The 57671-nt window shown below is 69.7% G+C and carries 47 protein-coding genes and 1 other RNA gene (1 of these 48 running past the window's edge); 23 read left to right on the top strand and 25 right to left on the bottom strand.

What is annotated here, in order from left to right; genetic code table 11:
- From JOY88_RS08425 to argA, 18 genes are all read right to left on the bottom strand, one after another.
- A partial coding sequence (locus JOY88_RS08425) for a response regulator (protein ID WP_293501816.1) occupies positions 1 to 262 on the bottom strand: 262 nt, incomplete at its 3' end.
- 8 nt (positions 263 to 270) lie between these two features.
- Positions 271 to 1404, bottom strand: coding sequence for a methyl-accepting chemotaxis protein (locus tag JOY88_RS08430; protein WP_293501817.1), 1134 nt, complete (start codon positions 1402 to 1404; stop codon positions 271 to 273).
- Positions 1405 to 1807: 403 nt separating this feature from the next.
- Entirely contained in the window at positions 1808 to 2506 is a 699-nt protein-coding gene (locus JOY88_RS08435) for a response regulator (RefSeq protein ID WP_293501818.1), read from the bottom strand.
- A 309-nt stretch (positions 2507 to 2815) separates the two neighbouring features.
- Entirely contained in the window at positions 2816 to 3514 is a 699-nt protein-coding gene (locus JOY88_RS08440) for a response regulator (protein ID WP_293501819.1), read from the bottom strand.
- Complete coding sequence (locus JOY88_RS08445) at positions 3511 to 5424, bottom strand: ATP-binding protein (protein WP_293501820.1); 1914 nt, start codon at positions 5422 to 5424, stop codon at positions 3511 to 3513. The genes JOY88_RS08440 and JOY88_RS08445 overlap by 4 nt, the downstream gene beginning before the upstream one ends.
- A 149-nt stretch (positions 5425 to 5573) precedes the next feature.
- Positions 5574 to 7238, bottom strand: coding sequence for a phosphoethanolamine transferase (locus JOY88_RS08450; protein ID WP_293501821.1), 1665 nt, complete (start codon positions 7236 to 7238; stop codon positions 5574 to 5576).
- Positions 7239 to 7368: 130 nt separating this feature from the next.
- Positions 7369 to 8520, bottom strand: coding sequence for a molecular chaperone DnaJ (dnaJ, locus tag JOY88_RS08455; RefSeq protein ID WP_293501822.1), 1152 nt, complete (start codon positions 8518 to 8520; stop codon positions 7369 to 7371).
- Positions 8521 to 8597: 77 nt separating this feature from the next.
- Positions 8598 to 10595 (bottom strand): molecular chaperone DnaK, encoded by a 1998-nt coding sequence (gene dnaK / locus JOY88_RS08460; protein ID WP_293501935.1) that lies wholly within the window; start codon positions 10593 to 10595, stop codon positions 8598 to 8600.
- Positions 10596 to 10631: 36 nt separating this feature from the next.
- Positions 10632 to 11153, bottom strand: coding sequence for a nucleotide exchange factor GrpE (gene grpE, locus JOY88_RS08465; RefSeq protein WP_293501823.1), 522 nt, complete (start codon positions 11151 to 11153; stop codon positions 10632 to 10634).
- An 80-nt stretch (positions 11154 to 11233) separates the two neighbouring features.
- Entirely contained in the window at positions 11234 to 11656 is a 423-nt protein-coding gene (gene hslR, locus JOY88_RS08470) for an Hsp15 family ribosome-associated heat shock protein (RefSeq protein ID WP_293501824.1), read from the bottom strand.
- Positions 11653 to 12759, bottom strand: coding sequence for a ferrochelatase (gene hemH / locus JOY88_RS08475; protein WP_293501825.1), 1107 nt, complete (start codon positions 12757 to 12759; stop codon positions 11653 to 11655). The genes hslR and hemH overlap by 4 nt, the downstream gene beginning before the upstream one ends.
- Before the next feature lie 8 nt (positions 12760 to 12767).
- Positions 12768 to 13733, bottom strand: coding sequence for an adenylate/guanylate cyclase domain-containing protein (locus JOY88_RS08480; RefSeq protein ID WP_293501826.1), 966 nt, complete (start codon positions 13731 to 13733; stop codon positions 12768 to 12770).
- A 99-nt stretch (positions 13734 to 13832) separates the two neighbouring features.
- Positions 13833 to 16070, bottom strand: coding sequence for an RNA polymerase sigma factor RpoD (gene rpoD, locus JOY88_RS08485; protein ID WP_293501827.1), 2238 nt, complete (start codon positions 16068 to 16070; stop codon positions 13833 to 13835).
- Between the two features lie 315 nt (positions 16071 to 16385).
- Positions 16386 to 18308, bottom strand: coding sequence for a DNA primase (gene dnaG, locus JOY88_RS08490; RefSeq protein ID WP_293501828.1), 1923 nt, complete (start codon positions 18306 to 18308; stop codon positions 16386 to 16388).
- A gap of 10 nt (positions 18309 to 18318) precedes the next feature.
- A complete protein-coding gene (locus JOY88_RS08495; RefSeq protein ID WP_293501829.1) occupies positions 18319 to 21477 on the bottom strand; it encodes a putative bifunctional diguanylate cyclase/phosphodiesterase in 3159 nt (1052 codons plus the stop codon).
- A gap of 252 nt (positions 21478 to 21729) precedes the next feature.
- Positions 21730 to 22026: an H-NS histone family protein gene (locus JOY88_RS08500; RefSeq protein ID WP_293501830.1), complete on the bottom strand. Its 297-nt coding sequence runs from the start codon at positions 22024 to 22026 to the stop codon at positions 21730 to 21732.
- A 320-nt stretch (positions 22027 to 22346) separates the two neighbouring features.
- Positions 22347 to 22625 carry an oxidative damage protection protein gene (locus JOY88_RS08505; RefSeq protein WP_293501831.1) on the bottom strand — a complete coding sequence of 93 codons (279 nt, stop codon included), beginning with the start codon at positions 22623 to 22625 and terminating at the stop codon, positions 22347 to 22349.
- A 78-nt stretch (positions 22626 to 22703) separates the two neighbouring features.
- Positions 22704 to 24047 carry an amino-acid N-acetyltransferase gene (gene argA, locus JOY88_RS08510; protein ID WP_293501832.1) on the bottom strand — a complete coding sequence of 448 codons (1344 nt, stop codon included), beginning with the start codon at positions 24045 to 24047 and terminating at the stop codon, positions 22704 to 22706.
- Between the two features lie 85 nt (positions 24048 to 24132).
- Here argA and JOY88_RS08515 point away from each other — a divergent pair, with 85 nt between their 5' ends.
- The 7 genes from JOY88_RS08515 to JOY88_RS08545 all read left to right on the top strand — a co-directional run bounded on the left by JOY88_RS08515 (position 24133) and on the right by JOY88_RS08545 (position 34639).
- Positions 24133 to 24525, top strand: a complete 393-nt coding sequence (locus JOY88_RS08515; protein WP_293501833.1) for a VOC family protein — start codon at positions 24133 to 24135, stop codon at positions 24523 to 24525.
- A gap of 25 nt (positions 24526 to 24550) precedes the next feature.
- Complete coding sequence (gene hrpA / locus JOY88_RS08520) at positions 24551 to 28396, top strand: ATP-dependent RNA helicase HrpA (protein ID WP_293501834.1); 3846 nt, start codon at positions 24551 to 24553, stop codon at positions 28394 to 28396.
- Positions 28397 to 28513: 117 nt separating this feature from the next.
- On the top strand, positions 28514 to 30316 hold the full coding sequence (locus tag JOY88_RS08525) for a serine/threonine protein kinase (protein WP_293501835.1): 1803 nt from the start codon (positions 28514 to 28516) through the stop codon (positions 30314 to 30316).
- Positions 30317 to 30326: 10 nt separating this feature from the next.
- Complete coding sequence (locus JOY88_RS08530; protein WP_293501836.1) at positions 30327 to 32702, top strand: serine/threonine protein kinase; 2376 nt, start codon at positions 30327 to 30329, stop codon at positions 32700 to 32702.
- A gap of 170 nt (positions 32703 to 32872) precedes the next feature.
- A complete protein-coding gene (locus JOY88_RS08535) occupies positions 32873 to 33241 on the top strand; it encodes a DUF4398 domain-containing protein (RefSeq protein ID WP_293501837.1) in 369 nt (122 codons plus the stop codon).
- Between the two features lie 22 nt (positions 33242 to 33263).
- Positions 33264 to 34163: an OmpA family protein gene (locus JOY88_RS08540; RefSeq protein ID WP_293501838.1), complete on the top strand. Its 900-nt coding sequence runs from the start codon at positions 33264 to 33266 to the stop codon at positions 34161 to 34163.
- A gap of 38 nt (positions 34164 to 34201) precedes the next feature.
- Positions 34202 to 34639, top strand: coding sequence for a hypothetical protein (locus JOY88_RS08545; RefSeq protein ID WP_293501839.1), 438 nt, complete (start codon positions 34202 to 34204; stop codon positions 34637 to 34639).
- A gap of 20 nt (positions 34640 to 34659) precedes the next feature.
- Here JOY88_RS08545 and ffs read toward each other — a convergent pair.
- The 3 genes from ffs to JOY88_RS08560 all read right to left on the bottom strand — a co-directional run bounded on the left by ffs (position 34660) and on the right by JOY88_RS08560 (position 36441).
- Positions 34660 to 34757, bottom strand: an RNA gene (ffs, locus tag JOY88_RS08550) — signal recognition particle sRNA small type.
- Positions 34758 to 34767: 10 nt separating this feature from the next.
- Positions 34768 to 35154, bottom strand: coding sequence for a SirB2 family protein (locus tag JOY88_RS08555; RefSeq protein ID WP_293501840.1), 387 nt, complete (start codon positions 35152 to 35154; stop codon positions 34768 to 34770).
- A 174-nt stretch (positions 35155 to 35328) separates the two neighbouring features.
- The gene (locus tag JOY88_RS08560; protein ID WP_293501841.1) at positions 35329 to 36441 is read right to left on the bottom strand and encodes an AIR synthase related protein; all 1113 of its coding nucleotides are present in this window, start codon (positions 36439 to 36441) and stop codon (positions 35329 to 35331) included.
- 64 nt (positions 36442 to 36505) lie between these two features.
- Here JOY88_RS08560 and JOY88_RS08565 point away from each other — a divergent pair, with 64 nt between their 5' ends.
- From JOY88_RS08565 to JOY88_RS08585, 5 genes are read left to right on the top strand one after another with little or no spacing between them, the layout of a single operon-like run.
- A complete protein-coding gene (locus tag JOY88_RS08565; protein ID WP_293501842.1) occupies positions 36506 to 37675 on the top strand; it encodes a hypothetical protein in 1170 nt (389 codons plus the stop codon).
- Between the two features lie 41 nt (positions 37676 to 37716).
- Entirely contained in the window at positions 37717 to 39630 is a 1914-nt protein-coding gene (gene dnaX, locus JOY88_RS08570; protein WP_293501843.1) for a DNA polymerase III subunit gamma/tau, read from the top strand.
- Positions 39631 to 39640: 10 nt separating this feature from the next.
- Complete coding sequence (locus JOY88_RS08575; RefSeq protein ID WP_293501844.1) at positions 39641 to 39967, top strand: YbaB/EbfC family nucleoid-associated protein; 327 nt, start codon at positions 39641 to 39643, stop codon at positions 39965 to 39967.
- Positions 39968 to 39974: 7 nt separating this feature from the next.
- Positions 39975 to 40556 carry a recombination mediator RecR gene (recR, locus tag JOY88_RS08580; RefSeq protein ID WP_293501845.1) on the top strand — a complete coding sequence of 194 codons (582 nt, stop codon included), beginning with the start codon at positions 39975 to 39977 and terminating at the stop codon, positions 40554 to 40556.
- A gap of 11 nt (positions 40557 to 40567) precedes the next feature.
- On the top strand, positions 40568 to 40960 hold the full coding sequence (locus JOY88_RS08585) for an MAPEG family protein (protein ID WP_293501846.1): 393 nt from the start codon (positions 40568 to 40570) through the stop codon (positions 40958 to 40960).
- Between the two features lie 10 nt (positions 40961 to 40970).
- Here JOY88_RS08585 and JOY88_RS08590 read toward each other — a convergent pair whose 3' ends face one another.
- Positions 40971 to 42536: a transglycosylase SLT domain-containing protein gene (locus JOY88_RS08590; protein ID WP_293501847.1), complete on the bottom strand. Its 1566-nt coding sequence runs from the start codon at positions 42534 to 42536 to the stop codon at positions 40971 to 40973.
- A complete protein-coding gene (gene gloB / locus JOY88_RS08595) occupies positions 42515 to 43300 on the bottom strand; it encodes a hydroxyacylglutathione hydrolase (RefSeq protein WP_293501848.1) in 786 nt (261 codons plus the stop codon). Before gloB ends, JOY88_RS08590 begins: the two co-directional genes overlap by 22 nt.
- 53 nt (positions 43301 to 43353) lie before the next feature.
- Here gloB and JOY88_RS08600 point away from each other — a divergent pair, with 53 nt between their 5' ends.
- From JOY88_RS08600 to JOY88_RS08625, 6 genes are all read left to right on the top strand, one after another.
- Entirely contained in the window at positions 43354 to 44058 is a 705-nt protein-coding gene (locus JOY88_RS08600) for a methyltransferase domain-containing protein (RefSeq protein ID WP_524539201.1), read from the top strand.
- Positions 44055 to 44540 carry a ribonuclease HI gene (gene rnhA, locus JOY88_RS08605; protein ID WP_293501850.1) on the top strand — a complete coding sequence of 162 codons (486 nt, stop codon included), beginning with the start codon at positions 44055 to 44057 and terminating at the stop codon, positions 44538 to 44540. The genes JOY88_RS08600 and rnhA overlap by 4 nt, the downstream gene beginning before the upstream one ends.
- Before the next feature lie 20 nt (positions 44541 to 44560).
- Positions 44561 to 46567 carry an amidohydrolase family protein gene (locus JOY88_RS08610; RefSeq protein ID WP_293501851.1) on the top strand — a complete coding sequence of 669 codons (2007 nt, stop codon included), beginning with the start codon at positions 44561 to 44563 and terminating at the stop codon, positions 46565 to 46567.
- The gene (locus JOY88_RS08615; protein WP_293501852.1) at positions 46564 to 48126 is read left to right on the top strand and encodes an ABC transporter substrate-binding protein; all 1563 of its coding nucleotides are present in this window, start codon (positions 46564 to 46566) and stop codon (positions 48124 to 48126) included. The genes JOY88_RS08610 and JOY88_RS08615 overlap by 4 nt, the downstream gene beginning before the upstream one ends.
- Positions 48127 to 48140: 14 nt before the next feature.
- The gene (dcd, locus tag JOY88_RS08620) at positions 48141 to 48707 is read left to right on the top strand and encodes a dCTP deaminase (protein ID WP_293501853.1); all 567 of its coding nucleotides are present in this window, start codon (positions 48141 to 48143) and stop codon (positions 48705 to 48707) included.
- 99 nt (positions 48708 to 48806) lie between these two features.
- Complete coding sequence (locus JOY88_RS08625; protein ID WP_293501854.1) at positions 48807 to 50984, top strand: S46 family peptidase; 2178 nt, start codon at positions 48807 to 48809, stop codon at positions 50982 to 50984.
- Positions 50985 to 51044: 60 nt separating this feature from the next.
- Here JOY88_RS08625 and JOY88_RS08630 read toward each other — a convergent pair whose 3' ends face one another.
- On the bottom strand, positions 51045 to 51617 hold the full coding sequence (locus JOY88_RS08630) for a YceI family protein (RefSeq protein ID WP_293501855.1): 573 nt from the start codon (positions 51615 to 51617) through the stop codon (positions 51045 to 51047).
- A 106-nt stretch (positions 51618 to 51723) separates the two neighbouring features.
- Here JOY88_RS08630 and JOY88_RS08635 point away from each other — a divergent pair, with 106 nt between their 5' ends.
- From JOY88_RS08635 to JOY88_RS08655, 5 genes are all read left to right on the top strand, one after another.
- Positions 51724 to 53037, top strand: coding sequence for a hypothetical protein (locus tag JOY88_RS08635; protein ID WP_293501856.1), 1314 nt, complete (start codon positions 51724 to 51726; stop codon positions 53035 to 53037).
- Positions 53038 to 53050: 13 nt separating this feature from the next.
- On the top strand, positions 53051 to 53596 hold the full coding sequence (locus JOY88_RS08640; RefSeq protein ID WP_293501857.1) for an Lcl domain-containing protein: 546 nt from the start codon (positions 53051 to 53053) through the stop codon (positions 53594 to 53596).
- Between the two features lie 133 nt (positions 53597 to 53729).
- The gene (locus JOY88_RS08645) at positions 53730 to 54596 is read left to right on the top strand and encodes an ABC transporter ATP-binding protein (RefSeq protein ID WP_293501858.1); all 867 of its coding nucleotides are present in this window, start codon (positions 53730 to 53732) and stop codon (positions 54594 to 54596) included.
- Positions 54593 to 56197 (top strand): ABC transporter permease, encoded by a 1605-nt coding sequence (locus JOY88_RS08650; protein WP_293501859.1) that lies wholly within the window; start codon positions 54593 to 54595, stop codon positions 56195 to 56197. The genes JOY88_RS08645 and JOY88_RS08650 overlap by 4 nt, the downstream gene beginning before the upstream one ends.
- Positions 56194 to 56718 carry a hypothetical protein gene (locus JOY88_RS08655; protein ID WP_293501860.1) on the top strand — a complete coding sequence of 175 codons (525 nt, stop codon included), beginning with the start codon at positions 56194 to 56196 and terminating at the stop codon, positions 56716 to 56718. The genes JOY88_RS08650 and JOY88_RS08655 overlap by 4 nt, the downstream gene beginning before the upstream one ends.
- Positions 56719 to 56722: 4 nt before the next feature.
- Here JOY88_RS08655 and JOY88_RS08660 read toward each other — a convergent pair whose 3' ends face one another.
- Positions 56723 to 57671, bottom strand: the final stretch of a protein-coding gene (locus JOY88_RS08660) for a TonB-dependent receptor (protein WP_293501861.1). 1658 nt of this gene lie beyond the right edge of the window; only the last 949 of its 2607 coding nucleotides appear in the window; its start codon lies beyond the right edge, outside the window; the stop codon is at positions 56723 to 56725.

Genomic DNA, 57671 nt, shown 5'->3' on the forward strand with positions numbered 1-57671 from the left:
CCTGCGACTCCGTCGTCAGCATGACGATGGGCGTGAAGCGGTAGGCGGGGCGCTGCTTGACGGCCTTGACGAAGCTGATGCCGTCCATGTTGGGCATGTTGACGTCGCTGATCATCAGGTGGACCTTCTGGCCCGTGAGCTTGTTCAGCGCGTCCTGCCCGTCGCAGGCCTCGATGACGTCGTAGCCCGCACCCCGCAGGGCGATGCCGACGACCTGGCGCAGCGAGGCGGAGTCATCGACGACTAGGATGGTCTTGGCCATGTCGTTCCTCAGAAGAAAGTGATTTCGCTGTCGGCCGGCTGTGCGGCCTGGGCCTTGCCACCGCCCGACGGCTTGCCGACGCGGCCGCGCTCCTCGGCCATCGCATAGCTGCGCTCCAGCTCCTCCAGCATCTCGGCGGCGCTGACCGGCTCCAGTCGCCCGCGGCTTTCGTAGTCGTCGCTCGCGCAGGACATCTGCCCGGGCAGGCGTTCGATGCTCTGCTGCACATGGGCAAGGATCTGGTTGACGCGGTCCTGGAACTGCAGCTGCACCAGCGCCTCGGACACCTCGCCCTGGATGCCGGCGCTCTCCTGCTGGAGCTGGCGGGTGGCGTCCGCCATGGCCTCGGTCAGGCCGCGCAGCTCGCCGATCACGGCGGCAATGGTCGTGCGTGACTGCTGGGCTGCGGCCTGGTCGTCGCGCCGAGATGCCTCGGAGGCCTGCTGCGTCGCGGTGATGCTGTCGGTGACCCGCGACACGGTGGCCGCGATGCGCGCGCCGGTCTCGCCGGACAGCGCCGAGAGCTTGCGGACCTCCTGAGCGAGCACCGCGAAGCCGCGGCCCGTCTCGCCGGCATGCGCCGCCTCGATGGCCGCGTTGATGGCCAGCAGGTTGGTCTGCGCTGCGATCTGCGCGACCTGGTTGGCCATGCCGCGCAGCTCCGTGATCAGCGTCGTGAGTTCGCCGATCTGTGCGGCCAGCGCGGCCTTGCCCTGCATGGCCTCCTCTATGGAATCGACCAGGCGCACCAGGCGCTGCTCGCAGAGCGCGAACACGGCGGGGCGGCCAGCGTCGGCGCCGGCCGTGGGCTGCAGGCTGGATTCGGTGATGGCAAGCGTCTGGTCCAGCTTGCCGACGATGCCGCCGAAACGCGTGCTGAGCTCGGTGACGGCGGTCTCCATCTGGCCGCGCGACATGTCGATCTGGCGTGACCAGACCGGTGCGAGCGCGGCGCTGAAGTCGCGGTGGCTGTCGACGTAACGCTGCAACTGGCGCTGGGATTGGCGCAGCGCCGCCAGCCAGCTCCACAGCAGCCACAGGCCGCCGACCAGCAGCGCGCCGGCCAGCACCGGCCTGGCCATGGCCGGCAGGGCCGGCCCGATGGCCGTTGCTGCGGCGGCCAGCGCGGTCCCGGCCAGCATGCCAGCAATAACGCGACGTTCGGTTGGCGCCGCGCGCCGCAGGACGGTGGAAATGGGTATCGATGTCATCATTTGGACATGTGGGAGGGCGGCGGTTCGTCCCGCCCCTCCGCAGAGGGCTCAGGGGCATGTGCAATCGCGACGGCGAGACCGAAACGGCCCCGCGCCCGACTCCGCCGGGCTTGCCCCGGACGGGTGCATCCGCCGCAGGCTATCCAGGGCGGCGTTAATGCCGTATAAAAATTCCGCGTCGATGCCGACGGTTGTGGATTAGTTGCGACGGCGTTCACGCTTTGCAGGCCCGTCCGGCCGTGCGTGAATGCAAACCCGGCAGTTCCACTGACGGCCGACCACCTTGCGCGGCGCGCCGGCATGGCCGCTGCCGCGACCAGTTACAGCGCTGTCAGGCGTCGATGACCAGCCGGTAGCCCAGGCCGGGCTCGGTGAGCAGATAGCGCGGCTGGGTCGCGTCTGCCTCCAGCCGCTGGCGCAGCTGACGCATGTAGATGCGCAAGTAGTGGCCCTGCTCGACCTGGTGCGGTCCCCAGACCTCGCGCAGCAGGGCCTGCGAGGTCACGACGCGGTTGGCGGATTTGGCGAGCACGGCCAGCAGCCGCCACTGCGTCGCCGTGAGCCGCACCGGCACATCGGCGCGCATCACCGTCATCGCGTCCAGGTCCACCAGCACGTCTCCGATGCGCAACTGCTGCAGGCCCGCATCGTTGCGCGTCGTGCGACGCAGCGCCGCCCTCAGGCGGGCGTGCAGCTCGGGGATGCTGAAGGGCTTCACGAGGTAGTCGTCGGCGCCGGCGTCCAGTGCGGCGACCTTGTCGGTCTCGTTGGAGCGGGCCGACAGCACGAGGATGGGTCGCTGCGACGAGGCGCGCAGGCGGCGTATGAGCACCTGGCCATCGAGGTCGGGGAGCCCGAGGTCGACCAGGAAAAGGTCGATGCGCCGGGTGGCGGCGATGGCGATGCCCTCGGTGGCGCTGCCCGCCTCCTGGACGAGAAAGCCTTCAGCCGCGAGCGTCGCGACCAGGAGCTGACGGATCGGCCCTTCGTCCTCGACGACCAGCACCGTATGGCGATAGCCAGGTGTCATCAGCGCACCTTGGCCGCCGGACGGGCGCGGAGAGGCCGGCGGTGCGCACATGCGGGCCAGCGGAGGGCTGGAGGGGGGTGGGGCAGGTCTCCCGCCATGACGTCCGTGGTCTAAGAAGCTGTGAAATTTGCGCAACAGGCGCTGGATCCGCCGCGGCGCCCCGGGCCTGGCCGAAATGCGGGAGCGCCGGGCGCGGCCGGCGGGGCGCGCCAGAGCGTCGGATCCAACGCCAGGTCGCCCACGCCCGATCTGGCGCGGACAACCATGCCCACACCATAGCGCCTGTTGCGTAAAGTCCGCGTAAAAACTCTAGTCGTCTACAACTAGACGGTATCCAACGCCAGTTTCTGTCAACAGCCGAGTCGGCGGATTGGCGTCCGGCTCCAGGCGGCGGCGCAACTGGTGGATGTAGACGCGCAGATAGTGGGCGTGCTCCGACTGCCCTGGCCCCCAGACCTCCTGCAGCAGCTGGCGCGTCGTCACGACGCGGTTGGCATGCTTGGCCAGCAAGGCGAGAAGGCGCCACTGCGTGCCGGTCAGGCGAATGGCCTCGCCGTCGCGGGTTACCGTCTTGGCACTGAGATCGATGACGACCGCGCCCAGGCGCAGCGATGTCCGGCCGGCCTGGCTGGTCTGGGCGGCATGCCGCAGCGCCACGCGCAGCCGGGCATGCAGCTCGGCTACACCGAACGGCTTGATGAGGTAGTCGTCGGCGCCGCTGTCGAGGGCCTCGACCTTCTCACTCTCCTGCGTGCGGCCGGAGAGCACGATGACGGGGCGCTGTGTCCAGCGCCGCAGTCCCCGTATCAGCTCCAATCCGTCGCGGTCCGGCAGGCCCAGGTCGATCAGGAAGACGTCGATGCGGCGGTTGCCCGCCAGCGTCTCGCCCTTGGCGGCGCAGTCGGCCTCGTGGACCTGGTAGCCCCCCGCGGTCAGCGCGCCGACCAGCATGGAGCGGATGGCCGGGTCGTCCTCGACGACCAGCACGGTGCAGGCATCGCGGCTCACGGTGCCTCGTCGTCGTCGGTGATGGGCGCGCAGTCCGGCTGCGGCAGCCACAGCATCACCTGGGCACCCGACTGGTTGCTCAGCTCCAGCCGGCCGCCATGCAGCTTGGCCACGGCGGCGCAGATGGCCAGGCCCAGCCCGGTGCCACCGCTGGACTGCTGCGAGCCGCGCGTGAACTTCTTCATCATGTCCTGCTCCCGGCCGGGCGGGAAGCCCGGGCCGTCGTCCTGCACCACCAGCCGCGCCGCGGCCGTCTCGGCCGTGAAGCCGAGGCGGATCCGGGAGCCCGCCGGCGCGTGGCGGCCGGCATTCTCGAGCACGTTGCCCAGCAACTGCTCGATCAGCCGCGGGTCGCACCAGAGCAGCGCGTCCGGGTCGCAGGCCATGCTGACGCGATGCTCCGCGAGCGTCGCGCCCTGGGCAGTCAGCGCCGCGGAGAAGAGCTCGTCCACAGGGCACCACTCGAGGCTCAGCGGCACGGCGCCGCCCTCGATCCGCGTCAGGTCGAGCAGATTGTTCATCAGCGTGTGGACGCGGCGCGCCTCGCCGAGCACGCCGCGCAGCAGGCGCTCGCGCAGGGCCGGCGAGATCACGTCGCGCTGCTCCAGCAGGCTGCTGACCGAGCCGACGATGGTCGTCATGGGGCTGCGGAAGTCGTGCGAGATCGCGGCCAGCAGCGTGTTGCGCACACGCTCGGTCTCGGCCTCCAGCGCGGAGCTGGTGTTCATGGCCTCCAGCTGCAGGCGCTGCAGCACGACGGCCGCCTTGTCGGCGAAGGCGCGCAGCAGATTGGCGTCGCCCGAGTCATCCCGCAGAGGCGCCTTGAGCCGGATGGCCAGCACGCCCAGCCGTTCGTGGGTGCCCTGCATAGGCAGGTGCAGCACGATCGGGCTGTCACCGGTGGCGACGTGATCTCCCGTCGCGAACACCCGGGCGGCGGTGCCGGGATCGGCGAACTGCAGGCCGGCCACATCGACCGGCCGCAGCCGGCCCTCGGCATCGGGCAGCAGCAACTCGCCCCAGCCGTCCAGGCTGCTGTCGATGGCGCTCCGCAGCGCCAGCTGCACGTCCTGCGGCGTGGACGCACGCACCAGGTCGTAGGACAGGTCGTTGCGCGCCTGGGCGCGCTGGGCGCGCGCCGCCAGTTCGTCGCTCTTGGCGCTGACGTTGGACACCAGCCAGCTGATCAGGCAGCCCACGCCCAGCATCACGCCGAAGGTGAAGTAATACTGGGGCCGGAGCTTGACGATGGTCCAGTAGGGCGGCAGCAGGACCAGGTCGTACAGCAGCACGCTGCCCAGCACGAAGGCGATGGCGCGGCCCATGCCGGCGCGCAGGCCCACCAACGTCGTGCCGGCCATGTAGATCATGACGGTGTTGGCCGGTTCGAAGTGCTCCCGCATCAACTCGCCGGCCAGCGTGCAGGCCAGCAGCGTCAGCAGTGTCAGCCACCAGGCTTTCAGGGAGGCGCCGCCCATGTAGGTACCCAGCCCGCGCGGGTGACGGCGCTCGGCGGTCGCGCGCACGACGTGGAGGCGGACATGGGACAGTTCGTCCGCGCAGAGCGTGGCCAGGCGGGATGACAGCGAGGCGGCGCCGAGAAAGCCGTCGTGCTGTCGCTGCAGCATCAGCACGGCCCGCTGGCCGCGGCCCAGCCAGGGCCTCAGCGTGTCGAGGACCGCCGCGGCCGTCATCCGCTCCAGCGTGACCTGCTGCGCCTCGATGCCAGCCGCGCGCGCCTGCGCCAGGGCCTGCGCCGTCGCGGCATCGTCGTCGCTGCCCGCGCGGGTGAGCACCAGCAGCGTGCAGGAGGCGTCCAGGGCCCTGGCCTTGTCCAGGGCCCGTTCGGCCAGGACTCGGGGGTCCTGGCCGGGCAGCGCGCAGGCGATGATTTGACGAGATGCGGGCATCGGGAGGGAAGATCGTTGACGCAGCCCCCGACGTTCCGGTTCGTCCCGAGCGCATTGGCGAATTGCGAGGGCGGACTCTAGCGGCAGAAGCTGCAGGATGACGCCTGCCGACCCTGCGCCGGATGTGGAAAACCGCCGCTGCCGGCGTGCTAGCGGCAGCCGGCCAGCAGATCCCACTCGGGCTTGTAGACGTCGGCGCGCGCGCCGACCCAGCCCATGACGGTGTGGAAGAGGTTGTCGTGCGATGCCGGTTTGTCGCGCAGCGTGGCCAGGCAGCCGGGCTGGAGCGACGTCGCCAGCGCGCCATCCTCGGGCAGCCACAGGATCATGGGCACATGGGTCTGCTCGGCCGGCGCGATGGCATAGGGCATGCCATGCAGGTAGAGGCCGTTCTCGCCGAGGGACTCGCCGTGGTCCGATACGTAGAGCATGCCGGCGTCGAAGCGGGCCTGCTTCGTCTGCAGCCAGGCGATGGCGCGGGACAGGAGCCGGTCGGTCGTCACCAGGGTGTTGTCGTAGCCGTTGACGACCTGCTCTCGCGGGCACTGCTGCAGCTCGTTGCTGCGGCATTCGGGCTGGAAGGGCTTGAGGTCGGGCGGCGAACGCTTGAAGTAGGCCGGGCCGTGGCTGCCCATCTGGTGCATGACCAGCACCAGGCCGCGCCGCAGGCGCTCCGGGTCCAGCGCCGCGATGCGCCGGTCCAGCGCGTGCAGCAGGGCTTCGTCGAAGCATTCCTCGCCGTTGCACATGCCTGCCGGCAGCGGCGTGGCGCCCGCGGGCAGCTGGGTCGTGAAGTCGTTGGGCACGCGGTCGCACAAGGCCTTGCAGCCGCTCTGGTTGTCCAGCCACAGCACGGCGAGGCCGGCGCGTTGCAGCACGTCCAGCAGGTTCTCCTGCGGCTTGTCGGCGTCGAAGGCGGAGTGGCCCTGAGGCGCGAACATGCAGGGCAGCGACGCGGCCGTCGCCGTGCCGCAGGAGGTGACGTCACCCAGGCTGAAGAGCTGGGTCGCGGGCAGCCTGGACAGCTCGGGGTTGGTGGGCCGTGCGTAGCCGTTGAGGCTGAAGTTCATGGCCCGCGCCGTCTCGCCGACAACGAGCAGCAGCAGCGGCGGCTTGGCACCTTCGGCGCGCGGCAGCAGGCGGGCGTCCGCACCGATGACGGCCGGCGGGCCCTTGGGGCCGGCGAGGTTGCGCGCGGCGACGGCGCCGACCGAATAGACGGCGTTCAGCGGCGTCACCATGTAGCGGATGCTCTTGTGGTTGCGCATCGTCGACGACAACGTCGCGAACACGCTCAGCGCCAGCAGCACCATCGCGGCCAGGCCAAGGCCGAAGGCTGCGAGGTTGCCGCCCAGGCGATGCCTGAACGCCTGGTGCGGCGCGCGCGGCCGGCGCAGCAGCCACCAGGCGGGCAGGGCGCCCAGCACCAGCAGGTTCGCCAGAAGCCGCCAGCTGAGCAGGTCGCGGGTCTCGCGCGCGTCGGTCTGCACCATGTTCACGACCATGCTCGGGTCGAACACGATGCCGTAGGTGCCGATGAAATAGGCGAGCGCGGCGCCGGCCAGCAGCAGCAAGACCAGAACGCCCTTGATGAGCCGCGGCCAGGCCAGCAGGCTCAGCACCGCGCCGGTGGCGGCCGTGACCATGCCGGCGAAGGCGAGCAGGAAGCCGGTGCCCAGGGACAGGGACCGCAACTGCTCCCACAGCGGCCAGTTGGCCAGCAGGCTCATCCACAGGGCGGCCAGCCAGGCCTGGGTCAGGGGACGCGAGATGTCGGGCTGGAACCAGGCCAGCAGGCGCTTGAGCAGGAGCATTCGGGCGGTCAGGGGAGGCCGGGGGCGCATTCTCGCGCGCCCGGGGTACAGGGCTGTGACTTCCGCGGCGAGCATGAAAAAGGCCGCGCGCCCCTGACGGGTTGCCGCGGCCTGATGGCGAGAGGTGGGCTTACTTGAACAAGTCCTTCACCCGGTCCGTCCAGCTCTTGGCATTGGGCGAGTGGCGCTCACCGCCCTTCTTCAGCGACTCGTCCAGCTCCTTGAGCAGCTTCTTCTGGTGCTCGGTCAGCTTGACCGGCGTCTCCACGGCGATGTGACAGTAGAGGTCGCCGGGGTAGCTGGAGCGCACGCCCTTGATGCCCTTGCCGCGCAGGCGGAAGGTCTTGCCGTGCTGAGTGCCCTCGGGCAGCTCGATCTCGGCCTTGCCACCCAGCGTCGGCACCTCGATGTTGCCGCCCAGTGCCGCGGTGACCATGGACACCGGCATCGTGCAATGCAGGTCGTCGCCGTCGCGCTCGAAGATGTCGTGCTGCTTGATGCGGATCTCGATGTAGAGGTCTCCGCTCGGGCCGCCGTTCACGCCGGGCTCGCCATTGCCCGCCGAGCGGATGCGCATGCCCTCGTTGATGCCGGCCGGGATCTTGACCTCCAGCGTCTTTTGCTTCTTGACCTTGCCCTGGCCGTTGCAGGTCGTGCAGGGCTCGGGAATGATCTTGCCGGTGCCGTGGCAATGCGGGCAGGTCTGCTGGATGCTGAAGAAGCCCTGGCGCATGTGCACCGTGCCGGAGCCGCCACAGGAGCCGCAGGTCTTGGCGCTGGTGCCCGGCTTGGCGCCGGAGCCACCGCAGGTCTCGCAGCCTTCCCAGCTGGGGATGCGGATCTGCGTTTCCTTGCCGCGCGCGGCCTCCTCCAGCGTGATCTCCATCGCGTAGCTGAGGTCGCTGCCGCGGTAGACCTGCTGGCCGCCGCCGCGGCGGCCACCGCCCTGGCCACCACCGAAGATGTCGCCGAAGATGTCGCCGAAGGCCTCGGCAAAGCCGCCGAAGCCCTCTGCGCCCGGGCCGCCTCGGCCCGCACCCATGTTGGGGTCAACGCCGGCATGGCCGTACTGGTCGTAGGCCGCGCGCTTTTGCGCGTCGGACAGCATCTCGTAGGCCTCCTTGGCCTCCTTGAACTGCTCCTCGGCCTTCTTCGCCCCGTCGCCCTGGTTGCGGTCGGGGTGGAACTTCATGGCCAGCTTGCGGTAGGCCTTCTTGATGTCGTCCTCGGACGCGTTCTTGGCGACGCCGAGGACTTCGTAGTAATCGCGCTTGGAAGCCATGCTTGCCGCTTCTCTTTTCAAGGGGAAAAGCCCGAGGGCGCTAGCGAGCGCTCCCGGGCCGTGAAGTCATAGGAGGGTTACTTGCCGTCCTTGACTTCCTTGAACTCGGCGTCCACGACGTTGTCGTCGGCAGGGCGCTTGGCTTCGCCCTGCGGCTCTGCCTGGTGCGGCTCGGCGCCGGCCGCCGCCGCGGCAGCGGCCTGCGCGCCCTGCTGGTCGGCGTAGATCTTCTCGCCCAGCTTCTGGCTGGCGGTCATCAGCGCTTCGGTCTTGGCCTCGATGTCGGCCTTGTCGTCGCCCTTGATGGCCTCTTCCAGTTCCTTGGCGGCGGCCTCGATCTTGTCCTTCTCGGCGGCTTCGAGCTTGTCGCCATGCTCGGCGAGCGACTTGCGCACGCTGTGCACCATGCCGTCGGCCTGGTTGCGGGCGCCGACGAGCTCGACCTTCTTCTTGTCCTCGGCCGCGTTGGCCTCGGCGTCCTTCACCATCTTCTCGATCTCGGCTTCGGACAGGCCCGAGTTCGCCTTGATGGTGATCTTGTTTTCCTTGCCGGTGCCCTTGTCCTTGGCGCCGACGTGCAGGATGCCGTTGGCGTCGATGTCGAAGCTGACCTCGATCTGCGGCACGCCGCGCGGTGCCGGCGGGATGCCTTCGAGGTTGAACTCGCCCAGCGACTTGTTGGCCTGGGCCAGCTCGCGCTCGCCCTGGTACACCTTGATGGTTACGGCAGGCTGGTTGTCGTCGGCTGTCGAGAAGGTCTGGCTGAACTTGGTCGGGATGGTCGTGTTCTTCTTGATCATCTTCGTCATCACGCCGCCCAGGGTCTCGATGCCCAGGCTCAGCGGGGTGACGTCCAGCAGCAGCACGTCCTTGCGTTCGCCGCCCAGGACCTGGCCCTGGATGGCGGCACCGACGGCCACGGCCTCGTCGGGGTTGACGTCACGACGCGGCTCCTTGCCGAAGAACTCCTTGACCTTGTCCTGCACCTTGGGCATGCGGGTCATGCCGCCGACCAGGATGACGTCGTCGATGTCGCCCAGCGACACGCCGGCGTCCTTCACCGCAGTGCGGCAGGGGGCGATGGTGCGCTCGATCAACTCGTCAACGAGACTCTCCAGCTTGGCGCGGGTGAGCTTGACGTTGAGGTGCTTGGGACCGGTCGCGTCGGCCGTGATGTAGGGCAGGTTGACGTCGGTCTGCGACGAGTTGGACAGCTCGATCTTGGCCTTCTCGGCAGCTTCCTTCAGGCGCTGCAGGGCCAGCACGTCCTTGGTCAGGTCGACGCCCTGGTCCTTCTTGAACTCGGCAATGATGTAGTCGATGACGCGCTGGTCGAAGTCCTCGCCGCCCAGGAAGGTGTCGCCGTTGGTCGACAGCACCTCGAACTGCATCTCGCCATCAACGTCGGCGATCTCGATGATGGAGATGTCGAAGGTGCCGCCGCCGAGGTCATAGACGGCGATCTTGCGGTCACCCTTGCCATGCTTGTCCAGGCCGAAGGCCAGGGCCGCGGCGGTGGGCTCGTTGATGATGCGCTTGACGTCCAGGCCGGCGATGCGGCCGGCATCCTTGGTGGCCTGGCGCTGCGCGTCGTTGAAATAGGCCGGCACCGTGATGACGGCCTCGGTCACTTCCTCGCCGAGATAGTCCTCGGCGGTCTTCTTCATCTTGCGCAGCACCTCGGCCGAGACCTGGGGCGGTGCGTACTTCTTGCCGCGCACTTCCACCCAGGCGTCGCCGTTGTCGGCGGCGGCGATCGTGAACGGCATCAGGTCGATGTCCTTCTGCACTTCCTTCTCGGCGAACTTGCGGCCGATCAGGCGCTTGACGGCGTACAGCGTGTTCTTCGGGTTGGTCACCGACTGGCGCTTGGCCGAGGCGCCGACGAGGATCTCGCCGTCTTCCTGGTAGGCAATGATGGACGGCGTGGTGCGCGCGCCTTCCGCGTTCTCGATCACGCGGGTCGTGTTGCCTTCCATGACCGCCACGCACGAATTGGTGGTGCCGAGGTCAATGCCGATGATCTTTCCCATGGGGTGCTCCTGAGGATTTGGTGATGTGTTCGAGTTGTGGATAACTTGCGCCGTTTCAAGGGAGCGGCAGCGTCTGTATTACTTGGGCGCGGCGACCGTCACGAGTGCGGGCCGCAGCACGCGGTCGGCGATCAGGAAGCCCTTCTGCAGCACGGTGACCACCGTGTTGGCGTCCTGCTCGGCCGGCACCATGGAGATGGCCTGGTGCTGGTGCGGGTCGAACTTGGCGCCCTGGGCCGGGTTGACCTCGACGACCTTGTTGCGCTCCAGCGCGCTGGTGAGTTGGCGGCGCGTGGCGTGCACGCCCTCCAGTACCGTCTCGACGGCGGCGCCGGGCGTGGCGATGGCGGCGTCCAAGCTGTCCATCACCGGCAGCATGGCCTCGGCAAAGCCCTCGACGGCGAACTTGCGGGCCTTGGACAGCTCTTCCTCGCTGCGGCGGCGGGTGTTCTCCACCTCGGCCTTGGCGCGCAGATAGGCGTCACTCATCTCGGCCAGCCGGCCTTCCAGTTCGGCGATCTTGATCTCGGGGTTCAGTTCGGCAGCCGTGGGCTCGGGGGCGTTGGCTGCATCTTCGGGCAGGGGGGTCTCGGTGGTCATGGCATCCAGGATGGGGTTCGCGTCGACATGAGGCGCGATGTCCCGGTTTCAAGAGGGGGATTCGAAACGGATTATCCGGGTCAACCCGGATCGTCCTCGTCCAGCGAGGCCGACCAGCGCTCCCAGTCCACCAGGCGGCGGCGGTCCTGCTTGGTCGGGCGGCCCTGGACAATGGCCGCGGCCGGTTCCGGCGCCAGGCGGCGCGCCTCGGCGGCGGCCTCGCGGGCGGTGATGCTGGCCGGTGTCTCGGCATAGAGCGCCTGCGCCTGCGGCGCCGGGCCGCGCTGGTGGGACAGGCCCAGGACCGAGACCTCCCGCGCCAGCGTGCCGATTCGGATGCTGAGCAGGTCGCCGACCTTGACATCCCGGGCCGGCTTGACCGGCTGGCCGCCTATGCGCACGCGGCCCAGGTTGATCTCGTCGACGGCCAGCGCGCGGGTCTTGTAGAAGCGCGCGGCCCAGAGCCATTTGTCCAGGCGCATGCTGGCCGGGGCCTCGCTCATTCCCGGGCTCCGGCGGTCAGCGCGCGCACGCGCCGCAGCGCCAGCGTGTCGGGATGGGGCGCCTCGGTGGGCCAGCCTTGCAGATGGCGCTCGGCCAGGTCCGCCAGCGCGCGCATGCCGTCGGGGCGGTCGTTCAGGCAGGGGATGTAGGCAAAGCGCTGGCCGCCGGCGGCGAGGAAGGCAGCGCGAGCCTCCTGGGCGATCTCCTCCAGCGTCTCCAGGCAGTCCACCGCGAAGCCGGGGCAGATCACGTCGACGGACTTCGTGCCGTCCTTGGCGAGCTTGACGAGGCTGGGCTCGGTGTAGGGCTCCAGCCACTTGGCCTTGCCGAAGCGGCTCTGGAAGGTCACCTGCCATTCGCCGTCCTTCAGGCCGAGGGCCTCGGCGAGCAGGCGGCCGGTCTTCAGGCATTCGCAGTGGTAGGGGTCCCCCAGGTGCAGCGTGCGCTCGGGCATGCCGTGGAAGCTCATGACCAGCTTGCCGCCACGGCCCTCGCGCTGCCAGTGCTCGCGCACGCTCCGGGCCAGCGCGCCGATGTAGCCGGCGTCGTCGTGGTAGCGGTTGACGAAGCGCAGCTCCGGCACATGGCGGGTCTGCAGCACCCAGCGGGCCACGTCGTCGATGACGCTGGCGGTCGTGGCGCCCGAGTACTGCGGATAGGCGGGCAGCACCAGCACGCGGCGCGCGCCGTCGCGCTTGAGCGCGTCCAGCGTGGCGGCGATGGCGGGCGTGCCGTAGCGCATCGCGGGAGCCACGCGCACGCGCAGGCCGCGCTCGCCGAGGTAGCCCTGCAGCAGCTTGGCCTGCCTCTCGGTCCAGACCTTGAGTGGCGAGCCTTCGGGCGTCCAGACGGTGGCGTACTTGGCGGCCGACTTGGCCGGCCGAACGCGCAGGATGACGCCGTGCAGGATGGCGAGCCATAGCAGCCGAGGGATCTCGACGACGCGCGGGTCGGCCAGGAACTGGGCCAGGTAGCGGCGCAGCGCCGGTGCGGTAGGCGCGTCGGGCGTGCCGAGGTTGCACAACAGGATGGCGACGTCGCTGCCCGCGGGGCCAGCGGGCGCGGCGCCGTGGCGCTGCGGCGGTTCGGGGAGGAAGCGCATGGGTGATGTCAGCGCCGCGAACGCGGGCCGAAGGGCTGGGGCTCGGTGTCGTAGAAGTGCAGCACCTCGAAGCGCACGCTGGGCGACTGCTCGTCGCCCGGCGGGCCGCCCAGGCCGATGGTGCCGCTGCCGTGCAGCGTGCAACTGCCGCGCTTGAGGCTGAGCAGTTCGCCCGAGTCGCCGAAGCGCACATAGGTGCCGTTGTAGGACAGGTCGGTCAGCTCGAAGCTGCTGCCCTGCCAGTCGATGCGGGCATGCGAGCGCGACACGCGGGCGTCGGTGATGCAGTAGGTGGCCTGCACGCTGCGGCCCAGCACGATGGGCATGGCGCCTATGTCGAAGACGCGGTCCAGGTCCTGCCAGATCAGGCGCATGCCCTCGGGTTCGTTGGAGCGCATCGGCTCGCCGAACTGCGTGGCGGCGGCGTCGGCGCCGGGCAGCGGCGTGGCGTCCATGCGGTAGACATGGACGGACTCGACGCGGCCGCGCACGGAGATGCGGTCCAGGCTGCGGAAGCGTCCCTTGGACGCGTGGTGCAGGCCGGCCAGCACCTCGGCCGTGATGAGGATCTCGCCGTCGCCGGCATGGTCGATGAGGCGGGCGGCGACGTTGACGGCGTCGCCGAAGCAGTCGCCGTTGAGCTCCACGACCTCGCCGCGCGCCAGCGCCACCTGCAGGCGCAGTGCGAGCAGGGCGAGGTCGTTCTGGCGGCGGGCGCGCTGCACGGTCTTCTCCAGCAGCTCCTGCATGCGCTGGGCCGCGCGCACGCCGTCGCGCGGCGTCTCGAAGGCGGCCATCAGGCCGTCGCCTAGCGTCTTGATGAGCTGGCCGCCGCTCTCCAGCACGGCTTCGCTGACCTGGCCCACGGTCTGCGTGACCATGGCACTGGCTTCGGCATTGCCCAGGGACTCGTAGAGCCCGGTGCTGCCTCGCAGGTCGGCGAAGAGGACGGTGCGTTCGCGGATCGCGGTCATGTCGAAAGTTTATCGGGCATGGAAAAGGCCGGACGAGCCGGCCTTGGATCCGTTAGGACGACGGGCTTCGCTTGCGGCGGCCAACGTCCCCGGCCAACCTTACAGGTTGTCCAGGTAGGTGCGGAGTTTGTCCGAGCGGCTGGGGTGCTTGAGCTTGCGGATCGCCTTCGCCTCGATCTGGCGGATGCGCTCGCGCGTGACGTCGAACTGCTTGCCGACTTCCTCCAGCGTGTGATCGCTCTGCATCTCGATGCCGAAGCGCATGCGCAGCACCTTGGCCTCGCGCGGCGTCAGGCTGTCGAGGATGTCCTTCACCACGTCGCGCAGGCCGGCCTGCATCGCGGCCTCGATGGGCGCCGTGTTGTTGGTGTCCTCGATGAAATCGCCCAGGTGGCTGTCGTCGTCGTCGCCGATCGGCGTTTCCATGGAGATCGGCTCCTTGGCGATCTTCATGATCTTGCGGATCTTGTCCTCGGGGATCTCCATCTTCTCGGCCAGCGTCGGAGCGTCCGGCTCGTAGCCGAACTCCTGCAGATGCTGGCGCGAGATGCGGTTCATCTTGTTGATCGTCTCGATCATGTGGACCGGGATGCGGATGGTGCGGGCCTGATCCGCGATGGAGCGCGTGATGGCCTGGCGGATCCACCACGTCGCGTACGTCGAGAACTTGTAGCCCCGGCGGTATTCGAACTTGTCCACCGCCTTCATCAGGCCGATGTTGCCTTCCTGGATCAGGTCCAGGAACTGCAGGCCGCGGTTGGTGTACTTCTTGGCGATCGAGATCACGAGGCGCAGGTTGGCCTCGATCATTTCCTTCTTCGCGTCACGAGAGGCCTTCTCGCCCTCGTTCATCTTCTTGTTGATGTCCTTCAGGTCGTCCAGCGGCACCACGGCCTTGGCCTGGATGTCGATGAGCTTCTGCTGCAGCTCCTGCACGGGCGGCAGGTTGCGGCTCAGGATGACGCTGTAGTTCTTGCCCGCCGCGACCTCTTTCTCCGCCCACTTCAGGTTCAGTGCGTTGGGCGGGAAAGTCTTGATGAAGTGTTCCTGCGGCATGCCGCACTTGTCGACGACGATCTTGCGCAGTTCGCGCTCGTAGCGGCGCACGTCGTCCACCTGCGAGCGCAGGATGTCGCACAGCTTCTCGATCGTCTTGACCGTGAAGCGGATGGTCATCAGCTCGCCGCTGATGGCCTGCTGGGCCTTGTTGTACGACGGCGACTTGTAGCCGTCCTTCTCGAAGGCCTTGCGCATCTTGTCGAAGCTGGTGCTCATCGAGTCCAGCTTCAGCAGCGCGGCGTTCTTCAGCTCTTCAAGCTTCTTGGTCAGCGCCTTGGAGCCGCCGTTGCCGTCGTCGTCGTCTTCCTCGTCAAACTCGTCGAAGTCTTCCTCGGCCACGTAGTCGTCGGCCTCGTCCTCGGCGACGAAGCCATCGACGACGTCGGAGATCTGCATCTCGCCGGCGCGGATCTTGGTCGCGTACTCGAGGATGTGGGCGATGGTCGTCGGCGAGGCCGAGATCGCCAGCATCATGGCCTGCAGGCCGCCTTCGATGCGCTTGGCGATCTCGATTTCGCCTTCACGCGTCAGCAGTTCCACCGTGCCCATCTCGCGCATGTACATGCGCACCGGGTCGGTCGTGCGGCCGAACTCCGAGTCCACCGTCGACAGCGCGGCTTCCGCGGCTTCTTCGGCTTCTTCCTCGGTCGACGTGGCCGTCGTGTTGCCCTGGATCAGCAGCGTGGCGGCGTCGGGCGCCTGCTCGTAGACCGCGATGCCCATGTCGTTGAGCATGGAGATGATGGCCTCGAGGATTTCCTCGCTGACCAGCTTCTCGGGCAGGTGGTCGTTGATTTCCTGGTGCGTCAGGAAGCCGCGCGTCTTGCCCATCTTGATGAGGGTCTTCAGCTCGCTGCGGCGCTTGCTGGCCTCCTCTTCGGTGAGCGCGGTTTCCTCCAGGCCGAATTCGCGCATCAGCGCGCGCTCCTTGGCGCGGCTGACCTTCATGCGCAGCGGCTTGGCCTTGGGTGTCTCTTCCGCGACCGCGGCCGTTTCCTCCGCTTCGGGCTCCTCGCCCTCGATCTCGGCATCGATGTCGGAGAAGTCCTCGTCGTCCTCGGCGTCCTTCTTGCCGGCCTTCTTGGACGTGGTTTCCGCCTTGGGCTTGCGACCGCGCTTGGGCTTGTCCTCGTCAGCCTTGGCCGCCTTCGCGGCCGGCTTGGCGGTCGCCTTCGCCGCCTTCGCGGGCGCCTCGGCGGCGGCCTTGGCGGCCGGCTTCTTCTTGAGCTCCTCGGCGGGAGCGGGGCTGGCCTTGGTCGCGGGCTTCTTGGCGGTCATGCAGGTCCTTCGGGTTTGCGCGGTCAATTCAGAAATGCAGCAGCCACCGCGGCCTGCCCGGGCTCGGCATCAAACCGGCGGGGCATGGGAGCGGTGGCTTTCGTCGCCGGGTGTCAACCGTATCGGCCGAGGGACCCTGGCGTGGCGCGAACAAGCTGGCGTGATCGTTTGGAGTGCAGAGGTGGCGGATGTAGTGGCCTTCAAAACTCGTCGGTTGCCTTGTTTCGCAAGGTGGCCGGGCCCGGCATCTCTCTGCCGTCACTCTTGTTGACGCGCGCGGAAAACACAAGATTATCGGCCAAATTCATCGCGAGGTCAAAGATCGGGTGGTTTGGGCGGCGCGACCCCATGCCGCTCGCGCATGCGGGCGAGGGCTTCCAGCGCGCGGCGGCGCTCCTCGTCAGTGGCGCCGCCGCCGCCGGGCAGGGGCGTCGAGGCGCGCGAGCGCAGGTCGGCGACGGCGCGCGCCAGGTCGCCGGCGGGGTCGGATTCCTCGATGCCCAGCGCCTGGATGTGGCCGGTCAGGCGGCCCACCGCCTCGCCGAATCCGTCCGCCGCCAGCCCCGCCTGGATCGCCGCCCAGGGGCTGGGGCCGTGGTGGGTCAGCTGGCGTTCCAGCCAATGGACCAGTGCGCCATGCATGCCCGCCAGCTCGTGGAGCAGGGCGCGGTCCTCGTCCGCGAGCGTCTCCCACAGCTCGCTGTGCTGCAGCAGCAGCCGCACAGCGTTGTCCATGGGCGTCGACGGCGCGGCTCGCGGGCCGGCGGGGCGGGCCTCCTCGTCACGACCCTTGCGCTTCCAGTCACCCTTGCCCTTCCAGTCACCCTTGCCCTTCCAGTCGCCCTTGCCCTTCCAGTCGCCCTTGGGCTGCCAGCGCGGCTTCTCCGCCGGTGCGGCCGGCGCCGAGGAGGCCATGGACGGCGCCGGAGCCGGCTCGCCCAGCCATAGCGCCTGCAGCTCGGCTTCGGGCATCTGGCCCTGCCTGGCCAGCTCGCCGAGCAACTGGCGGCGCAGCAGGCCTTCGGGCAGCAGGTTCCACAGCGGCCGGGCCTGGTTGAGCATGCGGGCGCGCCCCTCGGGGGTGCCGAGGTCGCAGCCATCGGCGGCGACCAGGCTGAGCTGGCGCGACAGCGGCACGGCCGTCTCCACGCAGCGCTCGAAGGCCTCTGCGCCGAGTTCGCGGACATAGGAGTCGGGATCGTGTTCGGACGGCAGGAAGAGGAACTTGACGGTGTGGGTTTCGGTTGCGTGGGGCAGCGCCGCCTCCAGCGCACGCACGGCGGCGCGGCGGCCGGCGGCGTCGCCGTCGAAGCTGAAGACGACCATGTCCGTGTGCCGGAAGAGCTTGTGCACATGCTCGGCCGTGCAGGCCGTGCCCAGCGTCGCGACGGCGTTGCCGATGCCGTACTGGGCAAGCGCCACGACGTCCATGTAGCCCTCGACGACAAGGGCATAGCCGCGCTGGCGCATGGCCTGGCGACCCTCGTACAGGCCGTAGAGCTCACGCCCCTTGTGGAAGACCGGCGTCTCGGGCGAGTTCAGGTACTTGGGCTCGCCCTTGTCCAGCACGCGGCCGCCGAAGCCGATGACCTCGCCCTGCACATTGCGGATGGGGAACATGACGCGATCGCGGAAGCGGTCGTAGCGCTTGGCCTCCTGTCCGGGCTCCACATCGGGCGTGATGACCAGGCCCGACTCAACGAGCTGCGGGTCGTCATACGACGGGAAGCCGCTTGCCAGCGAGCGCCAGCCCTCGGGCGCGTAGCCCAGGCCGAAACGCGCGGCGATCTGGCCGGTCAGGCCGCGGCCCTTCAGGTATTCGATGGCACGATGCGACGCGCGCAGCTGGGCCTTGTAGTAGTCCCCGGCGCGGGCCAGTACCTCGGTGAGGCTGTGCTGCCGGGCCTTCTCGGCCTTGGCACGTTCGCGTTGCTCGGGACTGCGGTCGTCCTGCGGCACCACCATGCCGACTTGCTGGGCCAGGTCTTCGACCGCCTCGACGAAGCTGGCGCCGGTGTGCTCCATCAGGAAGCCGATGGCATTGCCGTGCACGCCGCAGCCGAAGCAGTGGTAGGTCTGGCGAACGGTGTTGACGTTGAAGCTGGGCGACTTCTCGCCGTGGAAGGGGCACAGGCCCTTGTGGTTGCTGCCGGCCTTCTTCAGCTCGACGTGGCGACCCACCACGTCGAGGATGTCGACGCGGGCCAGCAGGTCCTGGATGAAGCCTTGGGGAATCACCCCCGGGATTTTAGAGAGGGGTCTGGGTCGGGCTGCGTAACTGCCCGGCCCAGTCGCTGTTGGCGAAGGACTCCATCCAGCCCGGCAGCGCCATGGGGTGCATGGCGGGGGCAATGCCGTTGCCCTGGCCCAGGCGGCAGCCCAGGCGCAGCAGCTCGCGGGCATGGGCGCGGCTTTCGACGCCCTTGGCCAGCACCGCGCAGCCGATGTTGCGCGCCAGGCCGATGACGCCCTCGACGAGGGACAGGTCCTGCGCGTCGCCCAGCATGCCCTGCACATAGCTGCGGTCGAGCTTGAGGGTGTCGACGGGCAGGCGCTTCAGCGAGCCGAGCCTTGAATAGCCGGCGCCGAAGTCGTCCAGCGCGATACCCACGCCCAGGCTCATGCAACGCTGGATCAGCGCCTGCGTCGCCGCCGTCTCGACCAGCGCGTCGGCTTCCAGCACGTCCAGGTGCAGCAGCTGTGCGACCTGGGGTGGCTGGCGCTGCATGAGCTCCTGCAGGCGTTGCGGGAAGTCGTGGCGGCTCAGCTGGCGGGCGCCGACGTTGACGCTGACCGGCAACCCCTTGCCGCCGTTGACGCCGGCACGCGCCCAGGTCGCGGTCTGCGCGAGGGCCTGTTCGATGACCCAGTCGCCGATCTGCACCGCCAGGCCGGTGGTCTCCACCAGCGGCAGGAAGTGCGCCGGCGCCAGCACGCCGCGCTCCGGGTGCTGCCAGCGCAGCAAGGCCTCGACGCCCATGACCTGGCCGGTGCGCAGGTCGATCTGCGGCTGGTAGTGCAGCAGCAGCTCGTCGCCGTCCAGCGCCTTTTGCAGGCGGGCCAGCGCGAGCAGGCTGGCCTCGTCGCGCTGGTCCAGCGTCGGGTCGTGGAACTGCACGCGGCTGCGGCCGGCATGCTTGGCGCGGTAGAGGGCGTGGCCCGCGTGGCGCAGCAGCGTCTCTGGGTCGGCGTCGTCCTGGGGGTAGAGGGTCGCGCCCATGCTGGCGCCGATCTCCAGCGCCAGGCTGTTGCCGACGCGGCTCTCGCGGACGGCCACCGGCGTGGACAGGACGGCCAGCAGCCGGTCGATGCCGCGCTGGGCCTCCTCGGGCGTCTGTGCGCGCATCAGCACGGCGAACTCGTCGCCATGCAGGCGGGCGAGCTGGTCGGCCGTGTCCGGCGCCGCGCCGCGTGCGCCGCGAAGCGCGGCCTGCAGCCGGCTGCCGAGCTGCAGCAGCACGGCGTCGGCGACGAGCTGCCCTTGCTCGGCGTTGACGCGGCCGAAGTCGTCCAGGTCGATGACACCGACCACCAGCTTGAAGCCGTCGCGGTTGGCGGCGGCCAGCGCCTGCTGCAGCAGGCGCATGAACTCGTCGCGGTTGGGCAGGCCGGTGGCGACGTCGTAGCGCAGGCTGCGGCGCAGCAGGTCCTGCTGGCGCAGGCTCTCGCCCAGGTCGCTCAGGCTGAGCAGGCGCCATCGCGGGTCGACGCCGTCCGGCTCGGGCACGGGGCTGAGCTTCACGGCGAAGACGTGGCGGCCACCGTCGTCCAGCTCGGCCTGCAGCTGGCCGCTCCAGCTCAGGCCGGCATTCAGCTCGGCCTGCAGCTCGGCGGGCTCGTAGCCGCTGCGCTGCAGGTTGGCCACGCTCAGCGGCGTGGCCGGGCGGCCGATCAAGGCCTCGCGCGGTGCATGCAGGATGTCGCAGTAGGCCGGGTTGGCCTCGACGATGCGCCAATGCATGTCGATGATGGCCAGGCCTTCGCCGGCCTGCTGGAACAGCGTGGCCGCCAGGCGCTCGCGCTCCTCGGCCGTGTGGCGCCAGCTGATATCGGCCAGCGTCGCGATGAGGCCGCGCGGGCGGCCTCGGCGGTCCCGCAACGGCACATGGGCCTGCAGCTCGTGCCAGCGCCAGTCGCCGCCGTCGGCGGCCAGGCGCAGCGACAGGCCCAGCTGCTTGCGCTGCCGGTCGGCCAGCAGTTCGCGCAGGGCCCGGCGCACGGGCTCGCGGTCGCGCGGATGGGCCAGGCGTATCCAGTCCAGCGGCGCGCCGCCCGTCGCGCTGCCGTCGACCGGTGTCGTCAGTGCCACCCAGCGCGCCGAGGCATGACGGCGGCCCTCGGGCAGCCGCCATTCGGCCAGCGCCAGCCCCTGGGCATCGAGGGCGCTGCGCCAGCCGTCGCGGTCGCGCAACTGATGCCGGGTCAGGCCCGCGACGAGCAGTGGCAGCAGGGCCAGTGCCGCGCCCAGCGCATAGGCCTCTGGCGTGGCTGGCGCGCCCAGTGCCCACAGGCCCAGCAGGCCGGCGCCGAGGGCGGCATTGATGCGCGGCGCGGCCTGCAGCGCATGCAGGCACAGCAGCAGATGCGGCAGCAACAGCAGCGCGCCGGCCTGGGGCCACCAGGCCAGGGCGGCCTGTGCCACGATGGCGGCTGCCGCGAGCCCGTACCCGGGCCGGCGGCTGCCGCGGCGTGGCTGCTGCGTGCTGGCCTGCAGCACGGTGCCCGCGCTCAGCAGCGCCAGCGCCCAGGCGGCCGCCAGCTCCAGCGCGCCGGCGCCGGCGGCGCCCGCGGAGAGGCCCGCCGCATGCAGGATGCCCAGCGCCAGCAGTCCGGCCAGGCCCGGCGCGGCGAGCCCGGCGAGCAGGCCGAACAGGCCCACCTCGCGCCAGCCGGTCAGCCGGCCGGTCAGGCGCAGCCGGCGCAGCAGCGCCCGGTTCAGCACCAGGGCCAGCAGCGGCAGCGCAAGCGCGCTGAGCACGGGGGCGGAGAGCAGCAGCTCCAGCCCGGCGCCGGGTCGGGCCTCGAAGAGCAACGGCAGGCCGGCGCCCAGCAGCAGGCCGGCCGTCACCAGGGGCAGCGTCCAGGCGTTGAGCCGCCACAGCGCCAGCAGGCCCAGCGCGGCCAGCAGCATGGGGATCAACAGGTCCTGGGCCGGCATCGCGCCGGCCGGCTGGGGCAGGCGCAGCATCGGCGGCAAGATGTCCCTGGCCAGTCCCCAGGCGGTAAGCAGGCCGCCGCCCAGGCCGGCCAGCGCGGCAAGACCGACCCGACGCAGCCGGCGCCCGCTGCTGCGGTCATGGATGCGACGCGGACCGGAGGGCGGCCTGGTGGACGGCGGCGCCGGGGCGCTCAGGTCGGCTTCCTGCCCATGGGCGGAGGACTCGGGCGCGCCGGCATGCAGATCCATGGCTCAGGCCGTCATCCGGCCTGCGCCGGCCGGGCTGTGGTGGCGCCGGCGGCGGCATGGGGCGGGCATGGGGCGAATTTCGTCGAGCAGAGCCTGCGCGAGCCTCGGGGGAAACCCGTGAGGGCGGGCCGCGGACGGTATGACGAAAGGCATGGCGCAGTCTAGTCGCCGCGTCCGCCACAAAGGAAAAGGGCCATCCCGTAGATGGCCCTGCTGGTCATATGGCGCCGCAGTGGCGCCGGATGGGATGTCTCAGACCGCGAAATCGGTCAGCTTGGCGCCGCCGGCGACGGCGGCCTTGAGCCATTTGGGTTGCAGGCCGCGACCGCTCCAGGTTTCGCCGGTGGCCTGGTTGCGATATTTGGCAGCGACCTTGGAGACCTTGGCCGGTTTGGGCGTGCGCATGCTGAGGTCGGCCACCGTCAGGCCATATTCGCTCATCAGGGATTTGACCTTGGCAACGGCTTCGCCGCGTTCGCGCTCCTTGGTTTGGCTGATCTGCTCATCAAGCGCCGCGCGTTGGGCCAGGAGTTCCTTGAGATTGGACATGCTGCTATTCCTCTTGCGATTTGACCGGTGAGACTCCCGATGGCGGGCATCGAGGCCTCGGAGGTGCGGGGCGCGAGGCCCGGCAATTATCTCCGCCAGCGAATTAAATCGCGGACTGGAGATTCAGGCAAGAGTTTTCTTGGGCCGGCGGCAACGGTTTTTGATTCGATGAGGAAAACCCGGTGTCAATGGGTTTCGCCGCTAGGCGCGCCCTGGAACCGGGGCTCGATACCCCTGCGCCGGCGGCCGGCCACGCAGGCCGCCAGTAATTGCCATGACTAATGCCACGGTAGGGCGCAGGGGGCAGAAATAGGCCGGGCTCAGTTCGACGGCGGCACGTAGCCCGCCACCTGCTCCGCACCGCTGCCGAAGAAGAATTGCTCCGCCTGACGCATCAGGTATTGGCGGGCGCGCAGATCGGCGAGGTTGAGGCGGTTTTCATTGACGAGCATGGTCTGGTGCTTCATCCAGGCGGCCCAGGCCTCCTTGCTGACGTTTTCCCAAACTCGCTTGCCGAGTTCCGTGTGGACGGGGTAGGGCGGGAAGTCCAGCCCTTCGGCTTCCTTCTTCAGATAGGCGCATTGGACGACGCGGGGCATGGCGGACTCCTGAGACACGAAATGGAAAAACGGCCGGCACTTTAGCGCGCCGACCGTATGGGCAGGCCCGGCGGGGGCTTAGTTGAATCGTTTGACCAGCACCAGCGAGCGGCGGTCCCAGTTGTATTTGCGTTTGCGTTCCTCGGGCAGCCATTCGGGGTCGACCTGCTGGAAGCCGCGCTTGATGAACCAGTGCATGGTGCGCGTGGTCAGCACGAAGATGCTGTCCAGGCCCGTGGCCTTGGCGCGCTGCTCGATGCGCTTGAGCAGGCGGTCACCGTCGCCCTGGCCCTGCACCTCGTTGGACACGGTCAGGGCCGCCATCTCGGCCGTGCGCGCTTCGACATAGGGGTAGAGGGCCGCGCAGCCGAAGATGACGCCGTCATGCTCGATGACGGTGTAGAGCTCGGCGTCGCGCTCGATCTCGGTGCGGCTGCGCTTGACCAGCGTGCCGTCGCGCTCGAAGGGCTCGATGAGCTTGATGATGCCGGCCACGTCGTCGGACGTGGCCTCGCGCAGGCTCTCGAGCTTCTCGTCCACGACCATGGTGCCGATGCCGTCGTGGGTGTAGACCTCCTGCAGCAGTGCGCCATCGATCGCGAACGGGATGATGTGCGTGCGCTCGACGCCGGCGCGGCAGGCCTCGGCGCAATGGCGCAGGTAGAAGGCCACGTCGGTCGGCTCGGGCGTCGGACTGGCCTTGGCGAGCATGCGGTCGGCGTCCGCCAGGGCCAGCTCGGTGTCTATGGGGCTTTCCGGGTCGCCCGGGTTCTCGGGAACGCCCGGAACCTCGCAGACGAACAGCAGCTTGTCGGCCTGCAGCGCGATGGCGGTCGACGTGGCCACGTCTTCCATGCTGAGGTTGAAGGCTTCGCCCGTGGGCGAGAAGCCGAACGGCGACAGCAGCACGATGGCGCCGATGTCGATGGCGCGCTGGATGGCGGCGGCATCCACCTTGCGCACGAGCCCGGAATGCTGGAAGTCCACGCCGTCGACGATGCCGACCGGCCGGGCGGTCAGGAAATTGCCCGACACGACGCGCACGGTGGCGTTGGCCATGGGCGTGTTGGGCAGGCCCTGGCTGAAGGCGGCCTCGATCTCGAAGCGCAGCTGGCCGGCGGCCTCCTGGGCGCAGTCCAGCGCGACGGCGTCGGTGATGCGGCGGCCATGGCTGTAGCGCGGCGTCTGGCCCTTGGCGGCCAACTGCTCGTTGACCTGCGGCCGGAAGCCGTGGACGAGCACGACCTTGATGCCCATCGCATGCAGGATGGCCAGGTCCTGCACGAAGGCGTTCAGCTTGCCGGCCGCGACCAGCTCGCCCGGCATGCCGACGACGAAGGTCTCGCCGCGGTAGGCGTGGATGTAGGGCGCCACGGCACGGAACCAGGGCACGAAGGTGTGAGGAAAGACGAGGCCGGTCATGTCCGAATTGTGGAGCCTGCGCGGCTGCACTTGACGCTGTCATGTTCGCCGCGGAGCATCCGTTTTCCACCACACGGAGACTGCGATGAAAGACTACAGCGACGTCTACATGACCCCAGGCGCCTTCAGCTGGAACGAGCTGTCCAGCGCCGATCCCAAGGCCGCCCGAGATTTCTACGGCCAGCTGTTCGGCTGGAGTTTCGACACCATGAACCTCGGCGACGGGGACTACCACGTCATCAAGGTTGGCGGAGTCTCCGTCGGCGGCATGATGACGGCGCAGCGGCCCGGCCCGGCTGCCTGGGGCGCCTATGTCACCGTCGGGAACTGCGATGCGACGGTGGAACAGGCCAAGGGCCTGGGCGCCAGCGTGCTGGCTGGCCCCTTCGACATTCCCACCGTCGGCCGCATGGCCGTGCTGCAGGACCCGCAGGGCGCCGTCATCCAGGTCATCAGCTATTTCCCGCGGACAGCGTGACGCGCTGCGGGACAATCCCGCCTCAATGAATTCCGAACGATCCGAGAGCCGGCCAGTTCAGCCGGCTCTTTCCATTTCCTTTCCCGAAAGCCTGCCGGTCTCGTCGCGACGCGACGAGATCATGGCCGCGATGGCCGAGCACCAGGTCGTCATCGTCTGCGGCGAGACCGGCTCGGGCAAGACCACGCAACTGCCCAAGATCGCGCTGGCCATGGGACGTGGCCGGCACAACGGTGGCGGCCTCATCGGCCACACCCAGCCGCGGAGGATCGCCGCCAGCAGCGTGGCCAAGCGCATCGCCGAGGAGCTGAAGACGCCGCTGGGCGACGTGGTCGGCTACAAGGTGCGCTTCCAGGACCGCCTGTCCAAGGGCGCCTCGGTCAAGCTGATGACGGACGGCATCCTGCTGGCCGAGACGCAGAGCGATCCGCTGCTCAAGGCCTACGACACCCTGATCATCGACGAGGCCCATGAGCGCAGCCTCAACATCGACTTCCTGCTGGGCTACCTGCGCGAGCTGTTGCCGCGCCGGCCCGACCTGAAGATCGTCGTCACGTCGGCCACCATCGACGCGGACCGCTTCGCGCAGCATTTCGCCTCGGCCAAGGGACCGGCACCGGTGCTGATGGTGTCGGGTCGGCTGTTCCCGGTCGAGCAGCGCTATCGCCCGTTCGAGGAAAGCCGCGAGTACGACCTCAACAACGCCATCACCGACGCGGTGGACGAGCTGTGGCGCGAGGGCGGCGGCGACGTGCTGGTCTTCTTGCCCGGCGAGCGCGAGATCCGCGAGGCCGCCGAGGCACTGCGCAAGCACCACCCGCCGGGCGTGGACATCCTGCCGCTGTTCTCGCGGCTGTCCGAGGCCGACCAGAACAAGGTCTTCGAGCCCCACGGCGCGCGGCGCATCGTGCTGGCGACCAACGTGGCCGAGACGTCGCTGACGGTGCCCGGCATCCGCTACGTCATCGACCCGGGCCTGGCGCGCGTGAAGCGCTACAGCTACCGCAACAAGGTCGAGCAGCTGCTGATCGAGAACATCAGCCAGGCCGCCGCCAACCAGCGCGCCGGCCGCTGCGGCCGCGTGTCAAACGGCATCTGCGTGCGGCTGTACAGCGAGAAGGAATTCAACGAGCGGCCGAAGTTCACTGACCCGGAGATCCTGCGCAGCAGCCTGGCCGGTGTCATCCTGCGCATGAAGTCGCTGCACCTGGGCGACGTGGAGCGCTTTCCGTTCCTTGAAGCGCCGCGCCCCAAGGCGATTGCCGACGGCTACCAGCTGCTGGCCGAACTGGGCGCCACCGACGACGTCAATGAGCTGACGCCCCTTGGCAAGGAACTGTCGCGCCTGCCGCTGGACCCGCGCGTCGGCCGCATGATCCTGGAGGCCAAGAACCGCGAGGCACTGACCGAGGTGCTTGTCATCGCGTCCGCCCTCAGTGGCCAGGATGTGCGCGACCGCCCGCAGGAAGCGGCCCAGGAGGCCGACGAGAAGCACAAGAAGTTCGACGACGAGAAGTCGGAGTTCATGGGCTACCTGAAGCTGTGGAAATGGCTCGGCGACTCCAAGGGCGGCGAGGGCGAGCACAAGCTCTCCCACCGCAAGCACGAGGCGTTGCTGCGCGAGAACTTCGTCAGCCCGCGCCGGGTGCGCGAGTGGCGCGACGTGCATTCGCAGCTGCAGACCGTCGTCGCCGAGCACGGCTGGCGGCTCAACCAGAGCCCGGCCACCTATGAGCAGGTGCACCTGTCCATGCTGGCCGGCCTGCTGGGCAACATCGGCCAGAAGAGCGACGACGAGGACTGGTATCTCGGCGCGCGCGGCATCAAGTTCTACCGCCACCCGGGCGCCCACCTCAGCAAGAAGCCGGGCCGCTGGATCGTCGCCGCCGAGCTGGTGGACACGTCGCGGCTGTACGGCCGTGGCCTGGCCAACATCGAGCCGCAATGGCTGCCGCCCATCGCCGGCCACCTGATCAAGACCCAGCTGCTGGAACCGCATTGGGAGAAGAAGGCCGCCGAAGTGGTGGCGCTCGAGCGGGCGACGCTGTATGGGATCGTGCTCTACAGCAACAAGCGCGTGAACTTCGGTCGCGTGGACCCCAAGGCGGCGCGGGAGATCTTCATCCGCGAAGGCCTGGTGAACGACGAGCTGCCCGAGGACCTCGCGCGGCAACTGCCGTTCATCGGCCACAACCGCCGCCAGATCAGCAAGGTCGAGGCGCTGGAGCACAAGTCGCGCCGCCAGGACGTGCTGGTGGACGACGAGCTGATCTACGCCTTCTACGACGACAAGCTGCCTGCCCATGTGTTCTCCGGTGCCACGCTGCTGAAGTGGTGGCGCGAGGCCGCCAAGGGCAACGACAAGCTCTTGCAGCTCAGCCAGGACGAGCTGATGCGCCACGAGGCCGCGGGCGTCACCAGCGAGGCCTTCCCCAAGGTCATCCGCATGGGCGGCGTGGACTGCGCGGCGGCCTACCTGCACCAGCCTGGTGACGCGCGCGACGGCCTGACGGTGACCGTGCCCATCTTTGCGCTGAACCAGGTCAGCGAGGAGCGCGCCGAATGGCTGGTGCCCGGCATGCTGGCGCAGAAGGTGACGGCGCTGCTGAAAAGCCTGCATCAGAAGCCGCGTGCGCGCCTGACTCCCCTGCCGGACTTCGTCGCCGAGTTCATCGAGCTGAACCAGTTCGCCCAGGGCGGCCTGGTGGAGGTGCTGCTGAAGGCCGTCAAGGAGCGCTCCCAGCTCGCCGTGCAGCGCAACGACTTCAAGCTGGAGCAGCTGGCTCCGCATCTGTTCATGAACTTCCGCGTCGTCGACGAGCATGGCCGCCAGCTCGGCCAGGGCCGCCAGCTCGCCGCGCTGAAGGCGGAGCTGGGCGGGCAGGCTCGCTCGGCCTTCCAGGCGCTGGCAGCGCTCAAGCTGCCGACCAGGGAAGACGCGCCCAGGCCGGCGCCCGCACCTGTGGCGGGGAAGGGCATCCGTGCCGAGGTCGTCAAGAAGCCGGAGCCGGCGCGCGACGCGAGCCAGGCCTACACGGACTGGACCTTCGGCGAGCTGCCCGAGCTGCTGGAAGTGCGAAAGGGCGGCCAGACGCTGATCGGCTTCCCCGCGCTGATCGACAAGGGCGCGCATGTCGAGATCGAGGTGTTCGACGAGCCCGAGGTTGCGGCGGCCAAGCACCGCGCAGGCCTGCGCCGGCTGATCGCGCTGCAGCTCAAGGAGCCGCTGAGGTTCCTTGAGAAGAACATTCCCGACCTGCAGCGCATGTCCGTGCTCTTCATGGGCCTGGGAACGGCCGAGGAGTTGCGCGACCAGATCATCGGCGTCGCGCTGGACCGCGCCTTCCTGGCCGACCCGCTGCCGACCGACGCGATGGGCTTCAGGAAGCGCATCGACGAGGGCCGCAGCCGCCTCAACCTGATTGCGCAGGAGGTGGCCCGCGCCGTCCATGCCGTGCTGCAGGAGCTGGCCAGCGCCAGCCGCAAGCTCAAGGACTCGCGGCCGGCCAAGGACGTCGGCGACGACGTCGCGGCACAGCTGCAGCGCCTCGTCCCAAAGCGCTTTGCGCTGGACACGCCCTGGGCCCAGCTGCAGCACCTGCCGCGGTACCTGAAGGCCGTCACGGCCCGGCTGGACAAGCTGCGCGCCGATGCGGCACGCGACACCAAGCTGATGGGCGAGGTCAAGCCGCTGGAGCAGCGTTACACACGCCGGCTTGCCGAGCTCAAGGGCGTGCGCGATGCTCGGCTGGATGACTTCCGCTGGCAGCTTGAGGAGCTGCGCGTGAGCCTGTTCGCACAGGAGTTGCGCACGCCGCAGCCGGTCAGCGTGAAGCGCCTCGACAAGGTCTGGGCCCAGATCGTGAGCTGATGCACGCAAGCAGCCCATCGCCGCCCGGCAGCGGGAAATCCGTCGCATTTCGACGCCTGCCTGCAAGCTCGACCCGTCTAGGCTGGAGTCCAATGCGGGAATTACAACTGTTACAGCGTGTCCCAGTTCGCCGTGCCTGAAACCAGCCCCGTCACCCCACCGCTGAGAAGCTTCGGCCGCTTCGAGCTGCGCGCGCTGCAGTCCAAGAGCGCGCGCAGCCTGATCTGGCGCGTCTTCGACCCGCGCCAGGGCCAGGAGCTGTTGCTGTGCATGCCGCGCGAGAAGCCCAACAGCGTGGCGGCGCTGGAGCATTGGCTGCGCATGGCCCAGGCCGGCGAGCGCGTGCAGCACCCCAATCTCGCGCCCGTCTTCGAGATCGGCCAGGTCGAGAGCTGGCCCTATGTGGCCTACGACCGTACGCTGGGCGAGACGCTGGACGAGCGCCTGGCGCGCCAGGCCGCGCCGCTGCCGGTCGACGCCGCAGGCTGGGTGGCCCAGCTGCTCGAAGGCCTGGCCTTCGCGCACGAGGCCGGCCATGCCCATCGCGACATCCAGGCCGCCAACGTCCTCATCGACGCCAGCGACAAGGTCTGCCTCATCGGCATCGAGGTGGCGCAGGAGGTCTTCCCCCCCGGCGTCGACTACGGCACCGTCACGCGCCGCGCGGTGCGCGATTCTGCCGAGGAGGACGTGCTCTGCGTCGGCCTGCTGCTGCATCGCCTCCTCACCGGCCGGCCGGTGCTGGAGGAGCATGACCTGCAGCAGGTCGTGCAGCAGATGCAGCCTTCCCCCACGCGCCCGGGCCGCGAGATCGTGCGCCTGGGCTGGGAGACGCCGCACCCCATTCCCGATCCGCTGCGCGCCATCTGCAACCGCGCGACGGACCGCCAGCTGCGCCAGCGCTACCACCTGGCACGCAGTTTCTGGCGCGCGCTGGACGGCTGGCGGCAGGCGGCCGCGTACGACGACGGCGGCCCCATCGTGCTGTTGCTGGACAAGCTGCAGCGTATCGGGCACCTGCCGACGACGGTCGGCGGCCTGCACCGCTTCGCAGCCGGCGCCAGCCTGGAGGCCCAGCATGCGAGCGCGCTGTCCGAGTTCGTGCTGAAGGACATGGCGCTCAGCCTGGAGCTGGTGCGCCGTGTCAACCTGGCACTCAAGCAGGCGGGCCACCCGGGCGAGACCGTGCTGAACATGCAGCGCGCCATCCAGATGCTGGGCCTGGACGGACTGCAGTACGCCATCAACGCGCTCAAGCCCTGGCCCGGCCCGCTGCTGCCGCCCGCCGCCGAGCTGCTGCGCCAGCTGACGACCCGGGTCGGCAAGGCCGCGCTGGCTGCCCAGGCGCTGCGCCCGGCCGGCTATGACGCCGAGGTCGTCCACCTCATCGCCGTCATGCAGAACCTCGGCCGCCTGATGGTGCAGTACCACTTCCCGGACGATGCCCAGCAGATCCGCCAGCTGATGGTGCCGCCCGAGCCTACCGAGGACCAGCCCAACCCGCCCGGCATGAGCGAGCAGGCGGCGGCCTACGCCGTGCTGGGCTGCGACCTGGACGCGCTCGGTGCCGCCGTGGCCCGGCATTGGGGACTGGGCGACGAGCTGCTGCAGATGATCCGCCGGCAGCCGCTGGGGGCAGCCGTGCACCCGAGCCGCAGCGATGCCGACGTCATCCGCCTGACCTGCAGCCTCGCCAACGAGTTGGTCGACGCTCAGGACCTGCCCGACGCGCGCCGCCGCCCGGCGCTGGAGGCGGCGACGCGACGCTATGCCAAGGCGCTGGGCATAGGCCTGCGAGAGGTCACCGAGGCGCTCAACCCGGGCGCACCCAAGCCGCCCTCGGTGGCGGCATCCCAGCCGTCCGAAGGCGCCGCGCCGGCGGGTTCGCCGCGCGAGCAGCTGTCGGCCCGCGGGGCCTGAAGCTGGCACCATGGCCGACGAACTGCCCCCCCAACTCGGCCGCTTCCGGCTGCTGAAGCGCCTTGGGGAAGGCGCGCAGGCGACGGTCTGGCTGGCGCATGACCCACTGCTGGACCGCGAGGTCGCCGTCAAGCTGCTCAAGCCCGCGGCCGAGCCCGGCAGCGTCGACGAATGGCTGCACGAGGCCCGTGCCGTCAGCCGGCTGACCCATCCCAACATCGTCCCCGTCTTCGAGGCTGACAGCCAGGCCGGGCATTCCTATCTCGTCTTCGAGTACGTGTCTGGCGGCACGCTGAGCCAGCGCCTGCGCGCCGGCCCGCGGCCAACGGCTGCCGAAGCCGTCACGTTGATGCTGGGCATCCTGGACGGCCTCACCGCCGCCCATGCCGCCGGCCTGGTGCACCGCGACCTCAAGCCCAGCAACATCCTGCTCGATGCCAGCGGCCGGCCGCGCGTGATGGACTTCGGCATCGCGGCGCGGGTGTCCACCGACGCCAGCGCGCCCTCGCGCATCGTCGGCACGCCCGGCTACATCTCTCCCGAGGCTGCGCGTGGCGCGCCGCCGCATCCGCTGATGGACGTGTTCGCGGCCGCCGTCATGCTGGCCGAGATGCTGAGCGGTCAGCGCCTCAACCAGGACCCCGATCCCTGGCGCGCCGTCCAGCGCGTGCAGACCACCCAGCTCATGCTGCCTGCGGGCCTGGACGCCGGCGTGGACGACGCACTGCGCGCCATCGTGCAGCGCGGCCTGGCGCGGGAGGCGTCGGCGCGCTGGCCCAGCGCCGCGCTGCTGCGTGACGCGCTCGCCACCTGGCTGCGCCCCGTCGCCGATCCCGATGCGCAGCAGGACGCGCCTGTGCTGGACTTCCTGCTGCGCCGCATGCGCCACAAGAGCGACTTCCCGGCTCTGTCCGATGCCATCGGCCGCATCCAGCGCCTGACGCAGTCCGAGCACGAGAGCGTGGCCAACCTGTCCAACGAGATCCTGAAGGACGTGGCGCTGACGCAGAAGTTGCTGCGCCTGGTCAACACGGCGCAGTACCGGCATGCGGGCAGCGGCGGCATAGGCACGGTGTCGCGCGCGGTCGCGCTGATCGGCTTTGCCGGCATCCGCAACCTGGCGCTGAGTCTGGTGCTGCTGGAGCGCATGGAGAACAAGGGCCATGCCAAGCGCCTGCGCGAGGACTACCTGCGCTCGCTGATGGCGGCGTCGCTGGCGCGCGAGCTCTGCAGCAACCCGCGCGAGGCCGAGGAGGCCTTCCTCGGCGCCATGTTCCACCACCTCGGCCGCTCGCTGACCGAGTTCTACTTTCCCGAGGAGGCCGAGGCCGTGCGCCGCCTCGTCGGGCCCACGGAGGACGGCCAGCCCGCCACCAGCGAAGAGGCCGCATCGGCCCAGGTGCTGGGCATGAGCTACGAGGCCCTGGGCCTGGGCGTGGCCCGCCAGTGGGGCCTGCCCGCCAGCCTGCAGCGCGCCATGCATCGCCCCGCAGGCGAGGCGCCGCAGCGCCTGCTGGAAGACGCCACCGAGCGCCAGCGCTGGCTGGCGCGCGCGAGCAACGACATGGCGGACCTCATCCTCGACACGCCGCCCGAGCAGGCCCATGCCAGGCTGCGTGCCCTGGCCCAGCGCCATGCGCGGGCCCTGGGCCTGAGTGCCGACGCATTCGAGCAGGCCGCCGACACCGCGCGCCAGCATCTCGCGCAGATGACCGAGGCACTGGACCTGCGCCTGCCACGCGACTCGCGCGCCCAGCGCCTGCTCGCGCCGCTGACGCCCTCGATGCATGACTCGCTGACCGAGCATGAGCTTGTTCCCACGCTGGTGATGGAGCGCACACAGGACGCCGCCGCCTCGCCCGCGGAGCAGGCCACCCAGCTGCTGGCAGCCGGCGTGCAGGACATCACCGACGCCATGGTCGACAACTTCCAGCTCAACGCCGTGCTGCGCATGATCCTGGAGACCATCTACCGCGCGCTGGGCTTTCGCCGCGTCATCTTCTGCCTGCGCGACGCGCGTGGCCAGGCGCTGACGGGGCGGCTGGGCGTCGGCGCCGACGTGGAGCGCCTCGCGCCGTTGCTACGGGTGGACCTGACGACCCAGCCGCCGGACCTCATCGCCGCCGTCTGCCTGAAGGGGGTGGACACGCTGATCCAGGATGCCCGCACATCCAACATCACCTCGCGGCTGCCTGGCTGGTTCCGCGGCGAGCTGCAGGCGCAGAGCTTCCTGCTGCTGCCCCTCTTCCTCAAGGGCTCGCCGCTGGGGCTGATCTACGCGGACCATCCTCGGGCCGGCGCCGTGCAGCTGGGCGACAAGGAGTTGTCGCTGCTGCGCACGCTGCGCAACCAGGCTGTCATGGCCTTCCGCCAGGCCACGGGCTGAGGCGGGCATGACACCCTGCGGGCTGTAGGGCATTTCCCACAGTCGGTGCCGCCGCACGCTGACGGGTGGGGCGCTGCCCGTCGCGAATACTGGACTTGCATCCTGCAAGAACCCAGACCCGACGGGCCGCCGATACGCGAACGCCGGGGCTGCAAACCACGGGAGTTCGTATGAATCCCCATTCGATGAACGGCCGGGCGGGGGTGATGGCGGTATTGGCCGCCGCCGCGCTGGCCGCATGCTCGACGACGGGCGATGCGCCCAAGGCACAGCTGGCCGTGGCCAACGCCGCGGTTGACCAGGCCACCGGCAACGCCGCCGAGGCGCCGGCCGAACTGTCCGGAGCTCGTGACAAGCTGGCCCGCGCCAACGCCGCGATGGCCCGCAAGGACTATGTGGCCGCCCGCCAACTGGCTGACGAGGCCGCCGCCGATGCGGCCCTGGCCCAGGCCAGCGCCCGCTCGGCCCGCTCCAGCCGCGCGCTGGCCGAGGTGCGCGAAAGCATCCAGCAGCTGCAGGCGCAGCTGAACCCCTCCTGACCCCCTCGAAAGGACTGCCATCATGCAATCCGCCCGCTTCGCTTCCGCCCTGACCGCCGCCGCGGCCGCGGCCTTGCTGGCCGGCTGCGCCGGCGCGCCCACCGTCACCCCAGCGCTGCAGCAGGCGCGCGCCAATGTCGGCGCCGCCGAGGCCGACCCGGCCGTGCTGAAGTACGCCTCGCTGGACGTCAAGAAGGCGGCCGACTCGCTGCGTCGCGCCGAGGAGCTCAGCGCCAGGCGCGAGTCCCTGGCCGACATCGACTCTGCCGCCTACGTCGCTTCCACCCAGGCCCGCACCGCGATGGCCATAGGCCGGGCGGCGACCGACGAAGAGGCCATCAAGGCCGCCGAGGCCGACCGCGAACGCGCCCGAGCCGATGCAAACGCCAGGCGTGCCAATGTCGCCCAGGCCCAGGCCGCCAATGCCAGCGCGGACGCCAATGCCGCGCGCCAACAGGCCGCCGCCGCCAACGCGGACGCCGCCCAGGCCCAGGCCCAGGCCGCTGCGCTGCAGCGGGAGCTGGCCGAGTTGCAGGCCCGGCAGACCGACCGCGGCATGCTTGTCACGCTGGGCGACGTGCTGTTCGAGTTCGGTCGTGCAGACATCAAGCCCGCGGCGCAGGGCGCCATCGGCAAGCTGGCCGGCTACCTGAACCAGCATCCCGATCGCCGCGTGCTGATCGAGGGCTTCACCGACAGCATCGGCAGCGACGCGGTCAACATGGCACTCTCGCAGCGCCGCTCCCAGGCCGTGGCCGATGCGTTGCGCGCCCGCGGTGTCGACCCGACCCGCATCGCGACGCGCGGCTACGGCGAGGCTTATCCGGTGGCCGGCAATTCGAGTTCGTCCGACCGCGCGATGAACCGTCGCGTCGAGGTCTATATCTCGAACGACGACCAGCCTGTGCGCGCGCGCGGCTGACGGCCGCATCCTGTCATCACTCATCAAAGGAGATCGAGATGACCCATCTGCATCACACCCCCCGAAGTCGCGGCGCCGCCATCTGGCTCGCCGCCGCGCTGATGGCCATGGGCGGACTGGCCCAGGCCGCCAGCCCCAAGGCCGGCCATGCCGACCAGTTGCGCATGCGCTACGAGCACGAGAAGGCGGACTGCATGAGCGGGCACACCGGCGAGCCGCGCAACGTCTGCCTGCGCGAAGCTGCCGCGGCCTATGCCCAGGCCCGTCATGGCCGGCTGGCCCCGCCGAGCGATGGCGGACCCGCGCAATGGGCCCGCAATGCGCTCCTGCGCTGCCAGTCCCAGCATGGCGAGGATCGCGAGCTTTGCGAACGGCGGGTGCGGGAGGGGCAAGTCAGCGGCAGCGTCGAAGGCGGTGGCCAGATGACGACACTGACCGTGCGCTCCACTGACATCCCGAAGTCACCGGGCGGCTGAGGCTTGAAGAGGAGGGGGAGGGTGACGAGCCTTACCCCCGGCACTGGTTGCAACGCTTAGGGCTGCTTGGTTCCCCACCTGACCCGGTTGGGCGCGCTTCCATGCGGGGAGGCCCGTCGAGCGAGATTCTAACCGGGTAGGAACTGTCGGTTGATTGACAAGTCCATCGCCAGGGCCAGCAGCGCGAGTGCGGTGAGGTAGCCCAGCAGGTGCAGGCGTGCCTGGCTCATCGCCCAGTGGCCGCAAACCATGTAGCCCAGCAGCGCGACGAGCTTGGCGCCCAGCCACCAGTTGCGCACCGGGTGGTAGCCGATGGCGCCCCACAGGCTCAGCCCCGTGACGACGAGGCAGGCGTTGACGCCGAACACCAGCACCAGCAGGCGCGCATCCTTGGATACAGCCTGCAGTTGCAGCGTGCCGAACTGGAACAGCAGGCCGCGGACGAAGAACAGGCCCACGCTGCACCAGGCCAGCAGCACATGCCACTGGACCATCTGCGTGTAGAACCAGGTCATGGGGTCCCTCGTCCAGGGAGTGCCTTGGCCGGCCGTGCAGGCCGTGCTTCGGCAGTGCTGCAGCTCTTCACCGGGCACGACCCACCCACTGGGTGCCTCATGTCCGCGCCACTGCGGGCCGGCTTGGGAGCGGCCCGGCGTTCGGCCCGCGGGGCTTCACGCCAGGTAGTCATCTCAGCGCAGCGCGAGGTCGTCTTCGCTGAAGCGGATGTCCAGCGGCTCGATCAGCAGCTGCTTCTCGCCGGCCTCGACCGTGCCGGCCACCCAGGCTCCGATGCCGCAGTCGCGCGCGACCTGCGCGGTGCGCTCGGCGTCCTCGGCCTTCACGAAGATCGCGAAGCCGGCGCCCATGTTCAGCGTGGAGTACGCCTCGCGGTCGTCCTGGCCGGCCTGCTGCTGGATGAACTCCAGCACGGCGGTCTTGGGCGGCACGGTGTGGATGCGGTAGGTCAGACTGCTGGGGTGGCGCAGCAGCTTGCGCCAGCCATGGCCCGTGATGTTGGCGCAGTAGTGCGGCGCGATGCCGGCCTTCCACAGCGCCTCGGTCACCGGTGAGTACAGCGCGGTGGGCGCCAGCAGCGCCTCGCCGTAGGTCAGGCCCGGCTCGATCTCGGTCAGGTAGCCCTGGGGCAGGCGCTCGGCGAGCTTGCGCGCCAGGCTCAGGCCATTGGCGTGGATGCCGCTGGAGGCCAGCAGGACGATGGCGTCGCCGGCGCCCAGCTTGTCGCCCACCGACAGGCGCTCCTTGGGGTTGATGAGGCCGGTGCAGGAGGCGGCCAGGTCGATGCGGCCGTCCTCCACGATACCGGCCAGCGCCGGCGTCTCGCCGCCGCCCCAGGCGACCTGGCAGGTGTCGCAGGCGGCCTTCCAGCCGGCCACCAGCGCCTGCGCGCGCTGCGCGTCGCCGAACCAGTCGCTGCCGCCGGCGGCCCAGTAAGCCTGCACGACCAGCGGCGTGGCGCCGACGGTGATCAGGTCGTTGACGGCCATCGCGATGGTGTCCTGCGCGATGCCGGCAAAGAAGCTCCTGCCCGTCAGCCTGGCCATCTCGTCGGCCACCAGGGTCTTGGTGCCCAGGCATTCGACGATGGACGCCAGGTAGAACGGCCCCACGTCCACGACATAGGCGGATTCGCCGCGCGACGCCTTGACCTCGCTGAAGCCGTGGCCGGCAAGGTGGGTCGCGGTGGCGGCGGCGGCGCGCTGGGCCGTGATCTTCAACGGGTCGATCAGGTCGTAGTTGACGCCGGCTTGGTCGTAGGTGAGGGGGGCAGCGGGGGAGGTCATCCCGCAATTATCGGTGGGCCTTTCACTCGATACCATCCGCCGCCTGTCCGAGGGGGAGAACGACATGCCCAGCCTGGTCATCGCCAACGGGGAACTCTGGCTGCATGCCGACGGCACTGCGCCGCAGCAGATCACGTCGCCGTTCGCGCGCGAGGTCATGGAGCGCGACGAGCGCAGCCGGCGCAGTTCGGCGTGGAAGCATGCGCCGCGCGAGCAGCAGACGGGTGTCATCCCCACGCATTCGCTGTGGGGCAGCCAGGCCGGCGGCATCACGGCGCCGCCGCGCTTCCTGCACGCCTGCTTCGGACCGGACACGCAGACCGTCTACTACGTGCAGCGCGTCGGCGAGGCCGTCGGGCTGTTTCGCCTGCATGTTCAGGAGCAGCGCGAGGTCCGCCTCTTCCACAAGTCCAAGATCGACATCCGCGGCTTGGCCTACCACGCGGCGCAGAGGCATCTGATCCTGGGCGTCGGCCACGAGGACGGCACGGCCCAGATCGAGGTCTACGACGAGGAGGGCACGCTCAAGGGCGCGGTCACCGGCGGCGACAGCATCGATGCGGCGCCCTCCGTCGTGCCGGGTGCGGGCTCCGCGCTGTTGTTCCAGAGCAGCGGCGTTGCCCGTCACGCGGAACGCGGCTTCGTCAGGGCCGTTGGCCATTCGACGCTGTGCCGGCTGGACTACCGCAGCGGCAGCCTGGAGGTGCTGGCCGACGACGCCCGCTACGACTTCCTGGCGCCGCGCATCGACGGAGCAGGTGCGATCCACGCCATCCGCCGCCCCATCGAGAAGCCTGCCGGCGAGCGCGCCGGCAGCGCGCTGACGGACACGCTGCTGTTCCCGGTGCGGCTGCTGAAGGCGGTGTTCGGCTTCCTGAACGTGTTCTCCATGATCTACGGCAAGGAGCCGCTGCGCTCCGCCGGTGGGCCGCGCACGCCCGAGCTGGACCAGGATGTGGGCAAGATCTGGCTGCAGGGCCGCCTCATCGACCTGCAGCGCGTGCGTGACGACCCTCAATACGCCGGCAAGCTGGTGCCGGCCTCCTGGGAGTTGGTGCGCCGCCGTAGCGGCGGCGACTGGGAGGTGCTGGCCCGCCATGTGCTGAGCTTCGACCTGGCACCCGATGGCGCGGTTGTCTACAGCAACGGCATCGAGGTGCTGATGCAGCGCGGCGACGCCGCACCGACCCGCCTGGCCCAGCACGAAATCATCGAGTCCGTCGCCGTCGGCTGAGCTTCCCGGCGTCACGCGCAGACCCTCCCTAAAATCCCCCCATGAGCTATCAGGTCCTGGCCCGCAAATATCGTCCGCAGAGTTTCGAGCAGCTCGTCGGCCAGGAGCATGTCGTGCAGGCGCTGGCCAATGCGCTGACGCAGGGGCGGCTGCACCATGCCTATCTGTTCACCGGCACGCGCGGAGTGGGCAAGACGACGGTCTCGCGCATCCTCGCCAAGAGCCTGAACTGCACCGGGCCGGACGGCGAGGGCGGCATCACGGCCCAGCCCTGCGGCGTCTGCGCAGCCTGCCGCGACATCGACGCCGGCCGCTTCGTCGACTACGTGGAGCTGGACGCGGCGTCCAACCGCGGCGTCGAGGAGATCTCGCAACTGCTGGATCAGGCGGTCTACAAGCCCGTCGTCGGCCGCTTCAAGGTCTACATGATCGACGAAGTGCACATGCTGTCCAATACCGCCTTCAACGCAATGCTGAAGACGCTGGAGGAGCCGCCCGAGTACCTGAAGTTCGTGCTCGCGACGACCGATCCGCAGAAGGTGCCGGTCACCGTGCTGTCGCGCTGCCTGCAGTTCAACCTGCGCCCCATGGCCGCGGCCGACGTGCAGAGCCACCTGGGCAGCGTGCTGGGCGCCGAGAGCGTGCCGGCCGAAGGCGGCGCCCTGCGGCTGCTGTCACGCGCGGCGCGCGGCTCCATGCGAGACGCGTTGTCGCTGACCGACCAGGCCATCGCCTTCGGCGCCGGCTCGCTGACCGAGGCCGGCGTGCGCCAGATGCTGGGCAGCGTGGACCGCGGCCATGTGACGGCCATCGTCGACGCGCTGGCGGCGGCCAGTGGCGAGGCCGTCGTTGCCCAGGCCGATGCGCTGCGCGGCGCGGGCCTGTCGGCCGCCGGTACGCTGGAGGATCTGGCCACGCTGTTCCAGCAGATGGCGCTGGCCCAGGCCGCGCCGACCGCGCTGGACGATGCCGACAACGAGACCGCAGAGATCCGCCGCCTGGCGGCCGCGCTGCCGGCCGACGAGATCCAGCTGATGTACAGCATGGCCCTGCACGGCCGCGCCGAGCTGCACCTGGCGCCCGACGAGTACGCGGGCCTGCTGATGGTGCTGCTGCGCATGCTGGCCTTTCGTCCCGCAGGCACCCAGCCCAAGCCGGTGAAGGCCGCGGCCCTGGTGCGCCCGCCTGCGGTGGCCAAGGCGGTCGTCGCGGTGCCGCTGCCCAAGGTGGCGCCGCCGCCGGTGACCGCCCCCGTTGCGGTGCACCAGGTGATGCCGTCGGTTGCCGCCCCCGTTGCGCCATCCCAGGTGATACCGCCGGGTGCGCCCCCCGTTGCGGCACCCCAGGTGGCGCCGCCGGTGGCCGTCGCGTCCGCCGAGTCGGCTGCGCCCAGGCTCAGCGATCGCCTGCGCCCCAAGCCCGTCGAGTCCCAGGTCGAGGACGAGGCGATGGACTTCGACGGCTCGCCGCCCGACGATGCGCCGCCGCCGTGGATGGAGGCCGACGACGCGCCCGCCGTCGCTGCGGCCGCCGTGCGCGAAGCGGACGCTCCGCGCCGCGCCGAGTTGCGAGAGACGCAGGAGGGTGCGCAATGGGCCGAGCGCATCGCGGCGCTGAGTCTCGTCGGCATGACCGGCGAACTGGCCCGCCAGGCCCAGGCGCTGGGCTGCGCCAGCGTCGACGGCCGCGAGGTCTGGACGCTGCGCGTGGAGCGCGAGTCGCTGCGCGCGCCGGCGCTGGTCGGCAAGCTCGAGGCCGCGCTGAATGCGAAGCTGGTCATCCAGGTCGGCGTGGCCGAGGATTCCATCGCGCTGCGCACGGTGGCCCGTGCCGAGGCCCAGCAGCGCGCGGCCGAGGACCTTGCCGCCCAGCATGCGATGACGCGCACGCTGCTTTCCCAATTCCCTTCGGCGCGCATCCTGCCCGGTTCGGTGCAGCCGCTGATCAACTCTTAAGGAAAACACCATGATGAAAGGCCAACTCGCCGGCTTGATGAAGCAAGCCCAAGCGATGCAGGACAACCTGAAGAAGGCGCAGGAAGAACTCGCCAACGTCGAGGTCGAGGGCCAGAGCGGCGCCGGCCTCGTCAAGATCGTCATGACCTGCAAGAACGAGGTCCGCCGTGTCACCATCGACCCCAGCCTGCTGGCGGACGACAAGGACATGCTGGAAGACCTCGTCGCCGCGGCCTTCAATGACGCGGTGCGCCGCGCCGAGGCCACCAGCGCCGAGAAGATGGGCAAGCTGACGGCCGGCATGCCGCTGCCTCCCGGCATGAAGTTCCCGTTCTGATTCCGACTTGACTGCGCTCGAGACCCTCATCGAGGCGCTCAAGCGCCTGCCTGGCGTGGGCCAGAAGTCGGCCCAGCGCATGGCCTATCACCTGCTGCAGCATGACCGGCCGGCCATGCCGCGCCTGGCCGATGCGCTGACGGCGGCCGGAGAGCGCATCAAGCATTGCGAGCGCTGCCACACCTTCAGCGAGACGCCAATCTGCAGCGTCTGCGCGGACACCGAGCGCGACGCGCAGCTCCTGTGCGTCGTCGAGACGCCGGCCGACCAGGCCGCGCTGGAGCGCACCGGCTCCTACCGCGGCTACTACTTCGTGCTGCTCGGCCGGCTGTCGCCGCTGGACGGCGTCGGCACGCGCCAGATCGGTGCGGCCGAGCTGCTCGCGCGGGCGGGCGAGGCGGGCGTCGAGGAGGTCATCCTCGCGACCAGCTTCACCGCCGAGGGCGAGGCCACCGCCCATGTGCTTGCCGAGGCGCTGCGCGCGCGCGGTATCAAGGCAACAAGGTTGGCGCGCGGCGTGCCTGTGGGCAGCGAACTCGAATACGTGGACCTGGGCACCATTGCCCACGCACTCAGCGACCGCCGATGACGGAGAACACGATGACGATTGCCCAGATCTGCCTGCTGGTTGCCTGCCTGGTGCCCATGGGCTGTGCCAGCCTGGCCAAGTCCAGGGGCTTCGGCAAGCGCAGGCGCGACGGCGGCTTCGACAACCACCGGCCGCGCGAGTGGCTGGCCCGGCTGGACGGCTGGCAGGCGCGTGCCAACGCCGCCCAGGCCAACAGCTGGGAGGCGCTGCCCATCTTCGTGGCGGGTCTCTTCGTCGCCCACCAGCACCAGGTCGCCCAGGCCAGCGTGGATGCGCTGGCCGTTGGCTTCATCGCGGCGCGCCTGGCCTACGTCGGCCTGTACCTGGCCGACAAGCCCACGCTGCGTTCGCTGCTGTGGAGCGTCGGCCTGCTGGCCTGCGTCGCACTGTTCGTCGTGCGCTGACGCGACCCGTTCAGGGCGTGGCTGCGGCCACGACGGTGCGGCCCTTGCCGCCCTTGCCACTCGTGGGCCTGGGCGCCTGCTTGGTGGCCACTCGTGTCGGCTTGCCGGCGACCGTCGGCTTGACGGTCGTGTAGACGACGATGGCCTGGCCCGGCTTGAAGCGGGCCTTGCTGCCCACCTTGTTCCACTGCGCCACCTGCTCGGCCCCGACCTTGTAGCGTGCCGCCACGCTGGCGACGGTGTCGGCCTTGCCGGCCTTCAGCGTCAGCCTGCGCGCGGGCGGCGCGTCAGGGGCGAGGTTGAGGCTGGCGGTGTCGGCCAGGCGCTCGGACACATCGTCGTGCACATGCTCGCCGCGCGGCACCAGCAGCGTGGAGCCGGCCCTGACCAGCATCTTGGGCGGGATGCGGTTGATCTCGCGCAGCAGGCCCTCGGGCATGCCGTGGCGCTTGGCGGCGTCGGCGGGACTCATGGTCTTGGGCACGACCCAGGCCGTCCAGCTCGCGAGCGGGCCGCTGTGGCGGGCCAGGTTCGCGGCGAAGGCGCTCGCCTGGTCATAGGGCAGCAGCACCTGCGGCGTGGCGGCGGCCAGGATGACCGGCTTGTTCATCTGCGGGTTGAACTGCTGGAAGGTCTCCAGCGAGATGCCGGCGAGCTGGGCGGCCAGCGCCACGTCGATGTCGCGGTCCACCTTTACGCTTAGGAAGAAGGGGTGGTTGGCCATCGCCGGCAGCGTGAGCGCGTAGCGCTCGGGCGCGAAGACGATATTCTTCACGGCCTGCAGCTTGGGTACGTAGTAGCGCGTCTCGTCGGGCATCTTCAGGCTGGCGTAGTCCGTCGGCAGGCCGGCCTTCAGGTTGCGGGCCACGGCCTTCTGCACGTTGCCTTGGCCCCAGTTGTAGGCGGCCAGCGCGAGATGCCAGTCGCCGAACTGCTTGTAGAGCCGGCCGAGGTAGTCGAGCGCGGCGCGCGTGGACGCGAGCACGTCGCGACGGTCGTCGCGGAAGATGTTCTGCTTCAGGTCGAAGTCGCGGCCCGTGGCGGGCATGAACTGCCACATGCCGGTGGCCTTGGCCGACGACACGGCGTGGGTGACGAAGGCGCTCTCGACGAAGGGCAGCAGCGCCAGCTCGGTGGGCATGCCGCGCTTCTCGACCTCCTCGACGATGTGGAAGAGGTAGCGGCTGCCGCGCGTGGTCATGCGCTCGACGTAGTCGGGCCGCGCGCTGTACCAGGCCTCGGCCTTGCGCACCCACTCATCGTCCAGGTCCTCCAGCTGGAAACCCTGGCGCACCCGGGCCCAGAGGTCGGCATTGACGTCCGGGCCGTCGAGGTCGACCTTCTCGCCGGGGCGCAGGTTGTCCTCCAGCAGCTCGGCCGCTATGGAGCGCGTCGGCGCGGGCGCGGCCTGCGGCATGGGCGCCGGGCTGGGTTCGGCGGCCGCCGGGGGCGGGGGGGGAGGAAGGGCCGGAGCGGTGAGCTCGGCAGGCGGGTTGGTGGCGCAGCCGGCCAGCAGCGTGGCCAGGGCGAGGGGTGTCAGTCGGTGGATCAGCTTCATCGGAATCCGTTCTTCCATTCGCGCAGTGTCGCGAACACGTCGACCGTGCTGGGTACGGCCGGGAGCTTGAGGGGGGCGTGGCGGCGGGCGGCTTCAAGCAGCGCCGGCTCGGCACAACGAAGGAATGGGTTGATGCGGACCTCGGTGCCGAGGCGGGCCGGCAGCGTCGGCCGGCCGGCGGCGCGCAAGGCCTCGCAGCGGGCGGTATAGCCGGCCAGCGCCGCATTGCCGGGGTCCACCTCGCGCGCGAAGCGCAGGTTGGACAAGGTGTACTCATGGGCGCAGCAGACGCGAGTCTCGGGCGGCAGCGCGGCCAGCGACTGCAGCGATGCGTGCATCTGCGCCGGCGTGCCTTCGAAGAGGCGGCCGCAGCCGGCGCTGAACAGGGTGTCGCCGCAGAACAGCAATGGACCGTCCAGGCCCGCATCGGCGGCGAAATAGGCGATGTGTCCGGCCGTGTGGCCGGGCACGTCCATGACGGAGAACCGCAGGCCCAGCAGCGCCACCGTGTCGCCGCCCTGCAGGCGCCGCACCGGCTCGGGCAGGCTCTCATGGACGGGGCCATAGATGGGGCCCTGCAGGCGCGGGCGCAGTGCGTCGACGCCGCCGACGTGATCGGCGTGGTGATGGGTCAATAGAATGCCGGCGAGCGTCAGGCCCCGGGCATCCAGGGCCGCCAGCACCGGCGCGGCATCACCGGGATCGACGACCAGGGCCTCGCGGCCGTTGTCGAGCAGCCAGAGGTAGTTGTCGTCGAAGGCGGGGACAGGCGTGAGCGTCAAACTGAGCGTCAATGTGGCGCCAACCCATGACAGATAAAGCGCCAAGTATAGATTTGGCAGCCTGGCTGCAGACCCCGCCCGGCCGCCATCTGCTGGCCTGGGAGCAGACCCAGGTCGACGCGGCCGTGGCCGACCTGTTCGGGTTCCACGCCCTGCAGCTGGGCCTGCCCGAGCTGGCCGGCCTGCAGGCCAACCGCATGCCGCACCGCTGGCTGGCCGGCCGCGACCTGCTGTGCGACTTCGACGCCTTGCCCTTCGAGAGCGCCAGCCTGGACCTCGTGCTGCTGCCGCATGCGCTGGAGCTGGCACGCGACGCCCATGCGCTGCTGCGCGAGGTGGAGCGCGTGCTGCGGCCCGAGGGGCGACTCATCGTCTTCGGCCTCAACCCTGCCAGCCTGTGGAGCCTGCGCCAGAACCTCGGCCGCCTGGGCAGCCGCGGCGAGCCCTATCTGCCGCGCGACGGTGACCCCATCGGCTACTGGCGGCTGCGCGACTGGCTCAAGCTGCTGGGCTTCGACGTCGAGGCGGCGCGCTTCGGCATCTACCGCCCGCCGCTGCGCTCGGAGGCCTGGCTGCAGCGCTGGCGCTGGGTCGACGGCGTCGGCTCGCGCTGGTGGCCGGTGCTGGGCGCGGTCTATTTCATCCAGGCGGTCAAGCGCGTGCAGGGCATGCGCATGATCGGTCTGGCCAAGAACTCGCGCGCGGCGGCCAAGAAGGCGCCTGCCGTCGCGCTGAACAACCATCACAACGAGAAATGACCGATACCACCAAGCCTGCCGTCGCGATCAAGCGGCCGCAGGTCATCATCTACACCGACGGCGCCTGCAAGGGCAACCCCGGCCCTGGAGGCTGGGGCGCCTGGCTCAGCAGCGGCGGCCACGACAAGGAGCTCTTCGGCGGCGAGTCGGGCACGACCAACAACCGCATGGAGCTGACCGCCCCCATCGAGGCGCTGGCCTCGCTCAAGCGCAGCTGCGACGTCATCGTCTACCTGGACAGCGAGTACGTGCGCAAGGGCATCACCGAATGGATCACCAACTGGCAGCGCCGTGGCTGGAAAACGGCCGACGGCAAGCCGGTGAAGAACGCCGACCTCTGGCAGCGGCTGGATGCGCTGCGCAAGCTGCACCATGTCGACTGGCGCTGGGTCAAGGGTCATGCCGGCGACCCCGGCAACGAGCGCGCCGACATGCTGGCCAACAAGGGCGTGGCCTCGATCGGTAAAGTCCGCGCCACCTAAGACCCTCAGGGAACCCGCCGATGAAGCTCCTGCTCCCGCTGATCGCGCTGCTGCTGGCCGGTGCTGCACAGGCCCAGACCTACACGGTGATGTGTGCCAAGGTGGCCTGCGGGCAGCTCAGGGTCGCGGAGTCGGCCGGTCGGCTGGAGGTGGACTACAGCTACCGCAACAACGGCCGCGGCCCCGACCAGCGGGAAGTGCTGGAGTTCGCGCCCGACGGGGCCTGGACGGCTTACCGCACCGAGGGCGTGTCCACCTACGGCGCACGCATCGACGAGAGCTTCGAGCTGAAGGACGGCCGCGCCAGCTGGCGTTCGCCGGTGGACCGCGGCGAGCGACCGGACGCGGGGCGGGACCTCGTCTATCTGCCGGTGCAGGCCAGCCCGGCCTGGGCCGCGCGCATCGCGCGTACGCTGCTGCAGCGCCCTGGTCAGCGTGCCGCCGCGCTGCCGGTGGGCCAACTTGGCATCGAGCGCGTGCAAACGCTCAGGCCCGCCGGTGCGGACTTCGACGTGGGCCTTTATGCCGTCGATGGCCTGGACCTCGAGCCGGGTTATCTTTGGCTGCGTGAGGATGGCCACGGGCTGTTCGCCAAGGTCGACCCCGGCTGGGGTGGCACGCTGCTGCAGGGCTTCGAGGCCGAGATGGACCGGCTGTCGCAAGCGCAGAAGGCAGCGCAGCTGGCGCGGCTGGAGCGCCTGGCCAAGACCCTGCCCCAGCCCCTGCCGGGCCTGACGGTCATCGAGGGCGTGCGCTGGTTCGATTCGCAGGCGGCCGTGCTGCGCGGGCCGTCGGACGTCTTCCTGTTCGAGGGCCGCATCGCGGCCATCGCCAAGCCCGGCAGCTTCGGTAATGTCGGGCCGGCCCAGCGCATCAGCGGTCGCGGCCGCACGCTGCTTCCCGGCTTCGTCGACATGCATGCCCACCTCGACGCCAGCGCCTTGCTGCTCAACCTGGCCTCGGGCGTGACGGCGGTGCGCGACGTCGGCAACAGCAATGCCGACCTCGCCGAGCTGCGCGGCCGCATCGCGCGCGGCGAGGTGCTGGGCCCGCTAATCGCGGCCAACGGCTTCATCGAGGGCAAGAGCCCGTTCTCGTCGCAGGCTGACTTCGTGCCCGACAACCTGCACGACGCGATGGCCGCCATCGACTGGTACGCCGCCCATGGCTACCGCCAGCTCAAGCTCTACAACTCCATCCGGCCCGAATGGGTGAAGCCCATGGTGGCGCACGCGCGCTCCCTGGGCCTGCGCACCGGCGGCCATGTGCCGGCCTTCATGACGGCGCGCGAAGCCGTCGAGGCCGGCTACGACGAGCTGCACCACATCAACCAGGTCACGCTGAACTTCCTCGTCGGCAAGGGCGACGACACGCGCACGCTGCTGCGCTTCAACCTGGTGGGCGACAAGGCGGCCGACCTCAGGCTCAACGACCGTCGCACCCGGGACTTCATCGCGCTGCTCAAGCAGAAGGGCACCGTCGTCGACGCGACGATGACCGCCTTCGAGGGCACCTACACCCAGCGCCAGGGCCAGCCCAGTCCCAGCTATGCGATGGTGGCAGCCAACCTGCCGGCCGTGGTCCAGCGCGGCTACCTGTCTGCCGAGGTGGACATGGACGACGCCAAGGCCAGGCGCTGGGGCGCGAGCTGGAAGGTCATGATGGAGCTGCTGCGCCGCATGCACGCGGCTGGCATCCCGCTGGTGGCCGGCACCGATGCGACGCCGGGCTTCGCCTTCCAGCGCGAGCTGGAGCTCTATGTGCAGGCGGGCATCCCGGCCGCGCAGGTGCTGAAGATCGCCACCTGGAACGGCGCCAAGCACAGCGACCGGCTGGGCGAGATCGGCAGCATCGCGGTGGCCAAGCGCGCCGACCTGGTGCTGGTGGACGGCGACCCGGTGGCCGACATCCGCGCCATCCGCCGCATCGCGCTGGTCATCCAGGGCGACAAGGCCATGGCGCCTTCCGCGCTCTACCAGGCCATGGGCATCCTGCCCTTCGTGCCTTCGGCGGAGATCACCAAGTGAGGCAGCTGGCCACACTGCTGCTGGCCCTGCCGCTGATCGCGCAGGCCGATACCACCACGCTGCGCTATTGCGCGGCCGGCAGCCCCAAGACCTTCGACCCGGCGATGACCGACAGCTATGTCGATCATGTGGCCCACACGCCCGTCTTCGGCACGCTGATCGAACCCAAGCGCGGCACCGATCAGCTCATCCCCGGCCTGGCGGCAAGCTGGAGCATCAGTCCCGACGGCCTGGCCTACAACTTCGAGCTGCGCCGTGGGGTCGCCTGGCACACCGTCGAGGGCTTCAAGCCCACGCGCGAGTTCAACGCCGACGACGTGCTCTTCACCTTCGGCCGCCTGCTCAATCGTGACAGCGAATTCGCCAAGGCCTTCCCGAGCGTGTCGCCCTATGTGCTGTCCTTCGGCTGGGAGAAGCTCATCCGCAAGGTCGAGAAGCTCGGCGACCATCAGGTGCGCATCACGCTGGCCGAGCGCGACGCCTCCTTCCTGTCGGCGTTGAGCTTCACGTTCACGCTGATGCAGTCGGCCGAGTTGGGCGCGCAACTGCTCAAGGCCGGCACGCCCCAGCGCATTGCACAGATGCCGGTCGGCACGGGACCCTTCCAGCTGAAGAGCTTCCGAGCCGACAGCGTCATCCGCTATGTGAAGCATCCGACCTGGTGGCGCAGGGGCGAGCGCCCGGTCGTCGACCAGCTCGTCTATGCCGTCACCACCGACGCCAGCGTGCGCGCCCAGCGCCTCAAGCGCAACGAGTGCGACATCGCCGCCCCCGTCGGTCCTGCTGAGCTTGACGAGCTGAAGAAGGACCCGGCCATCAAGCTCGCCACTGCGCCGGGCATGAACATCGGCATCCTGGCCTACAACACCCGGCGACCGGCGCTCGCCAAGGTCGAGGTGCGCCAGGCCCTGGACATGGCCATCGACAAGGCCGCCATCGTTCGCACCGTCTACGGCGACGCGGGCACGCTGGCCACCAGCAACATCGCGGCAGCCAACTGGGCTCACGATGCGACGCTCAAGCCTGCGCCCCACGACCCGGCCAAGGCCAGGGCCATGCTGGAGAAGGCTGGCGTGCTGCCGCTGAACATCACGCTGTGGGCCATGCCGGTAGTGCGCAACTACAACCCCAACGGCCAACGCATGGCGCAGATGATCCAGGCGGACTGGGCCAAGGTCGGCGTGACGGCGCGCATCGTCACCTACGAGTGGGGCGAGTACCTGCGGCGCATCGATGCCGGCGAGCACGACGCGGCCCTGAGCGGCTGGAACAGCGACCCTGAACCCGCCAACACCTTCGGCCAACTCGCCTGCGGCGCCAACAGCGGCACCTTTTGGTGCAACCCGGCCTACGACAAGCTGCTGGCCGAAGCCCGCCAGACCTTGAAGCAGGAAGAGCGCAAGGCCATTTACGCCAAGGCCCAGCGCATCGCCATGCAGGAGCTGCCCTGGACCCCGATAGCCAGCGGGCGCATTGCCGTGCCGGAGCGCGCTGCCGTCAAGGGCTTCATCCTGGATCTGGACGGCGGTACGTATTTCGATGGCGTCCTGCCACGCTAACAAGGAACGACGAGATGAGCATCAAGAGCGACAAGTGGATACGCCGCATGGCGGAGCAGCACGGCATGATCGAGCCCTTTGAGCCCGGCCAGATCCGTGAGCGCGACGGTCGCAGGATCGTCAGCTACGGCACCAGCAGCTACGGCTACGACATCCGCTGCGCGCCCGAGTTCAAGGTCTTCACCAACATCCACTCCACGGTGGTGGACCCAAAGAATTTCGACGAGAACAGCTTCGTCGACGTCAACAAGGACGTCTGCATCATCCCGCCCAACAGCTTCGCGCTGGCGCGCACGGTGGAGTACTTCCGCATCCCGCGCAACGTGCTGACGGTGTGCCTGGGCAAGAGCACCTATGCCCGCTGCGGCATCATCGTCAACGTGACGCCCTTTGAGCCCGAGTGGGAAGGTTATGTGACGCTGGAGTTCAGCAACACCACGCCGCTGCCGGCCAAGATATACGCTGGCGAGGGCTGCGCCCAGGTGCTGTTCTTCGAGAGCGACGAGGTCTGCGAGACCAGCTACAAGGACCGCGGCGGCAAGTACCAGGGACAGGTGGGGGTGACGCTGCCCAAGGCCTGAGCGGGCCTCGGGGCTTTCTCGGCCCCTGGCTTCTCGCACGCCTAGGGATGCCGGTGTGCGGGTTACGCTTGCGGTTTCGCCTTTTCGCCGAACCGCCTCATGAATCGTCCTTCCCTCTCGCTGCTGGCCGCCGCTGCGCTGGCCGTGACCGCCGCCCATGCCGACGAAGGCATGTGGATGCCCAAGCAACTGCCACAGATCGCCAAGCCCCTGAAGGCGGGTGGCCTGGCCATGGACCCGGCCAAGCTCAAGGAACTGACCGACTTCCCGATGGGGGCCGTCGTGTCGCTGGGCGGTTGCACGGCCAGCTTCGTGTCGCCGCAGGGCCTGGTCGTCACCAACCATCACTGCGCCTACGGCAGCATCCAGTACAACTCCAAGCCTGACCGCGACCTGCTGAAGAACGGCTTCTATGCGACGACGCTGGCCGACGAGCTGCCCGCGGCGCCGGGCAGTCGCATCTACGTCACCGTCGACATGAAGGACGTCAGCGCCGACATCCTGAACGACAAGACCCGCGCGCTGACCGGCAAGGCCCGCACCGACGCCATAGAGGCCACCGAGAAGCAGCTCGTGGCCGCCTGCGAGGCCGACCAGGGCCACCGCTGCAACGTCTACGCCTTCTTCGGCGGCCTGCAGTACCAACTCATCAAGCAGCTTGAGATCCGCGACGTGCGCCTGGTGCATGCGCCCGCCACCGGCGTGGGCCTGTTCGGCGGCGACGCCGACAACTGGGTCTGGCCGCGCCACACCGGCGACTACAGCTTCTACCGCGCCTACGTCGGCCCGGACGGCAAACCGGCCGATTTCAGCAAGGACAACAAGCCCTACGTCCCCAAGCACCACCTGAAGATGGCGAGCAGTCCGCTGAACGACAGCGACTTCGTCATGGTGGCCGGCTACCCGGGCCGCACCAACCGCCATCGCCTGCCCACCGAGGTGGACTTCGCTTTCGGCTTCGACCAGCCCTCCAAGATCAAGGCCTACGGAGAGTCCATCGACCTGATCAAGGCCGAGACGGCCGGTCGCCGGGAAGGCGAGATCAAGATGGCCGCCCGCATGCAGGGGCTGCAGAACACCTTCAAGAACTATTCCGGCCAGCAGCAGAGCTACGAGGGCAGCGACATCCTGGCCCGCAAGACGGCCGAGTTCGACAAGCTCAAGGCCTGGGTCAACGCCGACGCCAAGCGCAAGGAGCGCTATGGCGCCGACATCGCCGCGGCGGAGAGCCTGATCGCCGAGCGCCAGGCCACCGTGCGCGCCGAGTACCTGATGGGCTACATGTCGCCCGCGCTGCTGAACTCGGCCCGCCAGCTGTACGAGGTGGCGCATGAGCGCGCCAAGCCCGACGCCGAGCGCAAGAGCGGCTTCCAGGAGCGTGACCTGCCGCGCCTGCGCGCGGGCCAGCAGTCGCTGGACCGCCGCTACGACGAGCAGACCGACAAGCGCCTGGTGGCCCATTTCCTGGCCCAGTATCTGGCCCAGCCGGTCAATACGCTGAATGCCGCCTGGCTGGATGCGCTGGGCCTGAAGGCCGGCCAGGACGAGGCCGCCATCCGCACCCGCCTGGACGCCGTCTATGCCGGCAGCAAGCTGTCCGACACGCCCACGCGCCTGGCCTGGCTGGGCAAGGAGGCGGCCGCGTTCAAGGCCAGCGACGACGCCTTCATCAAGCTGGCCGTGGCGCTGCATGCGGACGACGAGCGCCGCGAGGACCGCGACAGGGAACTGGCTGGCCGGCTGCAGAAGGCCTACGCCGGCGTTCAACAGGCCATGATCGACTACCACGCCAGCCGCGGCGAGGCCGTCTACCCCGATGCCAACAGCACGCTGCGCATCAGCTTCGGCAAGGTGCAGGGCCGCACGCCCGGCAGCGATGGCAGCAACTGGACGGCGTTCACGACGCTGCGCGGCATCGTCGCCAAGCACCGTGGCCCGGACGAGGCGGGTGGCGAGTTCAACGCGCCGGCTGAGCAGCTCGCCGCAATCAAGGCACGCAACTTCGGCAAGTACTACGTCAAGTCGCTGGACTCGGTGCCCGTGAACTTCCTGTCCACGCTGGACACGACGGGCGGCAACTCCGGCTCGCCGGTGCTGAACAAGAACGCCGAGCTGGTGGGCCTGCTGTTCGACGGCACGCTGGACGCCGTCATCTCGGACTGGGACTTCAACTCCAAGATGGTCCGCAGCATCTGCCTGGATGCGCGCTACATGCTGTGGCAGATGAGCACGGTCGACAAGACGACGCGCCTGCTGGAAGAAATGGGCGTCAAGTAAGGCGCTGCGCCCCGTGCAAAACCGGTTTCGCGGGGCCGGTTTTCACGTGCAGCGCCGGCCTCACTCCTTGGCGATGGCTTCCACCTGGATGCGCAGGCCCACGTCCATCTTGAAGCCGTAGTCCTTGCCCGCAGTGAGGCCGAAGTCCTCGCGGTTGAACGTGCCCGATGCGTCGGCGCCGCACCAGTCCCGCTTGAGCAGGGGATGCGGCATGCACTTGAGCTGATGGATGGCCAGCGTCATCGGCTTGCTGCGGCCGTTCAGTGTCAGCTCGCCCACCAGCCGGTTCGGAACGCCGCCGCTCACGCCGTCGAAGCGGCCCGTGAAGCGGGCACTGGCCGGGTTCTGGCCCAGGTTGAAGAAATCCTTGCCCCGGGCCCAGGCATTCATTGCGTCCAGGCCGAAGTCGATGCTGGCCAGGTCCATGGTCACCTCCACGCTGCCAGTGCCGTCGGCCTTGTCGTAGACGATGCGGCCGGCGCTCTTGTTGAGCTTGCCGCGCCAGTACGACAGGCCCATGTGGTCGGCCTCGAAGCTGGGGTAGGTGTGCGTCGGGTCGATCTCGTAGCCGACGGGCGCGCCCTGGGCGAAAGCGGTGGCGAGCAGGGCGGGGATCAGCGACAGATGCTTCATTGGGGCTCCTTGGAATCGGGTTTGAAGAGGAGGGGGGCGGTTGCCTGACACTACGACGAAGCGCGCGCCGCGAATTCGACAGGCGCCCGGAACCTTGCATGCAGACATGATCGCCCGTTGCCTCCTCACCCTGCTCGCGCTGACCCTGGCAGCCTGTGCGCCGCTGACCCCGCAGAAACCCGCCGAGAAACGCTACGCCGCCGCCGAACTGCTGGCGCTGCGGCCAGCGGACTTCAGCTGGCCGGCCGCGTCGACCGATGGCGAGCGCGCGCTGCGCGAGGCCGCGCTGGCCGACATCCGTGCCCGCATCGCACTGCCGCCCGGAGCCGAGCGCGATGCGGCCCTGCCGCGCCTGTTCGAGGCGGTGGCCCAGTACAACCTGGAGATCGACACCGCGCGGCCGCTGCTGCTCGAGGCGCTGCCGACGCTGGGCGGCCGCGACCCCGAGACCCAGCGCGCACTGCTGACCGCCGCGCACATGCTCTATCCGGTGGAGGCGGCGCCGCTGATCTGGCCGCTGCTGCCGCAGCTGACAGCCAGCAAGCCCTTTGCCATCGCAGCTTACACGCTCCTGCAGGCCGATGCGGGCGCCGCGCCGCGGCTGCGCCTGCTGCTGCCCCAGCAGTTCCCGGGTTGGGCCGACGATGCGCGGTTGAGCGCGCTGATGCAGCGCCTGAACCCCGGCGTGGACGCGCCGCCGCCGCTGCCCGAGCTGCTGGCCGCTCCATTGAGGCCAGGCTTTCCCGCCCTCATCAGCCTGCAGCGGCCGGGCCGCCGGCAGATGGGCCTGGTGCTGGTGCGCGACGCAGATGGCCGCTTCGTACGTGACGCTGCCGGCCAGCTCTTCGCCTCGCCCCAGCTCGCGCTCGCGCGTACCGGCCTGCCGGGTACCCTCACCAACGGCAATACGCCGCAAGGCCTGTTCACCATCGTCGGCGCCGGCACGGCCACCAACCCCAATATCGGCCCTACGCCCTATCTGCACAGCAAGCTGCCCATCGAGGCGACGCCTGCCGAGTTCGAGCATGGCGATGCGGCCGGCGACTGGAGCGAGGCCGCCTACGAGAGCTTCCTGCCGCCCAGCTGGCGCGGCGCTGCAAGCATCAAGGAAGCCTGGCTGGCTGGCCGCGCCGGCCGCGACGAGCTGCTGGTCCACGGCACGACCCTCAACCCGGCCTACTACGCCGGCGCCAGCTACTTCCCTGGCACGCCGCAGCAGGGCTGCATGATTTCCGGCGAGGACTGGGACCCGGCCAGCGGGCGCCTCGTGGCCAGCCGCCAGCTCACGCTGGCCCAGACCTATGCCGCGGCCGGCCGGCGCGACGACCTGGCAGGCTATCTGATCGTCGTCGAGCTGCCCGGTGAGGGCGCGGTGACGGTGGCCGAGGCGCTTGCGCTGGTCACGGCGGCCGGGCGTTGAGGCAGCGGGCGCCATGAGCATCCGTTTCGTCGCCGTTCTCCTTGCGGCCCTGGCCCTCCAGGCCCGGGCTGCCGACGCGGCCCTCGTGCCCAGTGCCGACGGCCAGGAACTGCTGGACGCAGCCAACGGCCGCGCCTGGTCGCGCTGCGTCGAGGGCATGCGCTGGGACGGCCGCAGCTGCCAGGGCAAGCCGGCGCTGTTCACGCATGCCGAGGCGCTGGCGATGGCCCGCGCGCGCAGCGAGGCCGAGGGGCGCGCCTGGCGCGTGCCGCGCGTGCCCGAGCTCAGGCATTTCGGTGACCGCCTGGCGCATGCGCCGGCCGCGCTGGCCCCGGCCGGGCCCGCGGGCTGGCATTGGACGAGCTCCGCCCGCATCGACAGCGAGGCCGCCAATCCCTATGCCTACCGCAACGTGCAGCGCGGCGCGACCGGGACGCCCATAGACCAGCTGAGGGTGCAGGTGGGCTGGGCGGTGGACCCGCGCAACGGCGAGGCGCGCGGCGACATGCCGCGGCGCGAGCGGCTGCCGCTGCGCCTGGTGCGCGGCCTGGCGCCCTAGCGGCGTCCGTCCGCAACGGCCCAGGCCGCGTTTTCGCCGGATTGGCCCGCGTCGCCCACGGCCCGTCGCAAGGCCGTTGGCGCGCCGTGGCCGCCTTCCTAACCTGCAGGCCATCCCAGCACAGGAGGCGGCCATGCTGCACATTCAAGACGTCGTCAAGACCTTCGGCCAGCACAACGCGGTGGATGGCGTATCGCTGCGGCTTGAGCCCGGCGTGGTCGGACTGATAGGCCACAACGGTGCGGGCAAGAGCACGCTGATGCAGATGCTGGCCACGCTGACGCGCCCCACCCGCGGTCGCATCCTGCTGGACGGGCAGGACATCGTCGCCAGGCCCGAGCTGATGCGCCAGCGCCTGGGCTATCTGCCGCAGGACTTCGGCGTCTATCCGCACCTCACCGCGTTCGAATTCCTGCAGTACTTCGCTGCCCTCAAGGGCGTGCGGGAGCGCCGGCGCCTGCACGAGGTGCTGGAACTGGTGAACCTGCACGAGCAGGCGCAGCGGCCGGCGGCTGGGTTCTCGGGCGGGATGCGCCAGCGCCTGGGCATCGCGCAGGCGCTGCTGGGCGATCCTGACGTGCTCATCGTCGACGAGCCCACCGCCGGCCTGGACCCCGAGGAGCGGCTGCGCCTGCGGCATCTGCTGGGCGACCTGGGGCGCCAGCGCCTCGTCATCGTGTCCACCCACATCGTCTCCGACGTCGAGAACATGGCGACCCGCCTGGCCATCCTGCGCCGGGGCCGCCTGGTGGCCTTCGAGACGCCGGACGCCTTGCTCGCGCGCGCCGCGGGCCAGGTCTGGACGGCGCTGCTTGCGCCCGCCGCCTACGAGGCTCTGCGTGATCAGGTGCAGGTGCTGCAGGCCCAGCCCCAGGGCGATCGGGTGCAGGTACGCATGGCCCATCCGTCGCGGCCCTGCGCCGGCGCCGAGCCGGCCCGCGCCAGCCTCGAGGAGGCGCTGATGGCGCAACGCTATGCCGACGCGCGGGTGGCGGCATGAATTCGACGCTCTGCCAGGCCCTGGTGCTGAACGAATGGCGGCTGCGCAGCCGGCGCGTCAGCAGCCTCGTCATCCTGCTGGCCGTCGTGGCGCTGAGCTGGCTGATGGTGCTGGACCCGCGCACCGGCCTGGCCATGATGGTCGTGGGCCGGCAGCGTCTCGCCTACGACAGCCAGGCGTTGGCCTTCGGTACCACCCTCATTGCTGCGCTGCTGTTCAGCCTGGCGGGCTTCTACCTTGCGCGCGGGCGCAGCCAGCAGGACTTGCGCTGCGGTACCGCCGCCGTGCTGGCCGCCACGCCCGTGACGAACGCGCAGCTCCTGGGCGCGCGCTGGCTGGGCGCCTTCGGCTTCCTGCTGTCGCTGGGCACGGTGGTGATGCTGACCATCTGGGTGCTGCAACTGGTGCGCGGCGAGGCGCCGCTGCAGCCCTTGCCCTATCTGCAGATGCTGCTGCTGGGCCTGGCGCCTGGCCTGATGCTGTGCGCCAGCCTGGCCGTTCTGGCTGATGCCTGGGCGCCGCTGATGGGCCGGCGCGGCGACCTGCTGTACTGGGGGTTGTGGATGCTGCAGTTCGCCTTCATCCCGGTGCTGCTGGGGCAGGGCGCCGTCGAGCTGAGTGGCTGGCAGGTTTTCGACGTCAATGGCGTGTCGCCGCTGCTCGTCGGCCTGAGCCAACTGCTTGACACGCGCCACGTCAGCGTCGGCGGCGGCCCCTTCGACGCCGCGCTGCCGGTGCTGCGGATGCCGGCCGGCCTGTGGAGCCGCGAGCTGGTGGCGCTGCGCCTGGGTTCCATGATGCTTGCCCTGCTGCCGCTGCTGCCCGCGGTGCTGCTGTTCCATCGCCATGCACCCGACCGCGTGAGGCCGCACGCGGCGGGCCGCCAGCGCGGCGCGGCGGCCCTGCGGTGGCTGCTGGGCCCGCTGCTGCGCCCCTGGAGCCGCGCGCTGGGCCAGCTGCTGGGGGCCGGTGCCCGGCTGCCCGGCGTGCCGGGCCGCTGGCTGGGCGACCTGGGCTTGCTGCTGCTCGGCCAGCCACTGGCGGCACTGGCGATGTTGGCCGGCGCGCTGGCCTGCGCCTTCGCGCCCGTGGCCGCGCTGCCGGGCCTGCTGGCGGCGACGCTGTGTGTCTGGGGCGTGGCGATTGCCGACATCGGCTCGCACGATCTGCAGAGCGGCACGCTGGCGCTGGCCTGCGCCGTGCCCGGCGGCGCGCGCGAGCGCGGCTGGCGCAAGGCCGTGGCGGCCTTGGGCCTGGGCCTGCTGCTGGCGCTGCCGGCGTTGCTGCGCCACGGCGTCGCCGCGCCGCCGGCCTGTGTGGCTGGCCTGCTCTTCCTCAGCACGGCAGCCACGCTGCTGGGCCGGCTGACCCAGGGGCCACGCAGCTTCCTGGCCTTGTTCCTGTTCGCGTTCTATCTGGGTCTGCAGAGGACCGGCGTGCCGGCACTGGACCTGCTGGGCCTGGCGGGTGACGCGAGCGTGGCCAGCGCGCTGGGCTATGCGGCGGCGGCGGTGGCGGGCTTGCTGGCCCTGCTGGTGCCGGACATGAGGCCATGGTCATGGCGCGGCGGCCCGAAACGGCGCAAGATGGGCGAACCATGACCTCAGGTCTCACAGGCTGCCTTGCCCGGACGCTAGGCCCGTGCGGCTTGCTGTGCGCGCTGGCCGGCGGCGCCGCGCAGGCCCAGGAGCTGCCGGACTCGCCGGGCTGCCATGCGGCGCTCAAGGCGCTGAACGACGCGGAGGACGCCCTCATGGACAGCGCGGACGCCGCCCCGCCCGATGCACGGCGCCAGAGCCTGATCGCTGCACGCCTGCGGCCGCTGCGCCTGCGCGTGGCCGATGCCTGCCTGGGCGGGCTCACCACCTCGCCACCACCGTCCCAGCACACCTGGGTTGCGCCAGCCTTGCCGGCCCGGTCCGCTGACGTGCTCCCGCGCGTGACGATGCCCGCCCCCGTGACCGTGCCGATGCCGCGCGTCGAGGCACCCGTCACGGTCACGCATTGCACGTCGGCCGCTTGCTTCAGCAGCGACGGCGCTACGCTGATCCGCGTCGGCCCGACGCTGGTCGGGCCGCGCGGGAGCTGCACGGTGCAGGGCGTCTTCGTGAACTGCCCGTGACGGTTCAGTAGTCGATGCCCACGCGGATGCCGTAGGTCCGCGGGTCGTTCCAGTAGCCACGCACGAAGCCGCCGCCGTCCTGGGCCGAGTTCTTGGTCATCTTGTTGGTCGCGTTCAGCACGTAGAGCTCGGCGCGCCAGTACTTCGGCGCCTGCAGCTTGAGGCTGGCATCGATCTTGGTGAAGGCCTTCTGCGCGTCGGAGATGTGGGCGTTGTCGAGGTTGCGCAGCGTGAAGTACATCTTGTCCTGCCACTTCAGGTTGACCCAGGGCGTCAGCTCCCAGCCGTCGCCGAGCATGAAGCTCTGCGCGAAGTTGATGCCGAAGCTGTACTTGGGCGACAGCGGCAGGTGGTTGCCGGTAATGTCGTAGATCTGGCGGCCGGCGAACTCGCGGATGGGACCGCTGTAGGGGGCAGGGCATTCCGGCGCACCCATCTCGGCGCGCACGCCGCAGTTCCAGTCGTCGCTGTACGACGGGTAGTTCTTCATCTTGCTGTTGATGTAGCTGAAGAACGCGCCCAGCCTCGCGCCGGCCCAGGGCTTGTAGTCGACCTCCAGCTCCAGGCCGGGGATGCTGACCACGCCGACGTTGATGGTCTGCCACTTGGTGACGATGTCGCAGGTGGGGTTGTCGTCGGGGCAGGGACCCTCGTGCTTGACCTTGGCGGCGAAGTAATCGCCTGTGACCTGCATGTCTTTGTAGCGGCTGAAGAAGAAGGTTGCCGCCAGGCTCAGCCGCTTGTTCAGCATCAGGCCCTTGTAGCCCAGCTCGAAGTTGGTGACGGTCTCGGGCTTGTAGGGGAAGAAGGTGTACTGCGGGCCGGCCGGGCCGTCCACGCATTCATGACCGCCGCAGCGGTCATCCTTGTCGCCGAAGCCGCCGGCCTTGTAGCCGCTGGACAGCGAGGTGTAGACCATGTCCAGCGGCGTGATCTGCTTCTGCAGGCCCAGG

This window comes from Roseateles sp., assembly GCF_019237615.1.
GTDB lineage: Bacteria > Pseudomonadota > Gammaproteobacteria > Burkholderiales > Burkholderiaceae_C > Pelomonas.

Bases quoted from the DNA above. Each gene is read 5' to 3' on its own strand.
- JOY88_RS08430 (WP_293501817.1), bottom strand. From the start codon at position 1,404: ATGCTGGCCGGGACCGCGCTGGCCGCCGCAGCAACGGCCATCGGGCCG.
- JOY88_RS08435 (WP_293501818.1), bottom strand. From the start codon at position 2,506: ATGACACCTGGCTATCGCCATACGGTGCTGGTCGTCGAGGACGAAGGG.
- JOY88_RS08445 (WP_293501820.1), bottom strand. From the start codon at position 5,424: ATGCCCGCATCTCGTCAAATCATCGCCTGCGCGCTGCCCGGCCAGGAC.
- JOY88_RS08450 (WP_293501821.1), bottom strand. From the start codon at position 7,238: ATGCTCCTGCTCAAGCGCCTGCTGGCCTGGTTCCAGCCCGACATCTCG.
- dnaJ (WP_293501822.1), bottom strand. From the start codon at position 8,520: ATGGCTTCCAAGCGCGATTACTACGAAGTCCTCGGCGTCGCCAAGAAC.
- grpE (WP_293501823.1), bottom strand. From the start codon at position 11,153: ATGACCACCGAGACCCCCCTGCCCGAAGATGCAGCCAACGCCCCCGAG.
- hslR (WP_293501824.1), bottom strand. From the start codon at position 11,656: ATGAGCGAGGCCCCGGCCAGCATGCGCCTGGACAAATGGCTCTGGGCC.
- hemH (WP_293501825.1), bottom strand. From the start codon at position 12,759: ATGCGCTTCCTCCCCGAACCGCCGCAGCGCCACGGCGCCGCGCCCGCT.
- JOY88_RS08480 (WP_293501826.1), bottom strand. From the start codon at position 13,733: ATGACCGCGATCCGCGAACGCACCGTCCTCTTCGCCGACCTGCGAGGC.
- rpoD (WP_293501827.1), bottom strand. From the start codon at position 16,070: ATGACCGCCAAGAAGCCCGCGACCAAGGCCAGCCCCGCTCCCGCCGAG.
- JOY88_RS08495 (WP_293501829.1), bottom strand. From the start codon at position 21,477: ATGGATCTGCATGCCGGCGCGCCCGAGTCCTCCGCCCATGGGCAGGAA.
- JOY88_RS08500 (WP_293501830.1), bottom strand. From the start codon at position 22,026: ATGTCCAATCTCAAGGAACTCCTGGCCCAACGCGCGGCGCTTGATGAG.
- JOY88_RS08505 (WP_293501831.1), bottom strand. From the start codon at position 22,625: ATGCCCCGCGTCGTCCAATGCGCCTATCTGAAGAAGGAAGCCGAAGGG.
- argA (WP_293501832.1), bottom strand. From the start codon at position 24,047: ATGACCGGCCTCGTCTTTCCTCACACCTTCGTGCCCTGGTTCCGTGCC.
- JOY88_RS08515 (WP_293501833.1), top strand. From the start codon at position 24,133: ATGAAAGACTACAGCGACGTCTACATGACCCCAGGCGCCTTCAGCTGG.
- hrpA (WP_293501834.1), top strand. From the start codon at position 24,551: ATGAATTCCGAACGATCCGAGAGCCGGCCAGTTCAGCCGGCTCTTTCC.
- JOY88_RS08530 (WP_293501836.1), top strand. From the start codon at position 30,327: ATGGCCGACGAACTGCCCCCCCAACTCGGCCGCTTCCGGCTGCTGAAG.
- JOY88_RS08535 (WP_293501837.1), top strand. From the start codon at position 32,873: ATGAATCCCCATTCGATGAACGGCCGGGCGGGGGTGATGGCGGTATTG.
- JOY88_RS08540 (WP_293501838.1), top strand. From the start codon at position 33,264: ATGCAATCCGCCCGCTTCGCTTCCGCCCTGACCGCCGCCGCGGCCGCG.
- JOY88_RS08545 (WP_293501839.1), top strand. From the start codon at position 34,202: ATGACCCATCTGCATCACACCCCCCGAAGTCGCGGCGCCGCCATCTGG.
- JOY88_RS08555 (WP_293501840.1), bottom strand. From the start codon at position 35,154: ATGACCTGGTTCTACACGCAGATGGTCCAGTGGCATGTGCTGCTGGCC.
- JOY88_RS08560 (WP_293501841.1), bottom strand. From the start codon at position 36,441: ATGACCTCCCCCGCTGCCCCCCTCACCTACGACCAAGCCGGCGTCAAC.
- JOY88_RS08565 (WP_293501842.1), top strand. From the start codon at position 36,506: ATGCCCAGCCTGGTCATCGCCAACGGGGAACTCTGGCTGCATGCCGAC.
- dnaX (WP_293501843.1), top strand. From the start codon at position 37,717: ATGAGCTATCAGGTCCTGGCCCGCAAATATCGTCCGCAGAGTTTCGAG.
- JOY88_RS08575 (WP_293501844.1), top strand. From the start codon at position 39,641: ATGATGAAAGGCCAACTCGCCGGCTTGATGAAGCAAGCCCAAGCGATG.
- JOY88_RS08585 (WP_293501846.1), top strand. From the start codon at position 40,568: ATGACGATTGCCCAGATCTGCCTGCTGGTTGCCTGCCTGGTGCCCATG.
- JOY88_RS08590 (WP_293501847.1), bottom strand. From the start codon at position 42,536: ATGGAAGAACGGATTCCGATGAAGCTGATCCACCGACTGACACCCCTC.
- rnhA (WP_293501850.1), top strand. From the start codon at position 44,055: ATGACCGATACCACCAAGCCTGCCGTCGCGATCAAGCGGCCGCAGGTC.
- JOY88_RS08610 (WP_293501851.1), top strand. From the start codon at position 44,561: ATGAAGCTCCTGCTCCCGCTGATCGCGCTGCTGCTGGCCGGTGCTGCA.
- dcd (WP_293501853.1), top strand. From the start codon at position 48,141: ATGAGCATCAAGAGCGACAAGTGGATACGCCGCATGGCGGAGCAGCAC.
- JOY88_RS08625 (WP_293501854.1), top strand. From the start codon at position 48,807: ATGAATCGTCCTTCCCTCTCGCTGCTGGCCGCCGCTGCGCTGGCCGTG.
- JOY88_RS08630 (WP_293501855.1), bottom strand. From the start codon at position 51,617: ATGAAGCATCTGTCGCTGATCCCCGCCCTGCTCGCCACCGCTTTCGCC.
- JOY88_RS08635 (WP_293501856.1), top strand. From the start codon at position 51,724: ATGATCGCCCGTTGCCTCCTCACCCTGCTCGCGCTGACCCTGGCAGCC.
- JOY88_RS08640 (WP_293501857.1), top strand. From the start codon at position 53,051: ATGAGCATCCGTTTCGTCGCCGTTCTCCTTGCGGCCCTGGCCCTCCAG.
- JOY88_RS08645 (WP_293501858.1), top strand. From the start codon at position 53,730: ATGCTGCACATTCAAGACGTCGTCAAGACCTTCGGCCAGCACAACGCG.
- JOY88_RS08650 (WP_293501859.1), top strand. From the start codon at position 54,593: ATGAATTCGACGCTCTGCCAGGCCCTGGTGCTGAACGAATGGCGGCTG.
- JOY88_RS08655 (WP_293501860.1), top strand. From the start codon at position 56,194: ATGACCTCAGGTCTCACAGGCTGCCTTGCCCGGACGCTAGGCCCGTGC.